A 57,671-nucleotide genomic window follows, 5' to 3' on the forward strand; every position below is an offset into this window, starting at 1 on the left:
CCGTCGTGACCCGCTCGGCCGGCGACTGTCACGCGCGGTTCGAGGTCCTGCTCGACCAGGTGTACGTCTCCCTGGATCTCGCACAGGAGTGCCTCGACCGGGTCGACCAGATCACCGGGCCGGTCAACGTCCGGCTGCCCAAGGTCGTCAAGGCCCCCGAGGGGCACACGTACGCCTGGACGGAGAACCCGCTCGGCATCAACGGCTACTACCTCGTGTCGCGCGGCGAGAAGACGCCGTGGCGGCTCAAGCTGCGCACCGCCTCGTACGCCAACGTCCAGGCGCTGTCGACGCTGATCCCGGGTTGCCTGGTGCCGGATCTGGTCGCGATCCTCGGCTCGATGTTCTTCGTCGTCGGCGACATCGACAAGTAACCCGCGCCCGTGCCGCCGGGACGCGCGTCGTCGCGGCGCCCCGTTGATCAGCGCCAGCGGTCGTCGGAGTACTCGTAGTCCATCCGCGGGCCGCGTCCGGCGCGCGGCGCGTCATCCGGGGGCGGATAGCCGTACACCTCGTCGTCGCGCGAGCGCCGACCGCGGCGCACCGGCTCCCGCTCCGGCTCGACCCAATCCTGGCCGCCCCAGGACGCCGGCTGCTCGATCCCACCGGCGGGCAGCGCGGCCTGTCCGCCCCGGCGGCCCCAGCCCCCGTCGCCGGCCGCGTCATCGCGGGGGTCGCGGCCGCCGTCGCGCGAACCCGGCCCGTCGCCCCAACCGTCGTCGCGGCCGCCGCCATCACGCCAGCCAGCCTCGCGACGGGGTTCCTCGCGGCGCACCGCCGCCCAGCGGTCCTCGATGCGCATCTCGGCGCCGGACTCGTCGGCGTGCACGGCCGCGCGCCGCTCCCCGACCCGGACCTCGCGACCGCGCTCGTCGCTGCGGACGCTCGCCCACCGGTCGCCGGCCCGCATACCGGACCAGCGCTCGTCGTCCGCCGGGCCGTCGTCGTCGTACGACCGCGACCGTCGTCCGTCACCGCCCCGTGGCTCCGGCCGCAGTTGGTCGCCCCACGGGTCCTCGTCGTCCTCGGCGGCGCGCCGGCCCCGTTGCGGGCTCGGAGTCGCCCACTCGCCGCGTCCGCCGCCGGGCGGCTCCGCTGCATGCCCGCCGTAGACGCCACTGCCGTAGACGTTGCCCGCGCCGTGGGCCTCCGCGTGCGGGTCGACGACCGTGTGGCGGGTGGTGACCTGAACGGTCTCGGTGTGCCGGACAAGGCCACCCGAGACGGGCGGCCGCTGCATGGGGATCGCGCCGGCCGGCGGGACGCCGGCCCGGCCGCCCGTCGGGGCCGGCGCCGGCTGCTGGTGGCCACCGACCATGCCCTGGGGGCCGGAGGCCGCGGCGTAATGCCCGACGGGCGCGGATTGGGCGGTGGCCGGGTTCGGTGCCGTGGAGGGCGGTGCGGCAGGCGCGCTCTGGTCGTAACCCCCGCGGTCGTAACCCCCGCCGCCATAGCTGGTGCGCTCCTGGCCGCCGCGGTGAGTCTCGACCCGGCCGGCCTGGATCTGTCCGCGCAACGCCTCCACGTTGTCCTGCACCACCTGGAGCTTCTCCCCGAAGGCGCGATGGGTGGCGCGCGCGGCGGTGGCGATGTCGTTGCGCAGGTCTTCGCGCAACGTGTCGATCTCGTCCAGCAGGGCCTCTTCCATGTCGAGACGGACAGTCTCAGCATCACCACGGAGAGTAATGGAGATTCCGATGAGGACGACGGCCAGCACAGCGAGCACGACGGCTATCCGCAGTGGACCGCCACCCTGCCCCAGAAGCAGCAACAGCGCTGCTAGCGGAGCCAGTCCGACCCCGACCCAGAAGAGCACCATGAGCAGCGATCGGCGGCGACTGTCCGCTGAGGCCTCCGGGGCTGACATGGCTGTGGAGCCTACCGAGAGTTGCGGTCGAGCGGAATGGGCGAAGACCGACCATGAACGGCCTCCGACGCCGGCCCGTTCACGCACACCCGCATGACCACCAGCGATGGCGACACGGCGGACCACCATAAAACGCGAGGATCTGGATCAGCCACGATTCCGGCCCGACAACGAAGGAGCCGGCGCCACGATCGCGGCGCCGGCTCCCCGGCCTGCACGGCACGCTCAGCCGGTCGCCAGCTCCCCGTCCGAGGAGAGGACGAGGGCGACGCTGGCCGCACCGGTCCGCAGCGCGGACTTGCTCTGCGGGCCACCCGCGTCCAGCGAGCTGAAGGAGCCGGCGTTGAAGTTGTAGACCCGGACGAGCCCGGCCTGGCACATCGGGCGCTGCGGGCACTCCGGCGGCCCGGCGAGCACGGTCGCGGAGCCCGAGCACTTGCTGGCCAGGTCCGACAGCGTCCGCAGCGCGTACTTGTCAGCGAACTCCTTCGTCACGGCGAAGGAGTTCTGGTCCTGCGCCGCCGACGCCTTGCCGAACGTGATGCCGACCTTGTCGCCCACCGTCTTGAGACCGGACATGGTCTTGTCGATCTCCGGAGCCGAGATCGCCGGCGCGCTGGCCCCGTTGACCTTGGGGTTGAGGAAGTCGGCCAGGGTGGCCGCGTACTCCGGCACCACCTGGATCTCGCCCTTCTCCAGCGCCGGCTCGTACAGCTCGCGGTTGCCGATCTGCTGCACCGTCACCTCGTAGCCGGCGGCGGTGAGCGCGACCCGGTAGAGCTCGCCGAGGGTCTGGTTCTCGCTGAAGTTCGCGGCCCCGACGATGATCTTGCCGCCGGTCCCCCGGCTGATGCCGTCGGTGAGCTTGGCGCTCGCCGCGAACTCCTCCGCGGTCACCTTGGGCGTCTTGCGGTCGACGTCGACCGCCTTGTTGAGCGCGATCAGCTTGGGGGTGTCGAGCGCGGCGGAGACCTTGTCCAGCGCGGCGATCAGCTCCGGCTTGGCCGCCTTCGCGTTGACCGCCGGCACCACGTTGTCGCTGTTCTGAAGTTTCTTGTCGTCGTCGAGGACGACCAACCGGTTGCCGGCAACGGGAGCACACCCGGCGCCCGATGCCGCGCCGGCCGGCGCCTTCGTGCCGGAGGAGCCGGCGTTGCCGCACCCCGCGAGCACGGTCGCCGCGGCGACTGCGCCGACGGCGACCAGAGCAAGACGTGAACCTGCGCGCATGAATGCCCGCCTTCCGTGTCCCGGCGCGACCACGATGGCCGGCCGCGTGTCCGACGAGCGCATATTTCCCAGCCGCCCGCGACTTTCACCCAACATCTTCAACGTCGACTCCGACAACTTCGGGGCCGAGTTGTCATCGAATCGTCACTCCTGCCAGGTTTTTCCCGGCTGCCGCCGGCACGATCACGCCTCGCCGACCGCCGCGGCCCGCCGATCGGCGAGGCGCCGGGTGCGACGCAGCGGCCGCGGCGTGACGATGCGCTCCACGACCGCCAGAATCCCTTCGACCGCGAGCGCCAGGAGCGCGACCAGGACGCCTCCCGCCAGGATCTGCCCGCCGCCCACCGACATGCCGAGCCCGAATCCGGCGCTGATGATCTGCCCCAGGCCTCCGCCGTTGACGAAGGACGCCAGCGCGGCGGTGGCGACCACCTGCACGGCGGCGGTGCGGAACCCCGCCGCCAGGTAGGGGACCGCCAGCGGCAGCTCGACCCGACGCAGCAGCTGGCCACCGGAGAGGCCCATGCCCCGCGCCGCGTCCCGCGCCTCGGGATCGACCTCGCGGAGCCCGGTATAGGCGTTGGCGAGCAGCGGCGGGACCGCGAAGACGGCCAGTGCGATGATCACCGGTTTCTGGCCGAAGCCGAGAAAGGTCAGCGGCAGGATGGTCAGCAGCGCGATCGTCGGTATCGCCAGCGTGAGGTTGGAGATCAGCACCACGACACTGCCGCCCCGGCCGGTGTGCCCCAGGAAGAGACCGACCGGCCAGGCGACCAGGCAGCCGAGCACGACGGCCGCCGCCGAGATCGTCAGATGCTCGCCGAGGCGGTCGAGAATCCCGCCCGGAATGGTCCAGTTGAGGGGGTCGTTCAGCCACTGGACGGCCTGCTGGACCGGGTTCACGTCGCCGACCTCCGGGCCACGGGGGTGCCGTTCATCAGGACGCGCTCCGACGCGTCCAGGGAGTGAGCAGCCGACCGGCAGTAGCCAGCAGCAGGTCCAGCACGAGGGCGAGCGCAACGCTCAACACGGCGCCGGTGACGATCTCCGCGCGGTAGGTGTTGTTGCGGAAGCCCCCGAGGATGAGCTGACCCAGGCCGCCGTGGCCGACCAGGACCCCCACCGTCACCAGTGCGACCGTGGAGACCGTGGCCAGCCGCAGCCCGGTCAGGATGCCCGGCAGCGCCAGCGGCAGGTCGATCCGGAGCAACCGGCCCCATCTGCCGTACCCCATGCCCTGTGCGGCGTCGTGCACCTCGGCCGGGATCTGGTTGAGGCCGGCGAGCACGTTTCGGATGATCAGCAGCAACGCGTAGAGCACCAGGCCGATCAACACGGTGCTGGTGCCGAGGCCCAGGTAGGGGGCGATGAAGGCGAAGAGGGCCAGGGACGGAATCGTGTAGAGCACACCGGACAATGCGAGAATCGGCCCGGTGAGGGAGCGGAACCAGTACGCCAGTACGGCGAGCGGCATCGCCAGCAGCGCGGCGATCACCACCGCCTGCACGGTGAGAGTCGCGTGCTCCCGCAGTGCTGCCACGATCGTGTCAGAGTTGTCCCGCACGTACTGCCAGGAGAACCACGGATTGCCCGGGTCTTCCCGGTAGATCAGGCGGAAGGACATACGTGGACGTTACCCCGGGTGCCGGCTCCGCGGCGCCGCAGACGGCTGTGCCGACCAGTGCCGCGTCGATCGAGCTGGAGGGGATCCGCAAGGAGTATCCGGACGGCACGGTCGCGGTCGGCGACCTGAGCCTCCAGGTGGACGCCGGCGAACTGGTCGTCCTCATCGGCCCCTCGGGCTGTGGCAAGTCGACCGTGCTACGGATGATCAACCGGCTCGTCGAGCCGACCGCGGGACGGATTCTGCTCGACGGTGAGGACGTCACCCGCGCCGACCCCGTGCAGCTGCGGCGCCGCATCGGATACGTGATCCAGAACGTCGGGCTCTTCCCGCACCAGACGATCCGGGCCAACGTCGGCACCGTTCCGCGCCTGCTCGGCTGGTCACGGGAGCGGATCCGGGCCCGCGCGGACGAACTGCTCGACCTCGTCGGCCTCGATCCCGGCCGGTTCGCCCGGCGCTATCCCCAGGAGCTCTCCGGTGGCCAGCGGCAGCGCGTGGGCGTCGCCCGCGCCCTCGCCGCCGACCCGGTGGTGCTGCTGATGGACGAACCGTTCTCCGCGGTGGACCCGATCGCCCGCACCCGCCTGCAGGAGGAGTTCCTGCGGTTGCAGGCGGAGGTCCGCAAGACCGTCGTGCTGGTCACCCACGACCTCGACGAGGCGGTCCGGATGGGTGACCGGATCGCGATCCTCTCGCAGGGGGGCAAGCTGGAGCAGTACGCGGATCCGGCGACCCTGCTCGGGCAACCGGCCTCGCCCTTCGTCCGCGAGTTCGTCGGGGCCGACCGGGCGATCCGGCGCCTCGCCGTCATCCCCCTGACGCGGGAGATGCTGGCATCCCCCGCCGAGACGCCCGAGGTCGACGGCTTTCCCGAGGTGCCGCTCGGGTCGTCGCTCTACGACGCGCTCGCCAGAATGCTCACCGCCAACGCCGACTACGCGCGGGTGATCGGTGACAACCATCAGTGTGTGGGCCTGATCAGCCGGCACCGGATTCTCAGCATCGACTACCCCGCGGACCCGGTGACGCGGCGCGACGCGGACGACGCGCGGCCGAGCCCCGGGGGGTAAGGCTCGGCCACGCGTCCTGCGGGGAGTCACGTCCTGCTGCCGGTGGCTCGCCGACCGGCTTACGCCCGGCCCCGCGAGCCACCGAGGGTGGCGAGGCCGATGATCCAGCCGGCGAAGAGGCCGTACCCGGCGCCGGCTCCCGCGGCCTGGAAGGCGCCGAGCAGCGACGGGTTCGACTGGATCACCGCGGTGAGCAGCGCCGCGAATGCCCCGGCGAACACGTACGACCCCCAGCCGGCGAAGAACTGGCTGAGCGTCCCGCGCGCCCGGGCCAGTTGCGAGCCGGGCAGCAGATAGAGGAAGAGGGCGGTGAGGGCGACCACCAGGATCGCCTTGAGGTCGGCGGCGATGATGTCCTGCACCGAGTCGCTCGAGTCGAAGCGCCAGGTCGGCCAGGCCAGCAGCCGCAGGAACCAGCCACCCGCGGTGGCTTCGTCGGTGTTGTCCCGGGCCCAGTCGACATACCAGGGGCTGCCGAAGACCAGGACCAGGATGAGCGCGGCCAACGTACCCGCACCCGTTGCGGTCTTGTAGCGGTTGGTGAGAGCCATGGATCGCCTATTTCCCAAGGAAATCCGCGGACCAAACCCGGCTGACCGATAAACGTGAATGTGTGTGGATTGGCGGAAAGCGGCGATGCCGGGGACCGCGCCGGGTCAGTGCCTCAGCAGATAGTCGATGAAAGCGGCCCGGAGCAGGGGCTCGGTCTCGGCGTACCCCTCATGGCCCGTGAACTCCCGCCACAGCGCGGACGCCTCGTCGATCGTCGGCCCGACGCTGTTGGGCGACCCGTCCAGCACCTCGGCCTCGTCGGCATTCGGCAGGTGCTGCACGACGGACCAGAAGAAGCGCAGGTCGCGACGCTCGCGAGCGAGATCGAAGGCGCGCTGGCGCAACTCCTCTGTGGACAGGGCATCCAACTCCGCGAGGGAAAGGCCCGGTCCGCCTCCTGCTGTCGATTCGGTCATAGCGCCGAGCGTAGCCGCCGGACCCCGCCCGGGCACGGCAAGACAACAACGGGTCAGCGGCCCCCGCCGCCCCAGCGGTCACCGTCCCAGGCGTCCGTCCGCCCCTCCGTCGGCTGCGCCGGCAGCGCCGACGACCAGGACTCGCGCTGCGCGGGGCCGGACGAGGTCCAGGCCGGCGCCGGCACGTCGCTCTCCCACTCCAGGTCGTTATCGCTGGTCAGAGGCGGCCGGCCGAACGACTCGACCAGCCGGGTCACCAACAACCCGCCGGCCACCGCAGCGGCCGCGACGGCGTACAGCGAGATGTTCCAACCACGCAGGTCGGCGTAGGTGATGAAGAGCGTGAGCAGCGCGACCGCCAGCACCGTGCCGGCGACGCCGCCGCGCCGGCCGAAGGCGCTCGTGCCGGCGAGAAGCGCGATCCCCAGGCCGAGCCCGGTCCACTCGATCCCGGGCGACGGGGTCACCGGGGCGGTGGTACTGGACGCCAGGAGCACGCCGGCGACCGCCGCGAAGATCATCGAGACGACGATCGAGCCGCCGGTCAACGCCACGGCGAGGTTTCCGCGACGCTCGGCCGGGTCGCCGACCGGGCGGAAGCGCCCGACCGCACGGCGGATCGCCTTGATCGACCCGAACGCGGCGCCGACCAGCGCCAGCGTCACGAAACCGCCGAAGAGGTAGAGAGCATGCCGGGCCGGGTCGTATTGTCCCTGCAGGTCGACCGGCGCCGGGCGCTGCTGGATGAAGACGATCACCGCGAGCGCGGCGGCGAGGCTGGCCGCCCAGCCCGGCACGTGGAAACCGACCGCGAGCACGGCCACGACCAACCCGAGCACGGCGGCCGCGCCGGCCGACACCAGAACGGCGGCCAGAACGCCGCGGTCCCCGTTCTCCGCGAAGTGCAGCGCCGCCGCTATCGCCACCGGACCGATCGCCAGGTTGGGCGCGCCGCTGCGCAGCGTCAGCCCCGCGCCGAGGGCGAGCAGGCCGAGACCGGTGGCGTACACCAGCAACGAGTCCAGTGCTGGCCGGTGCACGGCGGCGGGATAGTCCCGGTAGAGCAGGTAGGCCAGCCCGGCCGCGGCGGCGAGCAGCACCACCTCCCAGAGGATGTGCACCGCCATGCGGTCGCGGCCCCGCTCACCGTGCGCCGGGTCGTCGAAGACATCGTCGAGCGTGGCCGGCGAGACGGGTCGCCGCTGCGGCGGCCCCATCGGGTCCGGGTCGACGAAATCACCCGAGGCGAAACCGCCGGTCTGGTATCCGGACGCGGCGGAGCGGAAGTCCGTATCGGCGCGATAGCTCGCGTCGTCGTCGAAGCGGGATCCGGTGCCGACGGAATCCGTGCCAGCGTCGGGCCGCCGGTACGTCGAGTCGTCGTACGCCATGTCGCGCGCCTCCTGTGGTCGTTCAGCCGACCTGCGCGCTGCCGCAGTCGCACGAGGTGGCCCGAGCCGGTCCGACGCACCGTACCCGCGCGGAGGTACGGCCGTCACCCCCCGTATCCATCACGGAAAGCCGCCTTCCCCCGTTATTGGACCGGTTCGTCCGGCCCCTTGTTCTCGTCGTCCGGGCGCTGCGGCACACGGCAGGAGCGCTCGAGCCACAGGGCGGCGCCCACCAGTGCCAACGACGCGATCAGCCCGCTGGCCGTCGCGGGAATGTCGTTCGACGCCGCGTTGGTGGCCTCGATCACCAGCCAGACCAACAGTCCGGCGTAGAAACCGGCGAAGATGGCGCCCACCAGGGACGACGCCTTCGCCAGCACGACGAAGCGGGCCACGGCGAGCGGATCCACCGGGTCACGGCCGGGTCGGCGCTCCACCCGCGCCCGCGTATTGACGGCGGCGTACGCCTCCAACACGGCGAGCCCCATCAGGGTAACTGTCGGTAGCCAGGGAAGCGGCGGGAACACGGTGTAGTAGCTGGTGACCAGCAGCCACGCCACGGCGGCCGCGGCGAGGGCGGACACGACAAGAGTGGCCGGGCGGGTCGGGCCCACCGAAGGCGGCGGGGGTGGTGACCGCCGTGGTGGGGTCTCCGGCTCGCTCACGCCGCCGCCCCGTCGCGCCGGATCATTCGCACGCTCACGAGGTCGACTTTAGCGGCAGATCGCCACGCGGGCGCAGGTCGAGAACGTCGGTCGCCGCCGGTTCCGCGGCAAGCAGTTCGGCGAGCCGGCCGTGCCCCGGCAACTCCGCGTACGGCTGGATGTCGGCCCACGGTCGCAGGACGAACGCCCGCTGGTGGGCCCGCGGATGGGGAAGCGTCAACTCGGGATCCTCGCTCAGCACCGGCCGACCGTCGTCGTCCCAGACGGCGATCACGTCCACGTCCAGGCTGCGCGGGCCGAACCGCCGCTCCGGATCCCGCACCCGTCCCGCCGCGTCCTCGATCGTGCGGGCGCGGTCGAGCCAGTCGCGGGGGCCCGCCGCCGGGTCGTGGACGAGGAGCACCGCGTTCAGATACGCCGGTTGGTCGCTGTCACCCCACGGTGGGGTCTCGTACACCTCCGACGCCACCAGCAGGGCGTCATCGAGGGCGCGCACCGCCGCCTGCAGGTGACCGAGCCGATCGCCCAGGTTGCTCCCCAACGTCAGCACGGCCTGGGTCATGAGCGCGTCCGCGTGACGATCACCGCGACGTCGGCGAACTCGTGCGGAATGGGAGCCTGCGGCTTGTGGACGGTCACGGTGGCGCTCCGGACCCGTTGATCGGCGAGGCATGCGGCGGCGAGGCGCTCGGCGAGGGTCTCGATCAAATTGACCGGCTCGCCGGTGACGATGGCGACCAGACTCTCGGCCAACTCGCCGTAGTGCACCGTGTCGGCGACATCGTCGGAGCGCGCCGCCGGCCCCAGATCGAGCTCGAGCACCACATCGACCACGAAGTCCTGGCCCTGCGCGCGTTCGAAGTCGTGCACCCCGTGCCGGCCATGGGCCCGCAACCCCGTCAAGGCGATCCGGTCCGTCGTCACGCCGCCCCCTCCGCCGCCAGCCGTGGCCGCCCGCTCGCCGCCCATACGGCGAGCGCGTCGGCCGTGCCCCGCACATCGTGCACCCGTACCCCCCAGGACCCGGCCGCCACGGCGAGCACGCTGGTGGCGATGGTGGCGGCGTCGCGCTCGCCGACCGGTCGTGCCGTGCCGTCCGCCCCCCGGAGCAACGATCCTAGATAGGACTTCCGGCTCGCCGCGAAGAGCAGCGGATAACCCAGGGCGAGCAACTCGGGCAGGCGGGCGGTGAGCTGCAGGTTGTGCTCGGCCCGCTTGGCGAAGCCGAGCCCCGGATCGATCACGATGCGGTCCGCGGCCACGCCGGCCGCGAGCGCCTCGTCGACCCGCTGCCGCAGCTCGTCGCGGACCTCCGCGACCACATCGCGGTAGGTCGCGAGATCCTGCATCCGCTCGGCGTGCCCCCGCCAGTGCATCAGCACCCACGGGCAGCCCGCCTCGGCGACCACCTTGCCCATGTCCGGGTCCGCGAGGCCACCGGAGACGTCGTTGACGACGCTCACCCCGGCGGCCAGGGCGGCGGCCGCCACACTGGCCCGGGTGGTGTCGATGCTCATCGGTACGCCGGCCGCGGCGAGTTCGCGGATCACCGGCAGGACGCGACGCGCCTCGGTCTCCGGGTCCACCCGCCCGGCGCCGGGCCGCGTGGATTCGCCTCCGACGTCGACCAGGTCGGCGCCCTGCCGGTGCATCTCGATCCCGTGGCCGACGGCCGCGTCGAGCCCGGCGTAGCGCCCACCGTCCGAGAAGGAGTCGGGCGTGACGTTGAGGACGCCCATCACGACCGGATGGGCCGACCGCAGCAGATCACTCACGGCTAGACGGTACCTACCGGCCCGGATGCCCAGCGTGGCAGCACCGATTAGAACGCCTGTACGATGAAACGGGCAGCGATGCCGTCACGGGATGCACCGTGACGTTCCTCCTAGGTTGTTCGAAACACGGGCTCGCCGTACGCTTTGCAATTGCGAATCATTCAGACGTCGAAGCTTGAGGAGATGGGCTGAAGTAGGACGGAACGCCCAGAAAACATCACCCAATGCGGTGGATGTGAAGCGCAGGGTCATCCGGCATCGCCGCCGACTCGGCGTTACCGCGCGGCTTGACAACTGCAGTGTCGCGGCTCCGCCGGCCGCGCACCGGGGAGGTTTCCAATGATCGCCACAGCGCTCGTCGAGGGAGCGTGGACCAGTACCACGCACGCCGCGAACGCGCTCGCCCTCGTGCTGGCCGCTCCATCGGCGCCAGCCCCCACCACCTTCAACACCGAAGGCGTCGTCAGCTTCCTCGCCAGCAAGGTCGCACCGATCCTGCTCGCCGTGCTCGGCGTCATCTTCATCGGTCGCGCCAGCCGGGGCGAGATCTCGAAGGTGTTGACCAGCTCCGCGATCGCCATCGTGGGTCTGGCCTTCATCGCCGGAGCGGCGACGCTGTTCTTCGTCGGTGACTATCTGATCAATCTGATGTTCAAATAGGGCGCGGAGCACGAGATGCGGCTGCGCACCGACGACGACATCTACCGGGCCCGCCTGGTCTACCTCGGGCCGCCCGGCTACACGCTTCCCGTCCACCTGCCGTACGCGCAGTACGGCGTGTTCATGCTGCTCGTCCCGTTCTACATGTTCATCCACTGGCTGTTCACGTTCACCGTCGAGTTCTTCCCGGCCTGGGAGATCTCGCTGGCCATCGTCACGACGTCGTTCATCTTCCGGTACGTCGATCCCGACCGACCCGCGCGCATGGTCATCCGCACGGCACTCACCGACTGGCGGCGCACCCGCGAGCCGGCCACCGAGCAGCGTGACCCCCGGCTTGTCGCCACCCGCATCCGGGTCCGGGAGGAGCTGGTATGACCGAAGGCACTGAACTGATCATGGTTTCCGGCGAGGCGATCGCATGACCGGATCCCCTCCGCCGGGCTCTTCCCGTCCGGCCGGGCCACCCCCCGACACCCTCGGTAACGGTGAGCGATCGCGCGACTACCTCACCCCGGACGACGACGCCGAGTTCGAGAGCCAACTCGTGACCAGCCCCGATCATGGCGCGGTCGCCGTCTTCCAGGCGCCCCAGCCCGCACGCGGCCGACCCGCGCCGCCGCCGAGGCCGGCCCGCACGGAGACTCCGCCCGAGCATCCCGACATCGACTCGCCCTTCCTCGACCTCTTCGCCGCCGCGCCGCCCAACTCCGTCGCCGGCATCCGACCGGCCCGGCCGCGCGTCTCCGCCGACCCGCCGGCCCCGGGCAACGGACACTCGCCGGAGGAGCCGGAAGCGCCGCAGGGCCTACCCGCCTGGGAGCCGGACCGCCCGCCCACGTCGCCGAGCGTCCGCCGTACGCCGGAACCCGGTCCACCGGGCCGGCGGGCCGAGGTTGCGGCCCGAGCCGCGCTGCCCGCGGTCGACGCCGGACCGGCCGCCGATACGGCGCACCCGGCGGAACCCGATCGCAGCCTGCCCGTGGCACCGGCGCAGCCGGAGCGCCGCGCACCCGCCCCGCCGGAGCCGGCCAATCTCCCCGCCATCCGGGAGCCCGCGCACGAGCCGTCGACCAGGCCGCACCCGCCCGAACGGCGCCGCAAGGGCCGACCGGCCAGCCAACCCAAGCCGGTCCAGGTGCGCGCGCCGAAGGTCCGGTTCGGCGACCGCGACCCGGCGATCGAGCTGGCCATCACCGAGATCGCGGGACACCTGACCTTCACCCCCAACACCGTGACCGCCTGGTACTGGCTGCCCGAGGTGCGCTGGGCGTTCCGCCCCGACGCCGAGCGGGAGGCGCTGCTGTCGGCCATCTCCGAGCAGTACGCCGGTCTCGCCGGATTCCGCCTGCACCTACGCCGCACCACCCGCCCGTTCCCGGCCGACGAGTGGGCCCGCACCATCGACACGCACACCGCCAACCCACTGCCCGGGGTGCCGGGCGCCGTCTCCTGGTCCGACCACCTCGTCGCCGCCCAACGGCACCTGCTCTCGGTCAACCACGCAGAGGGGCAGACCTACCTCGGCGTGACCTTCGCCCGCCGTTCGCTCGGCGACTCCCTCACCGAACGGGTCCTACGCGCGTTCGGACGCGGTGTGGCCGACGGGGAACGCCGCAAGCTCGGGCGGACCGTCGAGCAGTTCGACGAGGTACTCGGCGCGTTCGGCATGCGTGGTCGCCGGGTTAACCCGCAGGAGCTCGAATGGCTGCTCTACCGGTCGGTGGCGCTGTGCATGACTCCTCCCGGTGCCCTCTCCCCCGTCTCGAACGGGCATTGGGAGCGGGGCGATCTACTCGGCCTGACCGAGCAGATCGAGCGCTACCGGACGCCGTACGGGTCGACGGTGAAGCTCGTCAACCGGATGACCGGCGAGGAACGGCACGTCGCGGTCCTCGCGGTCGGTCGGATGGAGCCGCTGGAGATCCCGGAGCGGCACGAGCCGTGGTTGCACTTCCACGAACGGCTGCCCTGGCCGATGGAGATCTCCTCGCGGATCGACCTGCTCGGCTCCGGCGACTCCTTCCGCAATCTGGAGCACCGGCTGCGGATGATCCGCTCGCAGCAGCTCGACTACGCCGAGCACGGCATCGACGCCCCGCCGGAGCTGGAGCGCCTGGCCAAGCGCGCACTGGTCATCGGTGATGAGATGACCACCGGCCTGCCGGTCGAATCCGCCCGCGCCCACGGGTGGCACCGCATCGCGGTCGGTGGGCGTACCCGGGAGGAGTGCCTCGAACGGGCGCGTCGCCTCATCCAGCTCTACTCCCGCGAGCTGCGCATCTCGCTGCAGCATCCGAAGAACCAGGACTGGCTCGCCCGCGAGTTCATCCCCGGGGAGCCGATCGCCAATACCGGTTACATCCGCCGGATGCCGGTCAAGCTGCTCGCCGCCGCACTGCCCCAGGCCGCGTCGACGGTCGGCGACCAGCGCGGCGACCTCATCGGCCGGACCGCCGGCACCTGCCGCCGCCCGGTCTTCCTCGACCTGCACTTCCCGATGGAGGTCCGCGAGCGGTCCGGCCTCGCGGTCTTCGTCGCCGAGCCCGGTGGCGGCAAGTCCACGCTGCTGGGCGCGTTGGGCTACCTGGCCGCACGACGGGGCGTCCAGGTCACGCTCCTCGACCCCTCCGGTCCGCTCGCCCGGCTCTGCGCGATGCCGGAGTTGCGTCCCTACTCACGGGTGCTCAACCTGACCGGCTCGGAGCAGGGCACGCTCGCGCCGTACTCGCTGATCCCGACCCCCGTGCGGACGGAGTTCCCGGCGGGGCCGACCGGCGACCGGGAATTCCAGATCGCGATCTCCAACGCCCGCGCCGAGCGACGGATGCTCGTGCAGGACATCTGCATGATGCTGGTACCCCCGCAGGTCGCCCGCGAGTCGTCGACCGCGACGCTGCTGCGTCACGCCGTACGGCAGGTGCCGGCCGAAGAGACCTCCACGCTGGACGACGTGGTCGCCTGCCTCTCCGGGCTGGACAAGGACGAGGGCCGCGAGCTGGCCAACCTCCTTCTCGACACCGCCGAGATGCCGCTCGCACTGCTCTTCTTCGGCCGCCCACCGGAAGGGCTGCTCGGAGCGGACGCCGCGTTGACCGTCATCACCATGGCCGGGCTGCGGTTGCCCGACCTGAAAATCGAGCGGGAGTACTGGTCCGCCGAGGAATCGCTCGCGCTTCCCATGCTGCACACCGCACACCGGCTTGCCGTGCGCCGGTGCTACGGCGGGTCGATGTCCTCCAGGAAGCTGGTCGGGCTCGACGAGGCGCATTTCATGGAGGGTTGGCGCTCCGGCCGGTCCTTCCTGGTCCGCCTCGCCCGCGACTCCCGTAAGTGGAATCTCTCGGCGCTCGTCGCGTCCCAGAATCCACGCGACATCCTCGGCCTCGACGTGCAGAACCTCGTCTCCACCGTCTTCGTCGGGCGCATCGCCGAAGACGCGGAGATCGCCTCCGAGGCGCTGCGCCTGCTCCGCGTGCCGGTCAACGACGGATACGAGGCCACCCTCGCGTCGCTGTCCAGCGTGGACGCGTCATCGTCGGCGCGGCTCGGCTTCCGGGAGTTCGTCATGCGGGACGTGGACGGACGGGTGCAAAAGGTGCGCGTCGACGTCTCCTACGTCGAAGGGCTGCTCGATCACCTCGACACGACACCGGCGGCAGTCACGCCGGCGTCGCCGGACCTCCCCGCCCACCTCCCGGACCTGGAGTCGTGACATGGCGAGAGCCCCGCGGGTCGCCGCCCCCCGGATGCCCGCGATGATCCTCGCCCTTCTGCTCACCGCGCTGGCGACGGTCGCCTGGCCGCTCTTCGGCGCCGCGTCCGCGTCGGCCGCCCCGGTGCCGGCCAGGGCTGCCGGCGACCTCTGCTCGACGCAGCAGTGGCAGGCCGACTTCCGCGCCTGCGTCGCGAAGCTCAAGGAGGTCGCCAGCTCCGAAGTGGAGTGTCGGAACGCGCCCACACCGAGCACGCCGGACTCGGGACTGGCCGGCTGGTTCGCGAGCCGACCGGACTCGTCGAAGCAACCCGGCCCGCGCGGCCTGTACAGCGACTACGGATACGCCGGATACAGCTACTCGACCTACGGCCTCGACAACGGCTGCGCTTCCACACTGACCAATCCGGAATACAGGTTCACCACCACGATGGCGAACGGCGAGTTCATGGTCGCCACCGCCGTGATCGGTGCCTCCAACGCGCTGCGGGAGCGCGCCTGGAGCCCACAGTCGATGTGGGGATGGGCCGATCCGCTCGTTGATCAGGCGACGAGGGCGGTCTACCAGAAGGTGTTCAGCGTCTTCGGCATCATCACGCTCTGCGTGGTCGGACTCTATCTGATCTGGCGGTCACGCCAGTCCGACATGAGCAACGCGATGACGACCGCCGGCTGGGCTGTTCTCGTCATGGTGGCGGTGACCGCGCTGGCGGCGTGGCCGGTGAAGTCGGCCAACATCGCCGATGGGGCGCTGATCACCACGCTGGGCGTCGTTCACGACGCGGTCGGGCCAACGGCGAAGGACGTTCCCCCGGACAAGTGCGCCTTACCGGACCGAACCGCGTGTATCGACAAGCGCCCACCGGGAGTTCGCGCCAGCGACACGGCAACCGACACGATGCTCTACCGCAACTGGCTGCGCGGTGTGCTCGGTTCGGCCGACAGCGAGACCGCGAAGAAGTACGGCCGGGCGCTCTACGACGCGAAATCGCTCTCCTGGGACGAGGCCCAGAAGTTGCGCCAGAATCCCGGGACGCGCGAGGCGACGATCGACGCCAAGAAACAACAGTGGGCGCGGGTCGCGGCGCAGATCGAGACGGAGGATCCGGAGGCGTACGAATACCTTCAGGGCACCCGGGACATGGAACGGATCGGGGCCGGATTCATCGCCGTGCTCGCGGCGGTGCTCTTCGCGATGTTCGATCTCACCGCCTCACTGCTCGTGCTGCTCGGCTTCCTGATCTTCCGTTGGGCGGTGATCGCCGCTCCCATTCTCGGGACGGTCGGGCTGATGCGCCCGGCCAGCGCCGGGATCCGGCGGCTGGCGAACGCCATCGTGGCCGCGCTCTTCAACATCGCCATCTTCGGCACCGGCGCGGCCATCTACCTCTTCGCCGTCGATCTGGTGATGAACACGCCGACCCTGCCGGGCTGGCTGCAGGTGGTGCTCGTCTGGCTCTGCGGCGTCGTGGGGTGGCTGCTGCTGCGCCCCTACCGACGGATCACTCAACTCGGCGGGAAGGACGGCACCGCCGCCGTTACGTCCGCGGGCTCGTGGCACCGGCGGTTCTTCCGGGACATGCGTGAGGCGGCCAAGCTCAACGTCGCGGAGCCGGGCGGCACCGCCGAACCCCAGGTGGGCAGGGCGCGACAGGTCTTCGTGGAGCAGACGAACCTGCGCCCGGAGGCGCGGCTGGAGGATCCGGCACACGGCGCCACCGCGCGCCCGGACGGCCGGGAACGCGCAGAGGGTTCGCCGGCCCCCGTGGAGCAGCGCAAACCGTCGACGCCACGAACGGCGCCCACGCGCCCGCGACGATCCGTCGAATGGGCCGAGCCGGACGTGCCCGCCGACTCGCCGTCATACGCCATCTACCGGCCGGACACCGGGGAGACCACGACGAGCCCCCCGACGCCGCGGATCCGTACCGAGGCCAGGTGACGCCGTGCGCGACGCAGTCGGGCTTCTCATCAAAGGCATTCTCCGCTCCCGGGTCGGCCTCGCGCTCGGCCTCGCGCTCATCGTGCTCGCCATCATCGGCGTCGCCCGGACGTTTTCCGGCCCCACTGAGTCCCCTTCGCTGGTGAAGCCGCCGACCGCGCCCGTGCTGGCGACGGATCCGACCGTCGGCGACGACGGCCTGCAGTCGGTGCCACCGCCCCCGTCGCCGACCGCGAATCCCGGCACGACACCGCCCGAAATCGTCGCGCGATCCTTCGCCGCCGCATGGGTCAACCACCGCGACGTCTCGGCGGTGCAGTGGCACGACGCTCTCCGTCCACTCTCGACCGCCGCGTTGACCCGGAAGCTCGCCGACGTCGATCCGGTGGTCGTTCCAGCGGAACGGTTGGTCGGTGAGCCGACCCTGCTGCCGCTCACGTCCGGTGTCGTGGAGGTGGAGATCAGCGTCGATTCCGGGAAACTTCGGCTGCGCCTGACTGCGCCGGACGGGCGTTGGCTGGTCGACGGCGTGGACTGGGAGCGCGGATGACGGCCGGAGACCTGCCCCGGGCGGCGGGCGCCGCGCGAAGGCCGGCACGGCGGGCGGCGCTGGCCCTCGCGCTGACCGCGGCGCTGGCGCTGCTCTGCTGCACCGGCGGGGCAGGCGCGTTCTTCCTCACCGGCACCGGGGGCGAGGAGGCCCCGGTGCTGACCACCTTTGGCTGTGGGGAAGGCGGTTTGGTCAACCCGGACGGCCAGCTTCCGGTGACGAAGTTCTACGGCAGAGCCCAGATACGGAATGCCGCGACGATCATCAACGTGGGCGCTGACATGGGAGTCCCGCCGCGCGGATGGGTGATCGCCGTAGCTACGGCTATACAGGAGTCGACGCTGACGAACCTGCCACATCTCGGGCAACGAAACGACCATGACTCGGTGGGGCTGTTTCAACAGCGCCCGAGTCAGGGTTGGGGCACCCCGGCGCAGTTGCGTGATGCCGCCTACGCATCGCGGAAGTTCTACCAGAAGCTGGTGGCGATCAAGGGCTGGGAAACGATGGCGCTGACGGATGCCGCACAGCGGGTCCAGGTGAGCGCGTTCCCGGACGCGTACGCGAAACATGAACCGGTGGCGACCGAGATCGTCAACCTGCTGGCCGGCGGCGCGGCGCGGGCAGTCGGCCAGAGCGGGGCGCTGCGATGTGCCGGGTTCGGCGAGGTCGCGGCGTCAGGATGGACGCGTCCCGTTCCCGGCACCGTCGGGTCCGGCTTCCGCACGAGCGATCGTCCCGGACACAACGGCGTCGACATCGCCGCCCCGAAGGGGACACTGATCCGGGCCGCGGCTGCTGGCCGCGTCATCATCTCGCGGTGCGATCCGGACCAGTACGGTCGGCTGAGCTGCAATGTTGACGGGTCACCGGCGAAGAGCGGTTGCGGGTGGTTTGTCGACATCATGCACGCGGGCAGGGTGGTCACGAGATACTGCCACATGGTCAGAAAGCCGGCCGTTGACGAGAACGACATGGTGGAGGCCGGGGAGGTGATCGGTGAGGTGGGGTCGAGCGGTAATTCGTCTGGCCCGCACCTGCACTTCGAGGTGCACGTCCGCGGTGACCAGAGCCGACGGGGCGCCGTCAACCCGGAGTCGTTCATGCGTGACCGTGGCGCGTCGCTGCGCGAAGCGAGTTGAGCAGGAAGATCCTTCATGAGCCGCGAACCGCTGCCGGACCCGTTCGCGGGGCAGCCTGACTGGGCGCCCCGGCCACCTCGGCCGATCGTGCCGACGCCGGCCGCGACCGCGGCGGAGCTGCGTGGGCGGCGGGTCATCGTCGGCCTGCCGGGACTGGGTTGGCGCGGCGAGCTGCGGGGTGACGAGAAGGTCGTGCAGGGCAGCCGGACCTATGTCCCCGTCATCCCGGAGCACGAGTGGTATCGCGCGGAGGCGGATCAGATCGAGGTTTTCGCGCCGCTGGTGCCGGCGGAACGGGTCTGGGTGGAGCAGCTGGGCGAATCCAGCAAGACGGCGCCGAACCGCGGCGATGTCATATCGCGGCTGGTCTCGCTCGACGTGCCACCGCCACGCACTCCCGTGCCGGTCGTGGACGCCGATTCGGTAGCCGGCCGGCGCGTCGCGCAGATGGTCGACGGGGTGGAACGGCGCGACCTCCGCGCGGTGACCGAGGTGCACACCAGCGCGGACGGCGACATCTGCGTGCGCGTGGCGGTCGAGTTGGAGTGGTACCGGTGGGCGTGGTCCGGGCAGCCCCCCAAGACACTCGAAGTCCCCGTCCACGAACTCTGGATCGAGTAGTCGTCAGTCGGCTCGCTCGGCCCCGCACACGCGCCAACCGTCTTCTTGCCGTGTCTCGAATGTCCACGCTTGCAGGTCGGTTTGCGGAAAGTCATCGACTACGGTCGAAATTTTCAGTTCGGCACGCACCGTCGCCAAATCGCGCTCCGCGTTGACCGCTAACGCTCCCCACTGGACGGAGAACTCACTCCCGAACCGCTTTTCGCGGGACTGCAAATCCTCTCGAAACTCCTTAATCGCGTCGAGTCGGTCCGCGCCGCGACATGAATAGAGGGCAGCAGCGGTGTCGTCGCGCTCGATCAGGAGCGCGCGCAGGTAGTTGTCGACGGCGACGTCCGGGGCGCTGCGGTCCGGGGCGGTGGCGTTGTCGTACAAGGCGTAGGCCATGCCCACGCTGCCCATACAGAGCAGCAGCACCATCCCGCCGACGATCGCCAGCGTGACGCGGAGCCGTCGCCCGGGCGGCATGGGGGTGCCGGCCGGGACGGGTATCGGAGGCGGCGATCCGGGGGTGTACTCGGAGCGCATCGGGGGCTGCGCCATGTCCACAAATCGAGCCTAACGTTCGACACGACTGCCGCCAACACCCCGTTCAACTTCAATGTGTGATTGCCTCGCAACAATGAGTTACCACAGCTCAGATGCTGCCATAAGCTCTGAGCGGCCGGCCGATGCGCGTCCCCGATGATGCGGACGCACTGGGATACGGTCTCTGTCCAGAGGGGCGCCGGCCGAACGGAAGGCGGACAGTGTGGCCAGCTTGAAAACGCGTACCAGTCACGCCGCCGCACTGCACCGGAAAGCGGCGGCCGCCGTCGCCGCCGCGTCGGCCGCGCTCGATGCGACCCGGCCACCGGAGGCCGACCAGGGGCAGCAGCATGAGCTGGCGAAGCGGCTGCGCGCCGCCGCCGCGGTGCTCGCTCCGGGCTGGCTCGGCGCCGACCTTGACGCGCAGTCGCCCGAGACACCGCTCGGCGGGGCGGCACAACCACGGTTCGTCCGGATCGGCGTCGCACAGCCCCTCGCCGACGCGCGCTTTCCGGCGCTGGTGCCGCTGCTCGGCGCCGGACACCTCGCCATCGACGCCGACGCGCGCGACCCGCGGGTGGCCGGTCTGCTCCGCGCCGTGCTGCTGCGCCTGCTCGCGGCGGCCCCCGCCGGTTCCATGCTGGTCCGGGCGGTCGACGGCGCGGGCTCGGGGATGCTCTTCGCGCCGTTCGCGGCGCTGGCCGACGCGGGCCTGATGCCGCCGCCGGTCACCGAACTGACCGGTCTCCGGGCCACGCTCGCGGAAGCGGAGCAATGGGTACGGCCGGGGCGGACCGCCGGCGTCCGTCAGCAGCATCACGAGCGGAGCCTGCTGCTGGTGATCGCCTCGTTGCCCCAGTTGACCGAGGGCGCCGACCTGGCCCGCATCGGGACGCTCGCGCAGCATGGCCCGGAGTCCGGGCTGCACCTGATCGTGGGAGGTTGGCCGCCGCCACCGCTGACCGCGGAGATGACCCAGCCGCCGTTGCCGCGCAGCACGGCCGTCGCGCTCCGCAACCCGTACGCGCTGGTTGGCGATCCGCCCGGCGGATTCTTCACGACGCCCGCGCCGCATCTGCCGTCGACCGGGCTCAACGCGCCGGTCTTCCTCGATGAGGATCCCCCCGCCCATCTCGTCGAGCGGGTGTGTCAGGAGCTCGGCTCCGAGTTGGCCGCGAGTGCCCGGCTGCGTCTCGATGATCTCCTCCCCGACGACACCGACGGCCTCTGGTCGGACGACGCGGCGGAAGGGCTCGCCACGCCGGTCGGTCATGACGGCGACACGGTCGTCACGCTGCAGTTCAACGACCTGACCCCGCATTGGATGATCGGCGGGCGGTCCGGTGCCGGCAAGACCGCGTTCTTGATCAACGTCCTGTACGGCCTCTGCACCCGCTATGGGCCGGCCGAGCTGACGCTCTACCTCCTGGACTTCAAGGAGGGGGTGTCGTTCGCCGAGTTCGTGCCGACCGAGCGCGACCGGACGTGGCTGCCGCAGGCTCGGGCGGTCGGTGTCGAGTCCGACCGCGAATACGGCGTGGCGATGCTGCGCGAACTGAACGCGGAGATGACGCGCCGATCGGTGGCGTACAAGAAGGCGGGGGTGACCCGCTTCGCGGATCTGCGGGAGCATCATCGCCTGCCGCGGGTGCTCTGCGTGATCGACGAGTTCCAGGTGCTGCTCGAGGGGGGCGATGCGCTGGCGGCGGAGGCGGTGGGGCTGCTGGAGTCCCTGGCGCGCAAGGGGCGCTCCTACGGCATCCATCTGGTCCTCGCCAGCCAGACCGTGCGCGGCGTCGAGGCGCTCTACGCCAAGCGCGATTCGATCTTCGGGCAGTTCCCGGTGCGGGTGGCGCTGCCCGGCGGCGGCGACGTCCTCGAACCGACCAACGACTCCGCCGCCGGTCTGCCGCTCGGCACAGCCGTGGTCAACACGGCCGGCGGTCTCGGCGGCCCGCGGCGGGCGACACGCGGCCACGAGCGGACGGTGCGTTTCCCGGACCCGCACGCGGACCGGGCGGCGCTGACCGCGCTGCGGCACCGGGTGTGGGCCGCCCGGATGCCCGAGGCGCAGCCGCCCCGCGTTTTCGCGGGGTACGCCCACCAGTTCCTCAACGACGACCCCACCTACCGCGCCGCCCTGGCGGGTCGCAGCACCCGACCGGCGGCGCTGGTGGGCCGCACGATCGACGTGTCGCTCCCGACCGCCGCGTTCCCGCTCGACACGACTCCCGGCCGGCATCTGGCCATTCTCGGTCCGAGCCCGATCGGCGCGGATGTGCTGGATGCGGCGGCGCGCGGCGTGGCCGCGCACCACGCGCCCCGTACGACGCGGTTCGTCATCGCGTCGCTCGTCGCGGCGGGCGACGAGTTGGCGACGGCGCTGGCGACGGATCTGGCGCAGCGGCAGGAGGTGGAGACGGTCGACGCGGCGGGCCTGGCGAAGGCGCTCGGCACCACGGAGCCGGGTTATCTGGTGGTCTTCGGCATGGATGCCACGGGCCCCGGCCGGCTACCGCCGGACCGCCTACGCGGCCTGTTACGGGAAGGTCCGGGCCGTGGGGTCCATCTGCTCTCCTGGTGGCGCGGGTTGCGCCGGTTCACCGAGGAGATCGGCGGCAGCGCGGCGCGCGAGGACGTTGCCGGCATGGTCTTCCTCAACGTGCCGGGCACGGATGTGTCGCTGCTGCTCGGCCAGCCGGTCGACTGGCAACCGCGCCCCAACCGGGCGCTGCTGCACGACCGGCATGCCGACCGCACCTCGGTGATCGTCCCCTTCGTCCGGCCGGAGCGTGAGTCGTGACCGAGCAGGAGAATCATGCGGACGCATGGCTCGACTATCTGGGCGCGGCACAGCAGCTCGATGCGGTGCGCCGGGGCGCCGCGACGGTCGCGGGCGCGCAGGCGCACACGGTCGAGGCCGCGCGCGACGAGCTGCTCGGTGTCGGCGCGCGGCTGGCCCCGCAGCAGTCCCGGCTCCGCACTCTCGGCGTACCCCTGTCGCAGCTGGCGCCCACACCCGACGAGGTCGCTGCCGCCGGTCAGGCGATGGCCGGGGATCCCGAGGCGGTGCTGGCCGCGCTGCGGCACGCGCGCGTAACCGCGGACTCGGCAGACGCCGCTGTGGTCGGCTCGGCGACGCTCCCGCCGGGGGACTCTGCTCCCTGGCGGCGCAATCTGCTGGTCTACGGCCCGTTCGCCCTGGTGGTTCTCGTCGTGCAGATCGGCCTGGTGGTCGCCGCCGGCGGCCGGGCCGGGTTCGGGGCGCTGGTCTGCGGGCTGGCGATGCCGGTTGCGGCGTTCGGTTTGGGGTGGCTCACCGTCGGGCTGCTCTTCCGCCCCCCGGCGGGTGGGCGGGTCGACCGGACAGCTCTGCTGGGGGCCGCGGTCTGCGCGGCTCCGCTGCTGGTGACGGCCGTCGGCGCGCTCGCCGTCCCGGGATAGGAGGTGCCATGCCCAGCGTGGAAGAGGTGAAGGTGCACGTCGCCGCCTCGGTGGACCAGACCGAGCGGGCGGTCGCCGCGATGCGTGCGGTGACCGATCAGCTCGACGAGGCGCTCGCCCGGTTGCGGCTGACCGCGATCGGTTCCGTGCATCCGTCGGTGTTCGACGCGATCTCGCGGCTGGAGCAGGCGCGGATGCGGCTGGAGGAGGCGCAGACGCTGGCGCTCGGCGCGACGGACGCCGCGAACAGCTACCGCGCGATCGTCTGACGGGTTGACCGGCCGCATCGCTGCGGGCCGGCGGCGGGTCAGGAGTGGATGATGAGACTCATCGCCTCGGCGCGGGACTTCGCATCCTGCTTGAAGATGCCGCGTACCGCCGACGTGATGGTCTTCGATCCGGCCTTCTGGATGCCGCGCATCGCCATGCACATGTGCTCGCACTCGAGGACCGCGATCACGCCCCGCGGGTCGAGCCGCGAGTTGAGCAGATCGGCGATCTGGGAGGTGAGCCGCTCCTGCACCTGCGGGCGTCGGGCGTAGACCTCGACGAGCCGCGCCAGCTTGGAGAGCCCGGTGATCCGGCCGTTTGCGCCGGGGATGTAGCCGATGTGCGCCACGCCGCGGAACGGCAGGAGGTGGTGCTCGCAGAGGGACATCACCTCGATGTCCCGGACCAGCACCAACTCGTCGTGGTTGGCCTCGAACGTCGTGGTCAGCACCTGCGCCGGGTCGACCCGCAGCCCGGCGAAGAGCTCGGCGTACGCACGGGCGACCCGCGCCGGCGTCTTGATCAGCCCGTCCCGGTCCGGGTCCTCGCCGACGGCGATCAGGATCTCCCGGACGGCCTTTTCGATCCGGGCCAGGTCGACGGCGTTCTCCACCGGGGTGCCCGTGAGCTTGCCGTCCACCAACCGGGCGGCGAGATAGTCCAGCGCGTCGTCACCGGGTTCGGTGGCCGACGCGCTGGACTCGTGTTCGCTGCTCAGTGGGGGCCGTCCGAGTTCGTCGAGCTGCCACCGACGGTCGCCTGGGCGCCGTCCGCCGCGGCCTGCGCCTTGAGGCTCTCCTTCTCGGCCGGGGTGAGCACCGGCGGCTCGGTGGAGGGCAGACGCTTGCCGAAGCCGTTGTACGGCGCCATCGGCGGGCGCTTGACCACCCGGGCGCAGATGCGCGCCATGTCGGGCTGCGAGATGGTCTCCTTCTCGATCAGCTCCAGCACGATCGAGTCGAGCACGTCCCGGTATTCGACCAGGATCTCCCACGCCTCGTCGTGCGCCAGCTCGATCAGCGCACGCACCTCGCTGTCGATCTCGGCCGCGACCGAGTCGGAGTAGTCGCGCTCGTGGCCCATCGTCCGGCCGAGGAACGGCTCGTCGCCGCTGGTGCCGTACTTGACCGCACCGAGCTTCGAGCTCATGCCGTACTGCGTGATCATCGCTCGGGCCAGCGCGCTGGCCTTCTCGATGTCGTTGCCGGCCCCCGTGGTCGGCTCGTGGAACACGAGCTCCTCCGCGGCGCGACCGCCCAGCGCGTAGGCCAGAGTGTCGATCATCTCGGCCCGGGTCTGGGTGTACTTGTCCTCGGTGGGGAGCACCAGGGTGTGGCCCAGGGAGCGGCCACGGGACAGGATCGTCACCTTGTGCACCGGCGCCGAGTGCGGCAGCGCCCAGGCGACCAGCGCGTGCCCACCCTCGTGGTACGCGGTGATCTTCTTCTCGTGGTCGCTCATCACCCGCGTACGGCGCTGCGGTCCCGCGATGACCCGGTCGATCGACTCTTCCAGGTAGTCGTTGTCGATCGCCCGCTTGTCGTGCCGGGCGGTCAGCAGCGCGGACTCGTTGATGACGTTGGCCAGGTCGGCGCCGGTGAAGCCCGGCGTACGCCGGGCAACCGCGTCGAGGTCGACGTCGGGCGAGAACGGCTTGCCCTTGGCGTGCACCCGCAGGATCGCCTTGCGGCCCTCCATGTCCGGGCTGTCGACCGCGATCTGCCGGTCGAAGCGGCCCGGCCGGAGCAGCGCCGGGTCGAGGATGTCGGGCCGGTTGGTGGCGGCGATCAGGATGACGCCGCCCTTGGTGTCGAAGCCGTCCATCTCGACGAGAAGCTGGTTGAGCGTCTGCTCACGCTCGTCGTGACCGCCGCCCATGCCGGCGCCGCGGTGGCGGCCGACGGCGTCGATCTCGTCGACGAACACGATCGCCGGAGCGTTCGCCTTGGCCTGCTCGAACAGGTCACGCACCCGGCTTGCGCCGACGCCGACGAACATCTCGACGAAGTCGGAGCCGGAGATCGAATAGAACGGGACCCCGGCCTCGCCGGCGACGGCGCGGGCCAGCAGGGTCTTACCCGTTCCGGGCGGACCGAAGAGGAGCACACCCTTGGGGATCTTGGCGCCGAGGGCCTGGTACTTCGCCGGGTTCTGCAGGAAATCCTTGATTTCGTGCAGTTCCTCGACCGCCTCTTCGGCGCCGGCGACATCGGCGAAGGTCGTCTTCGGCGTGTCCTTGGTGATCATCTTCGCCTTGGACTTGCCGAAGTTGAGCACCCGGGAGCCGCCGCCCTGCATCTGCGACATGAAGAGCAGAAGCAGGATGACCAGGACCGCGATCGGCAGCAGGTTGACCAGCAGCGTGATGAACACGCTGTCGGAGGAGACCTCCGTGTTGGCGTCCCCGGCGATGCGGCCTGCGGCCTTGGCCTCCAGCACCTTGTTCCATACCTGGTCACCGACCTGGTACGGGTACTGGGCCTCGATCCGCTTGGTCGTGGTGTCGCCGAACTTGGCGTCATCCTTGAGGTCGATCCGGAGCGTCTGCTCCTTGTCCTGGACGACCACCTTCTGAATGCCCGGCTTGTTCAGTTGGTCGAGCGCCACCGAGGTGTCGACCTTGTGATAGCTCGGGCCGCTGGTGAAGAACGAGCTGAGCGCAATCGCACCGATGATCACCAGGATGATCCAGACCACCGGGCGGCGGAAGAAACGCGTACGTTCCATGCTGTTGTCGAGCGCGAACGCCCGGACCCTCCTGATCGCCGTTCTGACCGTCTGGTTGGCGTGGCCGCTGAGCCACCGGCCACAGCCGCCGTTACCGGCCGGCCGCGACCCCGGGCGCTGACACACCGCGCCACGGTGATTCGAAGGTACACCGTGCGCGCGAGGTGTGCGGTTGCGAGCCCTTTGGCCACTCGCCCCGACTACGCCTCATGCTGATGCGGCAACGGACCGTCAATCCGGCCTCCGACCCGCAAGCTGGGCAACGGGGCGAGCAGCAGGATCGACGAAGCTTCACCGCACTAGCGCCTACCGTAGCCGCGTTTCCTGAAAGTCGGCTGTACGTGGGCCGGGAATGTCGGGCGAGCCCCGCGCGGGGATCAGACGCGGGAGTAGACCTCCGGCTTGAGCACCCCGACGTAGGGCACCTCACGGTAGCGCTCCCCGAAGTCCAGGCCGTAGCCGACGACGAACTCGCTCGGGATGTCGAAACCGACGTACTTCACGTCCACCGGCACCTTGACCGCCTCGGGCTTGCGGAACAGCGCCACGACCTCGACGCTCGCCGCGTCCCGCGACTCGAGGTACTTCAGCAGCCAGGACAGCGTCAGGCCGGAGTCGACGATGTCCTCGACGACGACCACGTGCCGGCCGGCGATGTCCCGGTCGAGGTCCTTCAGGATGCGTACGACGCCGGAGGACGTGGTCCCCTGCCCGTACGACGAGACGGCCATGAACTCGAGTTCGACGGGAGGGCCGTTGCGCCCGAGCGCGCGGGCGAAGTCGGCCATGAACATGACCGCACCCTTGAGCACGCAGACGAGCAGCAGGGAATCACCCACCGCCGCGTAGTCGGCGGAGACCTGCTTGGCCAGCTCCGCGGTCTTCTCGCGGATCTGCGCCTCGGAAATGATCACGTGGTCGATATCGGCGTCGTACCAGGAGCCCTCAGCCATGACCTAAGCCTGCCGTACGGGGATCGCGGCCCGTCGCCGGGGCGGTCACTTAGTTAGGTGAACCGCTCCGGCGAACCGACGTCAGGATGCGGGCGGGTGTCAGCGGAAGCCACCGCACGTGGGCTTCCAGTCGGCGGAGTCGCGGGAGTCGACCGTCAGGCCGGCGACCGTGGCGACTGCGAGCAGGATCAGGAAGAGCAGGAGTACGAGGAGTTCCATGGCGGCGCAACCTTTCGGGCTGTTTGTGGACTTCGCCGCCGGTGCGCACCGGACGTTTCCCATTCAGTCTCCGCAACCACCCGTACGGGGGACAGTGGCAGTGATGCCATTGAACCTCGATTTTCTGCCAGGTGCGGCGTACGCTGCTGCCATGCTGCGCAGTGTCGCCGTGATCGCGATGGACGGGGTCGCCGCCTTCGAGCTGGGTGTGCTGGCCGAGGTCTTCGGCACCGACCGCACCGCCGACGGTTTCCCGGGCTACCGCTTCGCCGTGTGCACTCCCGACGGCGGGCCGGTACGCACCCAGTCCGGCTTCCATCTCGTACCCCACTCCGACCTGACCCCGGTCGACCATGCCGACCTGGTCGCCGTCCCCGCCCACGCCCACGCCAAGGGTCCGACGGCGCCCGAGCCGGTGCTCGACGCGCTACGCCGGGCCCACGCGCGCGGCGCCCATGTCCTCTCGGTCTGTTCCGGCGCCTTCGTCCTCGGCGCCGCCGGTCTGCTCGACGACCGCGAGTGCACGACCCACTGGAATTACGCCGACGACCTGGCCCACCGCCATCCCCGCGCCCGGGTCCGGTGCAACTCCCTCTACGTCCAGGACGGCACCGTGCTGACCAGCGCGGGCACCGCAGCCGGCATCGACGCCTGCCTGCACCTCGTCCGCCAGGAGCACGGGTCGGCGATAGCGGTCAAGCTGGCGCGGCGGATGGTGGTGCCGCCGCACCGCGACGGGGGGCAGGCGCAGTTCATCGAGGCGCCGATGCCGCGCACGCCGGACGCGCCGACGTTGGAGCCGGTCCTCGGCTGGCTCGTCGCCCACCTCGACCGGAACATCAGCGTCGACGACCTGGCCGCACGCGCCCACATGGCACCGCGCACGTTCGCGCGGCGGTTCCGCGCGGAGACCGGCACCACGCCGCACGACTGGCTCACCAACCAGCGGGTGCTGCTCGCCCGCCGCCTGCTGGAGGAGACCGACCTGGGCGTGCAGGCCGTCGCGACCCGCGCCGGCTTCGGTGACGCCGCGACCCTTCGCCACCACTTCGGCCGGCGGGTCGGCGCGACGCCGCACGCCTACCGGACCACGTTCCGCGAACGGGTCTAGTAGCCGATCGCGCAGCCGTCGGCGCGCGGCTCCGACCCGGCCACATAGCCCCCTGCCCGGTCGGGCAGCCGCCAGATCGCCTGGCCGTACCCGAACGCCGACGGATCACCCGCCACCGCCACCTCGTGGCCGCGACGCCGTAGCTCCTCGACGACGCCCGGCCGCGCGGCGAGCGCCGGCTCCACGAGCAGGGACCGCCCGGTGTGCCAGTACCAGCGCGGGGCGTCCAGCGCCGCCTGCGGATCCAGCCCGCCGTCCAGCGTCGCGGAGATGAGCTGCAGGTGCCCCTGCGGTTGCATGTGGCCGCCCATCACGCCGAACGGTCCCACCGGCTCGCCGCCCCGGGTCAGAAAGCCGGGGATGATCGTATGGAAGGGGCGCTTGCCGGGCGCGACGACGTTGGGGTGCTGCGGATCGAGACTGAACCCCGCGCCCCGGTTCTGCAGTCCGAACCCGAAGCCGGGCAGCACCACATGCGAGCCGAAGCCCATGTAGTTGGACTGGATGAGACTGACCATCATCCCGCGGCCGTCGGCCGCGCAGAGGTAGACGGTGCCGCCCCGCGTCGGGTCGCCGGGAGCGGGAGCGCCCGCCCGCTCCCCGATCAGCGCCCGGCGGGTCGCCGCGTACCCCTCGGTGAGCAACGCGTCGGTCGGCACCGCGACCCGCTCCGGGTCGGCCACGTACGCGTGGGCATCGGCGAAGCCGAGCTTCATCGCCTCCACCTGCCAGTGCACCCGTTCGGCCGGCGACATCGCCGCGAGGTCGACGCCGTCCAGGATGTTGAGGGCGAGCAGCGCGGCCACGCCTTGCCCGTTCGGCGGCAGCTCCCACACCTGGTGACCCCGGTAGCCGGCGCCGACCGGATCCACCCAGCTCGACGAGTGCGTCGCCAGGTCGTCTCCGGTGAGCAGGCCACCGGTACGGGCGGCGTGCCCGGCGAGGGCCTCCGCGATCTCCCCGGCGTAGAACGACTCCGCGCCGCTCGCCGCGATCCGCCGCAGCGTGCCGGCGGCGTCCGGGTTGCGCCACCGCTCACCGGCGCGGGGCGCCCGTCGGCCATCCATCGTGAAGACCCGCGACCATTCGGCGAACTCCTCCCCGGCGAGCGCCGCGTGCGCCTCCGCGCTCCGCGCCCAACCGGCGGCCACCCCGGGCGAGACCGGATACCCGTGCTCGGCGTACCCGACCGCATCGGCGAAAAGGTCGGCGAAGGGCAGCGCGCCGAACCGGTCGTGCAGATCCCGCCATCCGGCCGGCGCCCCGGGGACGGTGACCGGCAGCCAGCCCCGGGTGGGCAGTCCGACGGCGCCGGCCTGCGCGCCGCCGTGCGCCGGGGAGGACGGTGCGCCCTGCCCGTCGGTGGCGGCGAACACGGCGGTACGGGTCAACGTCGCCGGCGAGCGGCCGGAGGCGTTCAGTCCGTGCAGTCGGGCGCCGTCCCAGACGAGCGCGAAGAGGTCGCCGCCGATGTCATTGGAGCCGGGTTGCACGACGGTCAGCGTGATCGCGGTGGCCAACGCCGCGTCGACGGCGTTGCCGCCGCGGCGCAGCACCGCCAGCCCGGCCGCCGCGGCAAGGGGCTGGCTCGTCGCGACGGCGCCGTGCGGGGCATAGAGCGGGGTGCGCGCGACCATTCCCCCATGATCCCGGTGATCAGAGATCGGCTCGGCGTGTCGCCGGCGCGTCGTCGGTCGGATCCCCTGATCATCCGGATCTCGACGACGCCGACCGCCCGCCGACTGCCGGGCACCTCACCGCGATCGGACGAGCCGCCCATCCCGCCGCGCCACCAGGATCCCGCCCGGCAGGTGCACGGCCCCCTGCCCGTGCCAGTCGGTGACCAGGGCGTCGAGCGCCACCACGTGCCGGTGGGAGAGCGCGGCGGCGGCGGCGCCGAGCTCACGGGCCCACGCGTGCAGCACGCGGGTGCGCAGCGCCGGGAGCAGCTCTGCCAACGCGGCGACCCGCACCGCCCCGTCCGCCGCGCGGGCGGCGTCCAGCGCCGAGCCCGCCAGGGCGTCCAGCGCCGCGGTGTCCGCCGCGAGGAGTCCCGCCGTGCGGGCCAGGTTGGCCACGACGCCCGGACCGAGCACCTCGACGAGCGCGGGAAGCGCGCTCGACCGCACCCGCGCCCGCGCGTACGCCGGGTCGGCGTTGTGCGGGTCCTCCCACGGCGTCAGCCCGAGCGCCGCGCACGCCTCGCGGGTCTCCGCGCGGGAGACGTCGAGCAGCGGACGGAGCATGCGTACACCCGCCAGCTCGCGCACCGCGGGCATGCCGGACAGGCCCCGCGGGCCGGCGCCCCGGGCGAGCGCGAGCAGCACCGTCTCGGCCTGGTCGTCACGGGTGTGACCGAGCAGCACGGCGGCCGCGTCGTGCCGCCGCGCCGCCGCGACCAGCGCCTCGTAGCGGGCCGCCCGGGCCGCCGCCTCCGGGCCGCCCGTACGGCCGGCCACGGTCACGGTCGCCACCTCGACCGGCTCGAAGTCGAGCTTCGCCGCCCACTCCGCCACCGCGGTCGCGCGCTGCGCCGACCCTTCCTGCAGACCATGGTCGACGGTCACCAGCCCGGCACGCATTCCCATCCGGGCGGCCACGAACGCGGCGGCCGACGCGAGCGCGAGCGAATCCGCGCCCCCGGAACAGGCCACGAGGATCGGCGCCGCGGAGGACGGCAGCTGGGTGAGGGCCTTCCGTACGGCGAGCCGGACCGCGGCGACCGGCGGCGCGAGCGGAGCCACGGCGGCCGGTCAGGCGGTCGGGGCGGAGCCCGGCACCGGGCCGTGCACCCGCGCCACCCACGCGTCCGGGTCGCCCAGCTCGTCCAGGCGCGGAAGGGTCAGCGGCGAGTCGAAGATCTTGTTGAAGCCGGCCATTCCGACCCGCTCCACGACACCGTGGACGAACTTGCGCCCCTCGGCGTACTGGCGCATTTTGACGTCGATGCCGAGCAGCTTGCGGATCGCCTTCTCCAGCGGGTTGCCCGACTCGCGGCGCCGGTTGAACCGCGCGCGGATCTGCTCGACGCTCGGGATCACCTCGGGGCCGACGCCGTCCATCACGAACTCGGCATGCCCTTCCAGGAGCGTCATCAGGGCGGTCAGCCGGTCGAGCACCGCCCGCTGGGCCGGTGTCTGGACGATGTCGAGGACGCTGGCGCGGCTCTCCGGATCGCGCACCGAGTCCGACAGGGTCGCCACGCCCCGGCGCAGCCGCTCCAGCAGATGCTCGCCACCCGCCTGCGACGCGTCGACGAAGGCCTGGACCTCACCCAGGAAATGCCCACGCATCCACGGCACGGCGGTGAACTGGGTGCGGTGGGTGACCTCGTGCAGGCAGACCCAGAGCCGGAAGTCGCGCGGATCGGCCTGCAGCTTGCGCTCCACCTCGACGATGTTCGGCGCGATCAGCAACAACTGGCCGGGCTCGGCGGAGAAGACCTCGTACTGGCCGAGCACCCGGCCGGAGAGATAGGCCAGCACCGTACCCGCCTGCACCCCGGTCAACCGCGAGCCGATCGCGTCGGTCAACGCCCCCGGCTGCTTGTCCCCGGACAGGCGGCTGACGAGCGGAGTGATGACCTCGCGGAGGCCGGCTATGTTGACCGCCGCCCAGTCCCGCCGGTCGACCACCCGAACCGGTGGGTGGGCCACCTGCGAGCGCAGCCCCGTGTAGGAGGTCACGTGTCCGGCGGCCTCGTCGGTCAACCGCCGTAGATCGGTGACGACCTCAGCGGCCTCGTCGTAGGAGACTTTCGGACCCGACTTACCCAGCGCGCCGGCGGTGGCGGCGGCCAGGTCCCAGTCCACGAACTGCGCCATGGACCCACCGTACCCGTGGCGGCACACCCCGACGGCGGCTCGCATACGAGGCTCGACGGCTCCGCCGCCGATCGGCGCCGGGGATCGGCAGCCCGGTACAGACCGGCAGGACGGGCCCGGTCAGCGGCAGCCGCATGCGGCGAGGGTCGCCGCGATCCGGTCGAGCGCCGGCTGTGCCACTTCAGGACCAGTCGGCACCTGATCGGCGAGGGCCGCGAAGGCGAGCACCCGACCGTCGGCGGTGGTGAGCACGCCGGAGAGCGTGTTCACGCCGGAGAGGGTGCCCGTCTTGGCCCGCACCACGCCGGCGCCCGCCCGGTTCTGCACGGCCGGACTGGCGAAGCGCTGCTGCAACGTGCCCGACCATGCCGCCACCGGCAGCCCGGCGAAGACCGACGCGAGTTCCGGCCGCGACGGGTTCGCGGCGAGCGTGAGCGCCTGGGCCAGCGTCGACGGCGGGATCCTGTTCCGACGGGAGAGCCCGCTGGCGTCGGAGAGTTCGATGTTGTTGGCGGGCAGACCGAGCTCCGCGAGGACGGCAACCATCGCCGTCGCGCCGCCGGCGAAGGAGGCGGGCTGATTGCGGGCAAGCGCGACCTGCCGAGCCAGTGCTTCGGCGACCACGTTGTCGCTCTCGTTGAGCATGAACTCCACCAGCCGGATCATGGGTGGGGACTGCACACGCCCGAGCTCGCTGCCCGGAGCCACCGCTTCGGCGCCGCCCCCGGCGGTGGGGCCCCCGCTCCCCCGAGCGGCCGGCGCTCCGTTCTGCCCGCCACCCGCCGGGGCGGACCCCCGCGTCACCGCGTCCTGCGGCAGGCCGAGCGCCTTCGCGAACGCCTGGCCGGCGGCGACGTCCGGCTTCATGGTCCGTTCGCCGTTCTTCCCCTGCGCCGGGTCGATCCGCCCACCGTCCATCATGAGAGCGGCGATGGGTGCCGCGTAGCCGTCGGTCGGACGGTAGGAATCCCAGCCCGGCCCGTCGACAGGGCCGGAATAGAGGCTGCCGTCGATGATGACCTTGCTCGGCGGCGAGCCGCCCAGCGCGGTTTTCACCTGCTGCGCCAGCTGGTCGAGGCGTCCCGCCCCGGGGTAGTAGCCCTTGGCGTTGGCGGCCAGGGTGGGATCTCCGGCCCCGACGAGCACCACCTCGCCGGGATTGGCGCCGGCGACGACGCGGGTCGGAATCCGGTACGCCTCCCCGCGGGCGGCCAGCACGGTCGCGGCGGTGAGCACCTTCGTGGTCGAGGCCGGCACGGTCGGGGTGTCGGCCTGGCGCGCGTAGATGGATTGGCCGGTCAGGATGTCGACCACCGAGACGTGCGCGCTGCTCACGACGGATCCGCCGATGACCTGGTCCAGCGCCGCCTGAACCGCGGCGGGGCTGGGCATGGGCGCGTCAGCCGCCACGCCCGCAAGAACCGGCGACAGGGCCGGCTCGGGCGGATCGGTGACCGGGGCCGGCCCGACGGGCCCCGCGCCGAGCCATCCGGCGACCGGGCCGGGTCGGACGATCACCAGCCCGGTGGCGATCAGGGCGAGCACGAGCACCGACACGAGAGCGGCAAGGATCCCCTTGCGGCGACGGCGCGGCGCGGGAGGAGGCGTCGTGGCCGCAGGAGGAGGCGTCGCGGTGGCGGGCCGCGGCGGCTGCGGCCCGGTCGGCGCGCCGGGAGGGGTTTCGTCCGGTCCGGCCGGCGGCTGCGGCGCGCCCGACGCCGGCGGCCAGGTCGCCGAGGGGCCCGGGGGCGCCGGCGTCGGCGAGGTCCAGGACGGGGCGGGCGGCACCACGGCCCGGCCCTGGGAGGCGCCGGGGGGCCGCCCGGTCATGGGACCGGGATGGGACTGACCCGGGCCGCCGGGGGGCGGCGTCGAAGACGGAGGCGCTCCGGGGGTCGCCGGGTCATCGGGGTGACTCACGGCTGGCGGCCGCACTGCGGCACGGCCACGCGGGGGCTCGGACGGTCGCTGTGCGGCCTCGCCGTTCTGCCCGGAAGGCACCCGGCCGGCGGGCGGCGGCGGCGCCGCGCCCGAGCCGGAATGTGAATCTTCCCTCTCCATCGGCCCCTCCTCCCATTCAGCAATCCGCCTAGGCGACACTACTTGCGACCGAACACCCTGGGGGGCCCGGAGCGACACGAGTGGGATCACTCAGCCGGCCCACCCCGGGTTCCGTTAGCCAGCGTGGGCAACAAGGGAGCGTGAGATGGATTTCGACGTGACGGTTGAGATCCCCAAGGGTCACCGGAACAAGTACGAGGTGGACCACGTGACCGGCCGGATCAGGCTGGATCGCACGCTCTTCACTTCAACGCAGTATCCGGCGGACTACGGGTTCATCGAGGGCACCCTGGGACAGGACGGCGATCCGCTCGACGCGCTCGTGCTGGTACCCGAACCCACGTTCCCAGGTTGCCTCATCCGCTGCCGCGCCATCGGCATGTTCCGGATGACGGACGAAAAGGGCGCGGACGACAAGGTCCTCTGCGTGCCCTTCGAGGACCCGCGCCAGGAACACCTGCGTGACATCCATCACCTGGGTGAGTTCGATCGACTCGAGATCCAGCACTTCTTCGAGGTGTACAAGGACCTCGAGCCCGGCAAGTCGGTCGAGGGCGCCACCTGGGTCGGCCGCATGGAGGCGGAGGACGAGATCCGCGCGTCCTACCAGCGGCAGCGTGACGCCGAGGCGAGCGGCGAAACCGCGCACTGACCACATCCGCGCCACGTCCTGACCCGCCGGGCTCCGCCGGGACAGGACGTGGCGTGTGTCGTCAGCCGAGCAGGCCGCGGGCCCGGGCGTAGAGCCCCAGCACCGCACAGGCCACCGGCACGACGGAGACCACCATCACGGTGTCGAAGAGGTCGGCGGCCCGCCCCAGGTAGGGTGACGGCGGCCGACGCGAGTAGGTGGCACCGGCCGCCACGGTCACCAGGGCGAGGATGAGTCCACCCGCGGTCAACCCGAGCAGCCCGGCGTGATCGACCCGACCGGCAAGGCTCGCGCCGAGCACCGCGAAGCCGACCAGACCGGCGGCGACCAGAGGCACCCGCTGGCGCAGCGTGACGAAGAGCCGCGAGCGGAGCAGCAGACCGCCCGCCGAGACCGCCGCCAGCAGCCGACCGGCGAATCCGTCGTCCGTCACGAGCAGCAGAGCCGCCGCGCCGGCGAGCACGGCATGACCGGTCAGCATCCCGGTCAGCAACTCCTCCGTACGGGCCACCGCGGCGAAGACCCGGCCCCGCTCCGGCCGCTCCCGCGCGCTCTCCGGCGAACCCACGCCGGCCGCAGTGAAGCCCTCCGCCCCCTCCGCCCCCGTGGGCAGGGTGATCGGCGGCATCGGAAGCTTGCCGAAGCGGATCGCCAGCAGCGGCAGCACGCCGATCCCGCAGACCAGGACGGACATGAGCACCGCCGCGGCCCCGGCCGCGGTCAGGAAGAACCCGGCCAGCGCGGTGATCGCCCCGAGCAGACCGACGGTCACCCCGGCGGCGAAGACCCGGAGGCCGGTGGCGGTCCCGACCAGGCCGAGGATGGCGACGAGCAGCAGCGCCACCGAGCCGACCAGCAGCTCCGGCGCACCCATCCACCGCAGCGGCCCGAGAACCCCGACCGGATCACCGGAGGCGACCAGGAGCGCGCCACCGGCGAAGGCGTACGGCAGGGCGTAGCCGCCCAGCGCCGTGCCGGCCGGGCCGTCCCCGTACCCCCGGGAGGCGACGACGCCGGCGAGAGCGAGCAGGACCGCGACGCCGAGCGCGACGAACGCCCCGATCCCCCACGACGGTCCGCCGTGGAGCACCGCGAGAAGACCGACGGTGAGCAGCACTCCCGACCCGACCAGGGTGGCGGCACGGGTGGCGGGCGCACCCCAGGCCGCCCCCCGACGGCGCGCGCCGTCGGCGATCGCCTCGACCACGTCGTCGTATTCGAGCTCCGGCCACTGTGCACGCGCCGGAACGAGGTGCAGCACCTCGCCGTCGCGCACCCCCTGCGGCAGCAGACCCTGCTCGGTCAGGAGCGGCGCCCCGTCCGTACGGCGCAGCACCCAGCCGCCGTGCCGCTCCCCGTCGTCGGCGAGCCCCTCGCCGGCGTGCCGCAGCACCTCCGGCAGCAGCTCCGCGAGGGGGACGTGTTCGGGGAGCGCGACGTCGACCCGCCGCTGCGGGGCGTTGATGGTGACGCGGGCGAGCCCGATGCTCATCGACAGTCCTTGATTGAGGGTGCAGCCATGGCTGCGGGGACGACCGCACTTTACCTACCATGGGCCGGGCTCGGCCCACCGAGCGATTGGGGAGGCGGCGTGAGCGCGGGGAGCGAGGGTTCCGGGGCGGCCTGCGCGAATCGGCGCGGCGCCGGAAACCGGGCAGCGCGAAGCGGGCCCGGCAGTCGCGAGCGAAGGGCCGGGCACGTGGGCACGGGTGGCGGGCGCCGCAGCGGACGCGGCGCGTGGCGGGGGGCACCCCGGCATCGAGTGGAGCGAGGGGCAGGCATGAGCAGGCGCGGCGAGGGGGCGGCATGAGCACGGTCGTCGTCAAACGGCCTCCGCGGCGACCGGCGCCGGAGATTCCGACCGGCGAGCTGGCCGTGGAGGCGCCACCCGAGATTCCACAGGCCACCGGCGCACGCTGGCAGCAGCTCATGATGATGCTGCCGATGCTCGGCGGCTCGGTCGCGATGGCGATGATGTTCGGCCGCGGCGGGGGCACCTACTCCTATGTGGTGGGGGCGATGTTCGGCGTCTCCTCCCTCGCCATGCTGGCGACGTCTTGGGGCAGCGCCTCGGGGTCTCCGAAGAAGGCGGAGATGATGGCGGCCCGCCGCGAGTACCTGCGCCATCTCGCGACGCTGCGCCGGCGGGTGCGGGAGACCGCTGCCCGGCAGCGCGCCGGCCTCTTCTACCGGCACCCCGATCCGGCGCAGCTCTGGTCAACCGCCGGCAGCCACCGCCTCTGGGAACGCCGCAGCACCGACCCGGACTTCGGCGTCGTCCGGGTCGCGGTCGGCCCGCAGACCCTCGCCACGCCGCTCACCCCGCCGGTCACCCGGCCGCTGGAGGACCTCGAGCCGATGACGGCCGGGGCGCTACGCCGCTTCCTCGACGCGTACTCGGTCGTCCCGGACCTGCCCGTCGCGTTGTCGCTGCGCGGCTTCGCCCGGGTGTTCCTGCGCGCCGAAGCGGATACGCGGGCGGAGCCGGCGGACGGGAGCAGCGAGGCACAGGCCCTGGCCCGCGCGATGCTCGCCCAGCTCTCCGTCTTCCACGCCCCCGATGACCTGCTGATCGCGGTCTGCGCCGGGCCGGAACGCCGGGCCGCCTGGGAGTGGGTGAAGTGGCTGCCGCACGCGCACCACCCGACCCGCAGCGACGCGCTCGGTCCGGTGCGGCTGGTGACGAGCGCGGGCGCCGACCTGGAGAGGCTGATCGACGACGTGCTGGGCAACCGGCCGCGGTTCAGCCCCGCGGGCCCCGCGACCGACGGCCCGCACGTGGTGGTGGTGCTGGACGGCGGCGACCTGACCGGTGCGACGCACCTGGTGAGCGACAGCGGCATCGACGGCGTGACCGTACTCGACCTGGACGCCACGCCGCCGCGGCTGCTCGACCGTTCGATGCTCGTGCTGGAGGTGCGGGCGGGCCGGCGGCTGGTCACCTATTCGACCGACGGTCAGGCCGAGGTAGGCACGCCGGACCGGCTCGGGGTCGCCGAGGCGGAGGCGGTCGCCCGCCGGGTCGCCCCGCTGCGGCTGGCCGCGGCCGCGAAGGGCTCCGACGCGCCGCTCGCGGCTGAAATGGGGCTCGCCGAACTGCTCGGCATCACCGATCCCGACAACTTCAGCCCGGTGCAGGGCTGGGCGCCGCGCCCCAACCGGGACAAGCTGCGGGTGCCGATCGGTGTCGGCGCGGACGGAGGCGCCATCGATCTGGACCTCAAGGAGTCGGCACAGGACGGGATGGGGCCGCACGGCCTGCTCATCGGCGCGACCGGCTCCGGCAAGTCCGAACTGCTGCGCACCCTGGTGCTCGGCCTGGCGGCGACGCACTCCTCCGAGACCCTCAACTTCGTGCTGGTGGACTTCAAGGGCGGCGCCACCTTCTCCTCGCTGGACCGGCTGCCGCACACCGCCGCGGTGATCACCAACCTCGCCGACGAGCTACCGCTCGTCGACCGCATGGTGGACGCCATCAACGGTGAGCTGATCCGACGGCAGGAGCTGCTCCGACGCGCGGGCAACTTCGGCAGCTTGCGCGACTACGAAAAGGCACGCGCCGGGGGCGCCGCGCTCGCCCCGCTCCCCTCACTGTTGATCATCTGCGACGAATTCTCCGAACTGCTCTCCGCGAAACCCGACTTCATCGACCTGTTCGTCCAGATCGGACGGCTGGGACGGTCGCTCGGCGTACACCTGCTGCTCGCGTCGCAGCGGCTCGAAGAGGGACGGCTGCGCGGACTGGACACGCACCTGTCCTACCGGATCGGCCTGCGGACCTTCTCCGCGCTGGAGTCGCGCGCGGTGCTCGGGGTCCCCGACGCGTACGAGCTGCCGCGCTCCCCCGGCCACGGCTACCTCAAATTCGGCACCGAGCCACTGGTGCGGTTCAAGGCCGCCTACGTCTCCGGCGTCTTCGACAAGCCGGGCGCCGGCGCGGGCATGGACGGTCGCACCGGAACGGCCCGGGTGCTCAACTACAGCACCCACTACGTGCCGGCGCCCGAGCCGGTCCAGGCCCCGCTGCAACCCGTGGCCGACGAAGCCGCGGGCGGCACCAGCCTGCTCGACATCATGGTGTCGCGACTGGTCGGTCAGGGACCGCCGGCGCACCAGGTGTGGCTACCGCCGCTCTCCCAGGCGCCGGCGCTGGACGAGCTGCTCGGCCCGGTCACCACGGATCCGGTGCGCGGGCTGACCTTCGCCAACCCGGAACTGCACGGCGCCCTGCAGGTGCCGGTCGCGCTCGTGGACAAGCCGTACGAGCAGCGCCGCGATCTGCTGTGGCTGTCGTTGGAGGGTTCGGCCGGGCACGTCGCCGTGGTCGGCGGCCCGCAGACCGGCAAGTCCAGCCTGCTCCGCACGCTGGTCTGCGGCCTGGCGCTGACCCACACCCCGACCGAGGTGCAGATCTACTGCCTGGACTTCGGTGGCGGTTCGCTGGCGGCGCTGCGCGACCTGCCCCACGTCGGCGGGGTCGCCGGCCGGCTCGACACCGCCGCCGTCCGGCGTACGGTCGGCGAGGTCGCCACCCTGCTCGCCGAGCGGGAGCGACGCTTCGCGGACCTGGGCGTCGACTCGATGTCCGCCTACCGCAAACGTCGCGCGGCCGCGGCGGCCGGAAACGCGGACAGCGCCGGGCAGGACCCCTTCGGGGACGTCTTCCTCGTCGTGGACGGCTGGCCGACGCTGCGCGGCGAGTACGACGATCTGGAACCACTGGTCACCGACATCGCCACCCGCGGCCTCTCGTACGGGGTGCACGTCGTCGCCGCGGCTCCACGATGGATGGACTTCCGGCCGGCGATCCGCGACCTCTTCGGCTCCCGGCTGGAGCTGCGGCTCGGTGACCCGAGCGACTCGATCGTCTCGCGCCGCTCCGCGGCGAACGTTCCCGAGAAGTCCCCGGGACGCGGCATCACGGCCGAGAGTCTGCACTTCCTGACCGTACTGCCGGAACTGTCCAGTCTCGACGGCGAGACGCCGGCACTGGTCAAGGCGGTGGCCGCGGCGTGGGCGGGGGCACCCGCTCCTCGCGTGCGGCTGTTGCCACCGGTGCTGCCGTACTCCGAATTGGACCTTACGCGGACGGCCGGGCTGCGCCTGCCGATCGGCGTCGCCGAGGCGGACCTGCAGCCGGTCTCGGTCGATTTCGCGACCGAGCCGCATTTCCTGCTGTTCGGCGACGCCGAGTGCGGCAAATCGTCGTTCCTGCGCGCCCTGGCGACCTCGATCACCACCCGGTTCACTCCGGAGCAGGCCCGGGTGATCCTGGTCGACTACCGGCGCAGTCTGCTCGGGGTGATCGATTCCGAACATCTCATCGGCTACGGCACGGCGGCGGCCGCGACGACGGAGCTGATCGAGTCCGTGGCCGGCTACATGCAACGCCGGTTGCCGGGCCCCGATGTGACGCCGCAGCAGTTGCGGGACCGTTCGTGGTGGACGGGGCCGGAGTTGTTCGTCCTGGTCGACGACTACGACCTGGTGGCGACCGGTCCGGCGAACCCGTTGCGCGGGCTGGAGGAGTACCTGCCGCAGGCCCGCGACATCGGATTGCACCTGGTGGTCACGCGCCGCTCGGGCGGGGCGTCCCGGTCGCTCTACGAGCCGATCATCCAACGACTGCGCGAACTTTCGTCTCCCGGCCTGGTGATGTCCGGGGACACGGATGAGGGTGCACTGATCGGTACGGTGCGACCTGCGCCGATGCCGCCGGGACGGGGCCGGCTGGTGACCCGGAAGGAAGGAGTGCGCCTCATCCAGTTGGCACATCTACCTCCGAACTGACCGCGCCGCACACGTTGTGCGGCACCCGAAACCGCCAAATCACGGTAACCTCCGTGCATCGAGTGTCCGCCGGGGTGAAAAGGCCACAGTGTGACAAGGCTGCCGCACCGTCACCGGAGCGCCGTCGCGAGGTTCGTGGGGACGGCGCTGTTAGCCGTGGCCGCGATCGCGGCGCCGCTCGCGGCGCCGACACCTGCCGTCGCGACACCGGCACCCGCGGCCGCCGTTCCGATCCGGACCGACTCGGTCCGCGACGAGCAGTGGCAGCTGAGGGAACTCGGGGCGACGGCGGCCTGGCGGCACGCCAAGGGCGACGGTGTGACGGTGGCCGTCCTCGACTCCGGGGTCGATGCCGGCCACCCGGACCTCGTCGGTCAGGTGTTGCCGGGGACGGATCTTGTGCAGCCGGGCGACGGCCGGTTCGATCCGGTCGGGCATGGCACGACGGTGGCGGCCCTGATCGCCGGTCGCGGCGACGACAGCCGCGGCGTCGTGGGCCTCGCGTCCGGGGCGAAGATCCTGCCCGTACGGGTGCTGGACGAGGAGAACCGCTACGACGACGCGTTGGTCGTCGCGAAGGCGGTGCGTTGGGCGGTGGACAACGGCGCCAGCGTGATCAACATGTCCCTCGGCGGGAGCGGTAACAGCGCCGCGTTGGCGGCCGCACTCGACTACGCGTTCGCCCGGGACGTGGTGGTGATCGCCTGCACCGGCAACTTGACCGCCTCGGCGCCGTCCGACGTCTGGTACCCCGCGCGGGAGCCGGGCGTGGTGTCGGTGGCCGGCATGGACAAGGAGAGCCAGTCCCTCTGGTCCGGCTCGATCACGGGGCGGGAGACGGTGCTGACCGCGCCCGCGACGGGGCTGCTCGGTGCCCGTCCCGGCGGCTACTGGCGGATCCAGGGGACGAGCTTCGCCGCGCCGCTGGTCGCCGCCACGGCCGCCTTGATCCGCTCCCGCTGGCCTGACATGTCCGCCGCCAACGTGATCAGTCGGTTGATCAGCACCGCGCAGGATGTCGGGCCGCCGGGCCGGGACGACAAGTTCGGCTTCGGCATGGTCGATCCGGTCGCGGCGCTCACCCGCCGGGTGCCCTCGGTCACCCGGAACCCACTCGACGACGAAAGCTCGCCCGGCGTGGTCGGGTTCGGCCCGGCGCCCACCGTCACGCGGCCAACTCCCGCCGCGGCCGACGCTCTCGGACAGATCGGCAATCGCGCACCACGGCAGAGCGAGGGTTGGGCGGCGCGCGCAGCGGGCTCCGGGGAGGAAGCAGGGCCGCCGGGCCTTCTCGTGGGCGCCGTTTTCGTCGGCATGTTGATCGCCGGCACTCTGCTCACCCGGCAGAGACTGATCAACCGGGCGGAGCTGGCGGACCGGCGCAAGGAGATCACGTTGCAGCGGGTGATGGGCCGCCGGCAGGAGACGGTGCGGCGTCGGGAGCTGACGTTGCGCCGGGTGATGCGGCGGCAGCGGCAGAACAGCCTGCGACGATCCGGGCCGCCCGCTCCGTAGGCCGTCCGGGCGCGGTCACCGGCGCGCCGGTGACCGTGACGGGAGCGTCCGGCGCTCGCACCGACCCCACGGGCGCCGGTGACCGTGAACGCGATACGCCCGGCGCGCGCGCCCTACGCGCAGTCGCCGGTGCCCGTGGGGCGGGTGCGCGCAGCGCCGGCGGTCGCGACCGACGACGCCTCATCGGCGGTGACGGCGAAACCGGTGTTCCGGTCGTCGGCCGCCGCCGCGAAGATCACGCCGAGCACCTGGCCGTTCGGGGCGACCAGCGGGCCACCGGAGTTGCCGCTGCGCACCAACGCCCTGATCGTGTAGACCTCGCGGGTGACGTCGTCGGCGCGATAGATGTCCGGCCCGGTGATCGGGCCGACTTCGCGTACGCGCGCCGACTGGGCGTTGTAGGGACCGTCCAACGGGAAACCGAGCACGATGGCGTCGGCGCCGGTCGGCGCCTTGCGGGGAACGAAGGGCATCACCGGCGCGTCGAGGCCGGGCACGTAGATCACCGCGAGATCGCGGGCGGGGTCGTAGATGACGACCCGGCCGTTGTGCCGCTCACCGCGAAGCTCGACGGAGAGGGTCTTCGTGCCGGCCACCACGTGCGCGTTGGTCATCACGCGATCGCGCGCGTAGACGAAGCCGGATCCCTCGATGCGGCGGGAGCAACTCGGGGCGGAGCCGAGCACCTTCACCACCGAGCGCTGCGCGTTGACCACGACCTGGGAGCCGGCCAGTGCCGGGTCGGGCGGGGCCACCTGGCGGGCCCGGGTGGGCGCGAGATCACCGAAGACGTCGGGGAACCCGTTGGTGTCGACGGTTTCGCGCAAAGCCTGGGAGAGCGTCTGCGCCTGGTCCGGAAGGACCCGGTTGACCCCGGCGAGGAGCGCGCTGTTGCGCACCGCGCCGGCGAGCCACGGCAGGGACGAGGAGCCGAGGGGTACGGCAACCAGCCACGCCACCAGGAGCACGGTGAAGAGCGAGACGACCGCCCCGCCGACATCGTCGGCCTTCCGCCCGGCCCGACTGGTGATCGCGTGGCGCAGGTGCGAGCCGGCCCAGCCGGCGAGGGCCTGGCCGAGTACGGCGAGACCGAAGATGGTGATGAGCGAGACGACCACGCGGATCGCGCCGTCGGCGAAGCGTTGCGCGAGCAGCGGACCGAGCTGAAGCCCGATCAGCGCACCGCCGAAGAAGCCCGCGAACGACAGCGCTCCGATGACGAAGCCCTGGCGGTAACCACTGATCGCGAACACCAACATGAGCAGGATCAGGACGGCATCGACGGCGGACACCCGTTAAGGGTACGGGTGTCGCACGAGCGTTAGTCCCGGCGCGCGGCACGGAGTCGATCAAATCACCGGCGGGGCGGGTTTCGTGGGGTGCGCGGGAGACGGTCAGCTGGTCGGGCCGGCCACCTCGTCGACCTCGTCCGTGCCGGCGGAGGGCGCGGCCGAGGCCCGGGTCGCGGGCAGCTCGGCGACCCGGTCGCGCGGCCACGGGCGCGCCCACCCCGCCATGTCGAGCAGGGCCGCCACCACGCCGGCCGTGAAGCCCCAGACGAGCATGCCCCGTACCTGGAACGCCGGGCCGATCCAGCCGCTGGGATGCCGCACCTGCAGCCGGTTCGCGGGGTCGACAAGCTCGTTCACGGGGAGCCGGGCGACGTGGGCGACCTCGGCGGGCTCCCGCGGATGAACGGGGTGCGGGCTGTGCCACCAGGCGAGAACCGGGGTGACCACGAAATCGCTGACCGGGATCCACAGCCGGGGTAGTTGGGCGAGCACGGTGACGCTGGCCGGCTCGAGATCAACCTCTTCCTGCGCCTCGCGCAGCGCCGTGGCGGCCGGGTCGGCGTCACCCGGGTCGGCGGCGCCGCCGGGGAACGCGGGCTGGCCGGCGTGGTTCCGCAGGGTGGCCGCCCGCTGCAGCATCAGTACGTCCGGGTCGCCGGGTCGGTCCTCGCCGAGCAGCACCAGGACCGCACTCTCCCGCCCGCCCTCGCTCGGCGTCCGCAGCCGGGTGAAGTCCGAGGTCCGGGCGGTGCGGACCCGGCTCAGCAGCGGCTCCCACCAATCCGGCAGCTGATCGGTCACCGCATCACCCCGGTCACCGGTCACGCCGTCGCCCCCACGCCGAGGTGCCGTTCGACGAGGGCGCCCAGGGCGGCGTCGTCCAATGGCGTGGACTGGTAGACATGCCGCACGCGGCCGTCCGCGTCGACGAAGAGCGTCATCGGCAGACCGTTGCGCCCCAGGGCCAGCCGCAGCCGTTCGTCGGGGTCGAAGAGCGTCGGGAAGGTGAGGCCGAGGTCCTCGCCGGTCGACTGCGCGGCCGCCCGGGTGTCCTTGGTGTCCACGCCCACCACGTGCAGCTTCCCGGCGGTCCGCTGGTGGAGTCGCTCGAACGCGGGCAGTTCGGCGCGGCACGGCGGGCACCACGAGGCCCAGAGGTTGATCACGATGGGTCCGCGGATCGTGCCGAGCGGGACGCCCCGACCGCCGGTGAAGCACGACAGCTCGATCTTCGGCAGGGCGTCAGCCCGGGCAGCGTCCGAGGGCCGGGCTGTTCCTGCCGGGGTCGCCCGGGCGGATGGTGTGCTGGCAGGCGCCGCGGTCAGGCCCGCGCAGTCGACGAACGGCGACGGCGCGCGCGAGGAGGCGGCGTCGCCTGATACGTCGGTCGCGGTGCATCCCGCGGCGAGCAACAGCAGCGGCAGTAGCAGCGAGGCGGCTCGGCGGATCACGGAACCTCCGCGACGGCTGCCTTCGCCGGCACCAGGTCAGGGTCGACGCCGGCCTGGATGGCCAGCTCACGGGCGCGCGGGCCCTTGAGCAGCTTGGCGGCGGGCGCGGCCTCGGTCGGTCCTGTCCCGTACGACGGGCACATCGGCGCGAGCGTGCAGGCGCCGCAGGCGGGCTTGCGGGCGTGGCAGACGCGCCGGCCGTGGAAGATCACGCGATGCGAGAGCATCGTCCACTCCCGCCGCTCGATCAGCGCGCCAACCGCATGTTCGATCTTGACCGGATCCGTCTCGGTCGTCCAGGCCCAACGGGCGACGAGCCGCTGGAAGTGGGTGTCGACGGTGATGCCGGGGACGTCGAACGCGTTGCCGAGGATGACGTTGGCGGTCTTACGACCGATGCCGGGGAGCTTGACCAGGTCGACCAGGCGGCCGGGCACCTCACCGTCGTGCCGCTCGACCAGCCCCTGACCGAGCTTGATCAGCGAGTCGGTCTTGTTGCGGAAGAAGCCGGTGGGGCGGATCAGCTCCTCCAGCTCGCTCCGGTCGGCCGCGGCGTAGTCGGCGGCGCTCGGGTAGCGCACGAACAGCTTCGGGGTGACCTCGTTGACCCGCTTGTCCGTGCACTGCGCGGAGAGGATCGTCGCGACCGCGAGCTGCAGCGGCCCGTCGTGATCGAGCTCACAGTGTGCGTCGGGGTGGGTCTCGGCAAGCAGACGGGCCATCCGTCGGGCCCGCCGCTTGCGGCCGAGTGCGGTCTCGGCGGTGCGGGCGGGGGAAAGCGTCACGTCGGTCAGCCTACGTCCGGCGGTGACCGCCGCGGCCGGCCGGACCGCCATCCGAGCGCTCAGCTCACGGGCGGCGATATCTTGCCGTCGTCGTCGAACTGCGCGCCCGTGGTCGGGAAGTCGGAGGCGCCGACGGTGCGGATGAGTTCGAGCCCCCGGTCGTCGGTGTCCATGGTGGGCTTCCCTGCGCCGTTCATGTAGGTGGAGACGAACTCGCCACCGGCCCAACTGCCATCGGGGGTGAGCGACACCTTCATCACGCCGCCCAGACCGAGCGGGCCCCTGTTGCTGAGCGTCCCGCCGCCGCCGGCGAAGTTGCCGAGGCTGTAGGCGATGAGCCTGCCCTTGTAGAACTCCATCCCGCGCAACACGTGCGGGCCGTGCCCGACCACCAGATCGGCGCCCGCATCGATCACCGCGTGGGAGAACTTGACGGGGTCGCCGCGGTTTTCACCGAGGAACATCTCCGTGCCCGGCTTCACGCGCGTCTTGTCGGCGCCTTCGGCGCCCATGTGCGCCTGCACGATGACGAGATCGGCCATGGTGGCGGCCCGCTTCACGACGCGCTCGGCGGCGCTGATGTTGACGAGGCTGTTGTTCCAGGCGTACGCGGAGAAACCGGCGATCGCGACCGTGACGCCCTCGACCTCCACCACCGTGATCTCGTCCGGCGCCCCGGTGTGCTTGAGCCCCTGGTCCGCGAGGGACTTCTGGGTGTTGCGGTAGCCGGCCGGACCGAAGTCGTTGCCGTGGTTGTTGGCCTGGTTGAGCAGCATGAAGCCGGCGTCGCGCAGGTGGCCCGCGTAGGCCGGCGGGGCGCGGAACTGGTGGCAGTCGTCGGACTTCTTGGGGCCGCACTTGGAAGTGCCGGTGTCGTCGGTGAGCGGCTCCTCGAGGTTGCCCATCACGAGATCCGCCGCGAGGGCGGCCTTGACCGCGTCGAAGAAGCCCTGGCCGTCGTTGGCGGGGAGCTTGCCGGGGACATTGCCCATGACGATGTCGCCGGTGGCCGACATCGAGATGGCCTTCTTCCCGCTCGCCGGCGCGCCCGCGGCCGGCGCGGCCGCCGCCGGAGAGGGGCCCGGTCCGTCGACCGCCGCCTCCTGCCACAGCGGCGCCCTGCCCGCGGGCTCGCCCCCGCACGCGGTCATCCCGCCGAGAGCGGCGAGCGCGATCACCAGAAGCGCGCTCAGCGCGCGAACCGGCCGGTGGGCGGGGGTACGCCGGGGTTGGCCGGAACGGGGCGGGTGCGGGGCGGCGTGAGACATCGACGAGACGATACCTGCGGCCCCGTCCGCGGGGCCATGGCCGTCCGGCCCATCCGGATCAGCGATCGTGCCGAACCGACCACGGCATTTCGGGCTGCCGTTCGGCCGCCCCGCCGGCCAGCACGGCGCGGTGGGTGGCGCGGGCGATCCGGGCGCCCCACTCCGACCGGGGCCCGCCGTACGGGGCGGACGGCCCGTCGACGGGGCAGAGGATCGTGACCGCGTCGGTCGCGGTGCCGGTCGCGGGCAGGCCGAGCTCCCACAGCGCCTGCGCCTTCGCCTCGGTGACCGTGGCGACGGCGTTGACCAGGGCGGCGTCGCTCAGCCGGACGGGCGCGCAGACCACGATGTTGACGGTTCCGACGTGGACCGGGTCGACGCCGGGGCCGCAGGGTTCGGGCGCGGCGGCCCAGGTCGGCGCGCCGAGCCCGACGGTCGCCCAGACCCGTACGCCGGTGTCGGACGCCGTCTCGGCGAGGGCGACGTCGACACCGGTCAGCAGCCCGACGCCGGGGCCGGAGAGGCCGAGTGCGCCGGCGAGCTCGGCGAGATGCACGTCCGGGTCGTCGCGGCGGTACGACATCGGCACCGTCGCGTTGAGCACCCACTGCCGTACGCCGATGCCGCCGCCGAGCGGCGCGGAGCTCACCGCGAGCATCGGTTCGGTCAGGCGCCAGAGCAGGAGCGGAACGTCGCGTCCGTCTTCGCGTCGGGTGGTCAGGCGGGGGTCGGTGGGCACCCGGCGACCCTACGGCCCGGCGGGGCCGACGCAGCGCCGGGCGGTCGACGGAGACGGTCCGACCTGCGGACACGTCCGCGGTCGAGGCCGGATGTGAAGAGGTTTCCGGGGTGGGTCAGCTACGCTATTGGATCTACATTCCAGGGGTGCACGTCCGTTTCCGACCGACGTGCACCTAGACTGACTGCGCGCGACACGGCGCCGGCTGGAGAGCCGGCCGGAGGCGGCGCGCGCGGCGGAGGTGCGCAATGGACGAGGTACTTGCTCGCAGCGGGATCTTCCAGGGCGTCGACCCGGAAGCGGCCGAGGCGCTCGCCAAGGAGATGGAGACGATCGAGGCCCGCAAGGGCGAGATCGTCTTCAACGAGGGCGAGCCCGGCGACAGCCTGTATATCGTGCTGTCCGGCAAGATCAAGGTAGGCCGCCGTGCCGCTGACGGACGGCAGAACCTGATCGCCGTCATGGGGCCGTCCGACATGGTCGGCGAGCTGTCGCTCTTCGACCCCGGGCCGCGCACCGCGACCGCCACCGCGGTCACCGACACCCGGCTCGCCCGGCTCCGCAAGCAGGCGCTGCGTCCCTGGCTGAACAACCGGCCGGAGATCGCCGAGCAGCTGTTGCGGGTGCTCGCCCGTCGGCTGCGCCGGACCAACGACGCGCTCGCCGACCTGATCTTCACGGACGTGCCGGGCCGGGTGGCGAAGAACCTGCTGCAGATGGCGGGGCGTTTCGGCACGCGTGACGGCGGCGTGCTGCGGGTGACCCACGACCTCACGCAGGAGGAGATCGCGCAGCTCGTCGGCGCGTCCCGCGAGACGGTCAACAAGGCGCTCGCCGACTTCGCGTCGCGCGGCTGGCTCCGCCTCGACGGCAAGAGCATCATCATCCTCGACCCGGAGCGTCTGGCCCGCCGCGCCCGCGTCTGAGTCCAGACAGCCGTCAGCCCGCCCGGTCGTCCGACCGAGGCGGGCTGACGCGTTTCGGAGCGGCGAAAAACAAGCAGTCTTGACTGTTTTTTTACCTGGGGGCAGGCTGGCCCCATGCCCACCGCGCCGACCCGCGTCCCCCAGCAGGAGCGCAGCCGCGCGACCCGGGCGCGCCTGCTCGAGGCGACGGTGGCGTGCCTGGTCGACCAGGGCTGGTCCGGGACGACCACGACGCTGGTCGCGACCCGGGCCGGCGTCTCCCGCGGCGCGCAGCTGCACCACTACCCGACGAAGGCGGCACTGGTGATCGCCGCGGTCGAGCATCTCGCCGAGCGTCGGGCCGCCGAGATCCGGGCCGAGGCGGTGCGTCTGCCCGCCGGCCCCGGACGGCTCGACCGGCTGATCGACATGCTGGCCGCCGCGTTCACCGGGCCGCTCTTCGTCGCCGCCCTCGAAGTCTGGGTCGCCGCCCGCACGGATCCGCATCTCCGTGACGCCCTGGTGCCACTGGAGGCCCGGGTCGGCCGCGAGATGCACCGGCTCACCGTCGACCTGCTCGGCGTCGACGAACGCGCCCCCGGCGTACGCGAGGCGGTCCAGGCCACCCTCGACCTGCTGCGCGGCCTCGGCGTGGCCAACCTGCTCTCCGACGACTCCGCCCGCCGCTCCGCCCTGCTCGAGGCGTGGAAGCGGCAACTCGCCGCCATCGTCCAGCCCTGACCCCCCTGACCCCCCTGGGAGAACGCTCATGGTCGAACTCGCAGACCTGCTCACCGACCTGGCCGACGAGTCGGCCGACGTCGACGCGCTGGTCGCTCCGCTCACCGACGCGCAGTGGGGCGTTCCCACCCCGGCGCCGGGCTGGACCATCGGGCATCAGATCGCCCACCTCGCCTGGACCGACCATGTCGCGCTGCTGTCGGCGACGGACCCCGACGCCTTCTTCACAGCGCTGTCGGCGGGCGCCGCCGACCCCGACGGCTTCGTCGACCGTGGGGCGGCGGAATACCTGGCGCCCCCGTCCGAGCTGCTGCCCCGCTGGCGGGCCGGGCGCACGGCGCTCGCCGAGGCCCTGGCCGCCGCGCCGGCCGGCGTGAAGCTGCCCTGGTACGGCACGGGAATGTCGCCGGTGTCGATGGCGACCGGTCGGATCATGGAAACCTGGGCGCACGGCCAGGACGTGGCGGACGCGCTCGGCGTGGCCCGCACCCCGACCGCGCGCCTGCGGCACATCGTCCACCTCGGCGTCCGTACCCTTGGTCATGGCTTCGTCGCCCATGGCCGGCCGGCGCCCACGGCGCCGGTCCGGGTCGAGCTGATCGCGCCCGACGGACAGCTCTGGGTGTACGGCCCGGCCGACGCGGTCGACCGGCTCGCCGGTCCGGCGCTCGACTTCTGCCTGCTGGTCACCCAGCGCCGGCACCGCGCCGACCTGTCCCTGGTCGCGACCGGCCCGGTCGCCGACGAGTGGCTGGACGTGGCGCAGGCCTTCGCCGGACCGCCCGGCGCCGGCCGGGCATCCGCCCAGGTCGCGTCGTGAGCGGCGGCGCTGACCGTGGACCCCTTCGACACCGATGAGCGGCGGCAGCTGCGGGAGCTGACCGCGGCGTTCGTCCGCCGGGAGGTGCTGCCCCACCTTGACGGCTGGGAGCGGGCCGGTGAGATCCCCCGTGAGTTGCACGCCCGCGCGGCCCGCATCGGTCTGCTCGGCGCGGGCTTCCCCGAGGAGGTCGGCGGCGGTGGCGGCACACTGCTCGACACGATCGTGGTCACCGAGGAGCTGATCCGGGCCGGCGGCTCGTCCGGTCTGGTCGCCGCGCTCTTCACCCACGGCATCGCACTGCCGCACATGGTCAGCGCCGGCGACCGTGTGCTGATCGACCGCTACGTGCGCCCCACCCTCGCCGGTGAGCTGATCGGCGCGCTCGCGGTGACCGAGCCAGACGGCGGCTCCGACGTCGCCGCGCTGCGCACGACCGCCCGTCGCGACGGGGACAGTTACCTGGTCAACGGGGCGAAGACCTACATCACCAGCGGAGTGCGGGCGGATTTCGTCACCACGGCCGTCCGGACCGGCGGGGCGGGGGCCGCCGGTGTCTCCCTACTGGTCGTCGAGAAGGGATCGCCGGGTTTCACGGTCGGCCGGCGGCTCGAAAAGATGGGCTGGCACTGCTCCGACACCGCGGAGCTGTCCTTTGTCGACGTACGCGTCCCCACCGCCAACCTGATCGGCCCCGAAAACGCCGGATTCGCCGCGCTCATGCGCCACTTCGCCACCGAGCGGCTCTCCCTGGCCGTCCAGGCGTACGCGACCGCGCAACGCTGCCTCGACCTGAGCCTCGCCTGGTGCCGCGACAGACAGACCTTCGGCCGTCCGCTGTCGACCCGGCAGGTGATCCGGCACCGGCTCGCCGAGATGGCCGCGAGGGTGGCCGCAGCGCGGACATATGTCCATTACGTCGCATTCCGTGTCGAGTCCGGCGAGCCACTCGTTACCGAGGTGGCGATGGCGAAGAACATCGCGGTCTCGGCGTGCTCCTGGGTCGTCGACCAGGCCGTGCAGGTGCACGGCGGATTCGGCTACCTGCGCGACGCCGAGGTGGAACGGCACTACCGGGACGCCCGGATCCTGGCGATTGGCGGCGGAACCACGGAGATCATGAACGAGATCATCGCGAAGGGCATGGGGATGTGACGTGACCGTACTGACCTCGGCCATCGACCCGCGCGATCCGGCGTACCTGGAGAACCGGGGCGCGATGCTGTCCCGCCTGGGCGAGCTGGACGCGGCGCTGCGGACCGCGCAGGCCGGCGGCGGGGAGAAGTACGTGACCCGCCACCACGCCCGCGGCAAGCTGCTCCCGCGCGAGCGGATCGCGCTACTGCTCGACCAGGACTCCCCATTTCTGGAGCTCTCGCCGGTCGCCGCGTGGGGCACCGATTTTCCCGTCGGCGCCAGCGTGGTGACCGGCATCGGCGTCGTCGAGGGCGTCGAATGCGTGATCATCGCGAACGACCCGACCGTGCGCGGCGGCGCGGTCAACCCGTACTCGCTGAAGAAGACCCGCCGGGCCGGCGAGATCGCCCTGACCAACCGGCTGCCGCTGGTCAACCTCGTCGAGTCCGGCGGCGCCGACCTGCCCAGCCAGGCGGAGATCTTCATTCCCGGGGGTGAGGTCTTCCGGGACCTGACCCGGCTCTCGGCGGCGCGCATCCCGACCATCTCGGTGGTTTTCGGCAACGCGACCGCCGGCGGCGCGTACGTGCCGGGCATGTCCGACTACACCATCATGGTGCGTAACCAGGCCAAGGTCTTCCTCGCCGGACCGCCGCTGGTGCGGATGGCGACCGGCGAGATCAGTGACGACGAGTCGCTCGGCGGGGCGGCGATGCACGCCACGACGTCCGGGCTCGCCGACTTTCTCGCCGAGGACGAGCGGGACGGCCTGCGCCTGGCGCGGCAGTGCCTGCGCCGGCTCAACTGGCGCAAGCAGGGGCCGGCGCCGCGCACCCCGCTCCCCCCGCCGCCCAAGTACGACCCCGAGGACCTGCTCGCCGTCGCCAGCGCCGATCTGCGGGTCCCCTTCGACCCGCGCGAGGTGCTCGCCCGCATCCTCGACGGCAGCGAGTTCGACGAGTTCAAGCCCGCGTACGGAACGGCGCTGGTCACCGGCTGGGGCGAGCTGCACGGCTATCCGGTCGGCGTGCTCGCCAACGCCCGTGGCGTGCTGTTCTCCGAGGAGGCGCAGAAGGCTGCGCAGTTCATCCAGCTCGCCAACGCCGCCGATACCCCGCTGCTGTTCCTGCAGAACACGACCGGCTACATGGTCGGAGCGGAGTACGAGCAGCGCGGGATCATCAAACACGGCGCCCTGATGATCAACGCGGTCTCGAACTCCACCGTGCCGCACCTGACCGTCAACCTCGGCGCCTCGTACGGGGCGGGCAACTACGGCATGTGCGGCCGGGCGTACGGGCCACGCTTCCTGTTCACCTGGCCGAACGCCAAGTCGGCGGTGATGGGGCCGGCACAGCTCGCCGGGGTGCTCTCGATCGTGGCCCGACAGGCGGCGGAGGCCAAGGGACAGCCGTACGACACCGACTCGGACCAGGCGATGCGGCAGATGGTCGAGCAGCAGATCGAGTCGCAGTCGGCGGCGCTCTTCCTTTCCGGGCGGCTCTACGACGACGGGGTGATCGACCCCCGCGACACCCGAACCGTACTGGGGATGACCCTCTCGGCCATCCACAGCGGACCAGTCAGGGGCGCCGATGGTTTCGGCGTCTTCCGGATGTGAGGGATCACCCATGATCCGACGACTTCTCGTGGCGAACCGGGGCGAGATCGCCCGTCGGGTCTTCGCGACCTGCCGGCTGATCGGCATCGAGACGGTGGCCGTCTACTCCGACGCCGACGCCGACTCACCCCACGTCGCCGAGGCCGACTATGCGGTGCATCTGCCGGGGAACGCGCCCAGCGCGACCTACCTGCGCGGCGATCTGATCATCGCGGCCGCCCGGAAGACCGGCGCCGACGCGATCCACCCCGGATACGGCTTCCTCTCCGAGAACGCCGAGTTCGCCGCCGCCGTGGTCGACGCCGGGCTCACCTGGGTGGGACCGCCGCCCAAGGTGGTCGCGGTGATGGGTTCGAAGATCGAGGCGAAGACGCTGCTCGCCGAGGCGGGCGTGCCGATGCTCCCCACCTGGACCGATCCCGATGAGGTCACCGGGTTTCCCGTCCTGGTGAAGGCGTCCGCCGGGGGCGGCGGCCGGGGCATGCGCATCGTGCACGGTCCCGAGTCGCTCGCCGAGGCCATCGCCTCGGGCCGGCGGGAAGCGGCCGGCGCGTTCGGCGACGGCACCGTCTTCATGGAGCGGTACGTCGAGCGCGCCCGGCACGTCGAGGTGCAGGTCGTCGCGGACACCCACGGCACGGTGGTGCCGTTCGGCGAGCGGGAGTGCTCCATCCAGCGGCGGCACCAGAAGATCGTCGAGGAGACGCCGTCGCCCGCGGTCACGCCGGCTCTGCGGGAGCAGCTCTGCGCCGCGGCGGTCAGCGCGTGCCGCGCGGTCGGCTATGTCGGCGCGGGAACCGTCGAGTTCCTGCTCGCTCCCTCCGGCGAGTTCTTCTTCCTGGAGATGAACACCCGGCTCCAGGTGGAACACCCGGTCACCGAGTGCGTCACCGGCTTCGACCTGGTCCGCCTGCAGCTGCTGGTCGCCGAGGGCAACCCGCTGCCGTTGACCGCCCCGCCGCCGATGCGCGGACACGCCATCGAGGTACGGCTCTGCGCCGAGGACCCGGCGTACGCGTGGCTGCCGTCCACCGGCACGCTGCACCGTTTCCACGTGCCCGACGTGGCGGGGCAGTTCCGCCCGCTCGCCCAGCCCGGACTCCGGCTCGACTCCGGGGTACGGGACGGCTCGGTGATCGGCGTCCACTACGACTCGATGCTGGCCAAGCTCGTCGCCTGGGCACCCACCCGGTACGAGGCGGCCCGGCTGCTCGCCGCGACGTTGACCCGTACCCGGATCCACGGCGTGGTCACCAACCGCGATCTGCTGGTCCGGGTGCTGCGCCATCCGTCGTTCCGGTCCGGCGAGATCGATACCGGTTTCCTCGACACGCATCCGGAGGTCTTCGCGCCGCTGCTGTCGTCGATCGACGCGGTCCGGGTCTCCTGCCTCGCGGCGGCCCTTGCCGGCGCCGCGGCACGCCGCGCCACGGCGCCCGTGCTGGCCGGGCTCCCGTCCGGCTGGCGCAACGTCCCGGCCACGTCGCAGGTCGCGGTGTACGACGGGCCGTCCGGCCCGGTCGAGGTCGGTTACCGGCTGGACCGGGCGGGCGAGCTGTCCCGCTGGTGGGTGCGGGCGGTCGACCGGGACGAGCTCGACGTCGCCGGCCTGGGCCAGCCGACCGTGACCGACGATCACCCGCTCGTCGCGATCGTCGCCGCCGATCCCGAGCGGGTGGTGCTCGACGTCAACGGGATCCGGCTGACCTTCGACGTCCACCGGGTCGGCGACGTCTCCTACGTGGACAGCCCGGAGGGTTCAGCCGGCCTCGTCGAGCTGCCGCGCTTCCCCGCGCCGGCACCGGACGCCGCCGAGGGCTCGTTGACCGCGCCGTTGCCCGGGGCGGTCGGCCGGGTCCTGGTCGTGCCGGGCCAGCGGGTGCACGCCGGCGAACTGCTCATGACGCTCGAAGCGATGAAGCTCGAGCACCCTGTCCACGCCCCGTCGGCCGGCGTCGTCGCCGCCCTGCCGGTCAGCGCCGGCGCGCAGGTCGACACCGGCGCGATCCTGGCGGTTCTCACCCCCGAGTAATTCCATCCTGCTGTCGGAGGCACCCCCCATGAACTTCGACCTCACCCCGGAACAGGACCTACTCCGCGACGCCGTGCGGGCCCTCGGCCGCCGCTACGGTCATGACTATTTCGTCGCCAAGGCCAAGGCGGGCGAACACACGACGGAACTCTGGGCCGAGGCGGGCAAGCTCGGCTATCTGGGCGTCAACGTGCCCGCCGAGTACGGCGGCGGGGGTGGCGGCATCACCGAGCTCGCCATCGTGTGCGAGGAACTCGCGGCGGCGGGCTGCCCGCTGCTGCTGCTCGTCGTCTCCCCGGCGATCGCCGCGACGGTGATCGCCCGGCACGGCACGGACGAGCAGCGCGCCCGGTTCCTGCCCGGCTTCGCGGACGGTTCGCTCAAGGTCGCGTTCGCCATCACGGAGCCGGAGGCGGGCTCCAACTTCCACCGGTTGGGCACCGTGGCCCGCCGCGACGGCGACGGCTGGGTCCTCTCCGGGCGCAAGTGCTTCATCTCCGGGGTCGACGAGGCCTCGTACGTGCTTGTCGTGGCGAGGGTCGCCGACGGTGGCCGCGACCCAGTCTCGACGCCGGGGCGGCTCAAGCCGGCGCTCTTCATCGTGCCGACCGACGCGGCCGGGCTCAGCTCGTCCAAGCTGGACATGGAGATCGTCTCGCCGGAGAACCAGTGGCTGCTCTATCTCGACGACGTCCGGCTCCCCGCCGAGGCGCTCGTCGGCGACGAGTCCACCGGTCTGCCGGCGCTCTTCGCCGGGCTCAACCCCGAACGGATCACGGTGGCCGCGATGGGGGCGGGGACCGCCCGCTACGCCCTGGAGCGCGCCGCGACGTACACCGCGACCCGCCGCGTCTGGGGCCGTCCGATCGGCGCCCACCAGGGCGTCTCTCATCCGCTCGCGCACGCGGCCGTCCAGGTCGAGCTGGCCCGGCTGATGATCGCGAAGGCGGCCGCGCTCTACGACGCCGGCCGCGACGTGGAGGCGGGGGTGGCGGCGAACATGGCCAAGTACGCCTCCGCGGACGCGGCGGCGCTCGCCGTGGACACCGCGATCCAGGTGCACGGCGGCAACGGCATGACCACCGAGTACGGAGTCGCCACGCTGCTCGGCGCCGTACGGGCCGGGCGGATCGCCCCGGTCAGCCGCGAGATGATCCTCAACTTCGTCGCCCAGCACGTGCTCAACCAGGAGAAGTCCTACTAGCACGCGTGTGCCGGTGCGGTCAGCGGGCGAGGGTGGGACCGGTGAGCTGGTCCGTGCCCTTACCGGCCACACAACGGTAGGTGCGGTCACCGTCGGCCACCGCCTCCGCGTCCGGCGGCAGCACCTCGAATCGCCAGCCACCGGCGTCCATCAGGAGCGTCACCGCCCGGAAGCTGGTCTCGCCGCAGACCTGGCGCACCGTCCGGTCCTTCGTGACCGCGCTGTGGTCGGTGGCCGGCACCGCGTCCGGCAGGTCGCCCAGCGCGTACGTCTCCCAGGTGTGCCGGCCCGTGCACGGCACGCGTTCAGCCCGCAACTCCCGGCCGGACGCCTGTGCCGCTCCGAAGCATTCGATCTCGGTCGGACAGCGCACGCCACCGCTGAGCGGGGAGAGACAGCCGGGGAGCGCCCCGCCGCCGGCCGTGGCCGTCGCGGTCGCGGTCGGTCCGACCGGGGTCTGCGCGACAGGGTTGGGTCGCGCGTTGCCGGGAGAGACCTCGCGCCAGACGCCGAGCCCGATGACGGAGAGGAGCGCGAGGACGCCGGCGCCGCCCAGGAACCAGGGAAGCCGACGACGGCGACGGACGGTCGTCTGCAACGTCGGGGTCTCGTCACCGAGGGGCACGACGGCTTGCAGCCCCCAGGAAGGAGCGGGTGGGACGTATCCGGCCGGCGGGGTCCCGCCGGAGGCCGGGTGGCCGGTGAAGGGGGTCCCCGACACCGGCGCGCCGGAGACCGGCGCACCCGTCGGCGCGGCCGTGGCCGGACCGGGACGAGCCGGGGCAGGCAGCGGGACGGCGACGAGCAGGTCCCGCAGTTGCTCCGCCGACGGACGGGCGGCCGGGTCGTTGGCCATGCCCCACCGCAGCACCTCGGTGAGGGCCGGCGGCACGCCCGGCAGATCGGGGATCGGCTCGTTGAAGAGTTCGAGCAGCATCACGAGGCTCGGGTTGCGCTCGTCGCGCCAGCGCGGCGGTCGGCCGCGCATCACCGCGTAGAGCGTCGCGCAGAGGGCGTAGACGTCGACCGCCGGGGAGGGCGCGCAGTGCCGGAACATCTCCGGCGCCGCATACGCCGGGGTGAGCGCCTCGAGGGTGACCGACGGGTCTCGCACCTCGGCGAGGACGGCCAGCCCGAAATCGGCGAGCGACGCCTTGTTGAGACGGGAGTAGAGGATGTTGGCGGGCTTCACGTCGCGGTGCAGCACCCCGAGCTGATGGGCGTCGACCAGCGCGTCGGCGATCTTCGCGCCCACGTCCCGGGCCTCGTAGGCGCTCAGCGGCGAGGTGCGCATCCGGTCGGCGTAGGAGCCGTCGCAGAGCTCCATGATCAGGTAAGGGTGCTGGTCAACGGTGACGC

At 72.1% G+C, this 57,671-nt stretch carries 50 protein-coding genes and 1 pseudogene (2 of these 51 only partly in view); 24 read left to right on the plus strand and 27 right to left on the minus strand.

What is annotated here, in order from left to right; translation table 11 throughout:
• A protein-coding gene (locus tag AB0J06_RS02520) for an NADH-quinone oxidoreductase subunit D (protein WP_357423783.1) crosses the window boundary here: on the plus strand, positions 1-374 show its final stretch. The gene continues 790 nt to the left of window position 1, outside the view; the window shows 374 of its 1,164 coding nt (coding positions 791-1,164); its start codon lies off the left edge, out of view; the stop codon is at positions 372-374.
• 47 nt (positions 375-421) lie between these two features.
• On the opposite strand, the gene AB0J06_RS02525 is transcribed toward AB0J06_RS02520, so the two are convergent.
• The 4 genes from AB0J06_RS02525 to AB0J06_RS02540 all read right to left on the minus strand — a co-directional run bounded on the left by AB0J06_RS02525 (position 422) and on the right by AB0J06_RS02540 (position 4,721).
• Positions 422-1,867 carry a hypothetical protein gene (locus AB0J06_RS02525; protein WP_357423785.1) on the minus strand — a complete coding sequence of 482 codons (1,446 nt, stop codon included), beginning with the start codon at positions 1,865-1,867 and terminating at the stop codon, positions 422-424.
• Between the two features lie 225 nt (positions 1,868-2,092).
• Complete coding sequence (locus AB0J06_RS02530) at positions 2,093-3,097, minus strand: glycine betaine ABC transporter substrate-binding protein (RefSeq protein WP_357423787.1); 1,005 nt, start codon at positions 3,095-3,097, stop codon at positions 2,093-2,095.
• A gap of 183 nt (positions 3,098-3,280) precedes the next feature.
• A complete protein-coding gene (locus AB0J06_RS02535) occupies positions 3,281-4,000 on the minus strand; it encodes an ABC transporter permease subunit (protein ID WP_357423789.1) in 720 nt (239 codons plus the stop codon).
• A gap of 34 nt (positions 4,001-4,034) precedes the next feature.
• On the minus strand, positions 4,035-4,721 hold the full coding sequence (locus AB0J06_RS02540; RefSeq protein ID WP_357423791.1) for an ABC transporter permease: 687 nt from the start codon (positions 4,719-4,721) through the stop codon (positions 4,035-4,037).
• 2 nt (positions 4,722-4,723) lie between these two features.
• On the opposite strand from AB0J06_RS02540, the gene AB0J06_RS02545 reads away from it, so the two are divergent.
• Positions 4,724-5,794 carry an ATP-binding cassette domain-containing protein gene (locus AB0J06_RS02545; protein ID WP_357423793.1) on the plus strand — a complete coding sequence of 357 codons (1,071 nt, stop codon included), beginning with the start codon at positions 4,724-4,726 and terminating at the stop codon, positions 5,792-5,794.
• Positions 5,795-5,853: 59 nt separating this feature from the next.
• Here AB0J06_RS02545 and AB0J06_RS02550 read toward each other — a convergent pair whose 3' ends face one another.
• The 7 genes from AB0J06_RS02550 to folP form a co-directional block, all read right to left on the minus strand.
• Positions 5,854-6,345, minus strand: a complete 492-nt coding sequence (locus AB0J06_RS02550; protein WP_357423795.1) for a hypothetical protein — start codon at positions 6,343-6,345, stop codon at positions 5,854-5,856.
• A 105-nt stretch (positions 6,346-6,450) separates the two neighbouring features.
• Positions 6,451-6,762 carry a hypothetical protein gene (locus AB0J06_RS02555; RefSeq protein WP_357423797.1) on the minus strand — a complete coding sequence of 104 codons (312 nt, stop codon included), beginning with the start codon at positions 6,760-6,762 and terminating at the stop codon, positions 6,451-6,453.
• A gap of 53 nt (positions 6,763-6,815) precedes the next feature.
• Entirely contained in the window at positions 6,816-8,153 is a 1,338-nt protein-coding gene (locus tag AB0J06_RS02560; protein WP_357423799.1) for an ABC transporter permease, read from the minus strand.
• 143 nt (positions 8,154-8,296) lie between these two features.
• Complete coding sequence (locus tag AB0J06_RS02565; RefSeq protein WP_357423959.1) at positions 8,297-8,767, minus strand: DUF3180 domain-containing protein; 471 nt, start codon at positions 8,765-8,767, stop codon at positions 8,297-8,299.
• Positions 8,768-8,852: 85 nt separating this feature from the next.
• On the minus strand, positions 8,853-9,380 hold the full coding sequence (folK, locus tag AB0J06_RS02570) for a 2-amino-4-hydroxy-6-hydroxymethyldihydropteridine diphosphokinase (protein WP_357423801.1): 528 nt from the start codon (positions 9,378-9,380) through the stop codon (positions 8,853-8,855).
• On the minus strand, positions 9,377-9,742 hold the full coding sequence (gene folB / locus AB0J06_RS02575) for a dihydroneopterin aldolase (protein WP_357423803.1): 366 nt from the start codon (positions 9,740-9,742) through the stop codon (positions 9,377-9,379). Before folB ends, folK begins: the two co-directional genes overlap by 4 nt.
• Entirely contained in the window at positions 9,739-10,593 is an 855-nt protein-coding gene (gene folP / locus AB0J06_RS02580) for a dihydropteroate synthase (RefSeq protein ID WP_357423805.1), read from the minus strand. The genes folB and folP overlap by 4 nt, the downstream gene beginning before the upstream one ends.
• A gap of 339 nt (positions 10,594-10,932) precedes the next feature.
• Here folP and AB0J06_RS02585 point away from each other — a divergent pair, with 339 nt between their 5' ends.
• From AB0J06_RS02585 to AB0J06_RS02615, 7 genes are read left to right on the plus strand one after another with little or no spacing between them, the layout of a single operon-like run.
• On the plus strand, positions 10,933-11,253 hold the full coding sequence (locus AB0J06_RS02585; RefSeq protein ID WP_357423807.1) for a hypothetical protein: 321 nt from the start codon (positions 10,933-10,935) through the stop codon (positions 11,251-11,253).
• Between the two features lie 15 nt (positions 11,254-11,268).
• Positions 11,269-11,631 carry a hypothetical protein gene (locus tag AB0J06_RS02590; RefSeq protein WP_357423809.1) on the plus strand — a complete coding sequence of 121 codons (363 nt, stop codon included), beginning with the start codon at positions 11,269-11,271 and terminating at the stop codon, positions 11,629-11,631.
• A gap of 43 nt (positions 11,632-11,674) precedes the next feature.
• Positions 11,675-14,968, plus strand: a complete 3,294-nt coding sequence (locus AB0J06_RS02595) for an ATP-binding protein (protein WP_357423811.1) — start codon at positions 11,675-11,677, stop codon at positions 14,966-14,968.
• A gap of 1 nt (position 14,969) precedes the next feature.
• Positions 14,970-16,910, plus strand: coding sequence for an MFS transporter (locus tag AB0J06_RS02600; protein WP_357423813.1), 1,941 nt, complete (start codon positions 14,970-14,972; stop codon positions 16,908-16,910).
• A 4-nt stretch (positions 16,911-16,914) separates the two neighbouring features.
• The gene (locus tag AB0J06_RS02605) at positions 16,915-17,460 is read left to right on the plus strand and encodes a hypothetical protein (protein ID WP_357423815.1); all 546 of its coding nucleotides are present in this window, start codon (positions 16,915-16,917) and stop codon (positions 17,458-17,460) included.
• A complete protein-coding gene (locus AB0J06_RS02610) occupies positions 17,457-18,602 on the plus strand; it encodes a M23 family metallopeptidase (RefSeq protein ID WP_357423817.1) in 1,146 nt (381 codons plus the stop codon). Before AB0J06_RS02605 ends, AB0J06_RS02610 begins: the two co-directional genes overlap by 4 nt.
• A gap of 15 nt (positions 18,603-18,617) precedes the next feature.
• The gene (locus AB0J06_RS02615) at positions 18,618-19,223 is read left to right on the plus strand and encodes a hypothetical protein (protein WP_357423819.1); all 606 of its coding nucleotides are present in this window, start codon (positions 18,618-18,620) and stop codon (positions 19,221-19,223) included.
• A 3-nt stretch (positions 19,224-19,226) separates the two neighbouring features.
• Here AB0J06_RS02615 and AB0J06_RS02620 read toward each other — a convergent pair whose 3' ends face one another.
• A complete protein-coding gene (locus tag AB0J06_RS02620) occupies positions 19,227-19,766 on the minus strand; it encodes a hypothetical protein (RefSeq protein WP_357423961.1) in 540 nt (179 codons plus the stop codon).
• 208 nt (positions 19,767-19,974) lie between these two features.
• On the opposite strand from AB0J06_RS02620, the gene AB0J06_RS02625 reads away from it, so the two are divergent.
• Genes AB0J06_RS02625 through AB0J06_RS02635 form a run of 3 tightly spaced genes read left to right on the plus strand, consistent with a single transcriptional unit; the run spans position 19,975 to position 23,464 of the window.
• The gene (locus tag AB0J06_RS02625; protein WP_357423821.1) at positions 19,975-22,554 is read left to right on the plus strand and encodes an FtsK/SpoIIIE domain-containing protein; all 2,580 of its coding nucleotides are present in this window, start codon (positions 19,975-19,977) and stop codon (positions 22,552-22,554) included.
• A complete protein-coding gene (locus AB0J06_RS02630; RefSeq protein ID WP_357423823.1) occupies positions 22,551-23,195 on the plus strand; it encodes a hypothetical protein in 645 nt (214 codons plus the stop codon). Before AB0J06_RS02625 ends, AB0J06_RS02630 begins: the two co-directional genes overlap by 4 nt.
• 8 nt (positions 23,196-23,203) lie before the next feature.
• Complete coding sequence (locus AB0J06_RS02635) at positions 23,204-23,464, plus strand: hypothetical protein (RefSeq protein ID WP_357423825.1); 261 nt, start codon at positions 23,204-23,206, stop codon at positions 23,462-23,464.
• A 38-nt stretch (positions 23,465-23,502) separates the two neighbouring features.
• On the opposite strand, the gene folE is transcribed toward AB0J06_RS02635, so the two are convergent.
• The 3 genes from folE to hpt all read right to left on the minus strand — a co-directional run bounded on the left by folE (position 23,503) and on the right by hpt (position 27,145).
• Positions 23,503-24,129 (minus strand): GTP cyclohydrolase I FolE, encoded by a 627-nt coding sequence (folE, locus tag AB0J06_RS02640; protein ID WP_357423963.1) that lies wholly within the window; start codon positions 24,127-24,129, stop codon positions 23,503-23,505.
• A gap of 50 nt (positions 24,130-24,179) precedes the next feature.
• Positions 24,180-26,192, minus strand: coding sequence for an ATP-dependent zinc metalloprotease FtsH (gene ftsH / locus AB0J06_RS02645; RefSeq protein WP_357423965.1), 2,013 nt, complete (start codon positions 26,190-26,192; stop codon positions 24,180-24,182).
• A gap of 377 nt (positions 26,193-26,569) precedes the next feature.
• Positions 26,570-27,145, minus strand: a complete 576-nt coding sequence (gene hpt, locus AB0J06_RS02650; RefSeq protein ID WP_357423827.1) for a hypoxanthine phosphoribosyltransferase — start codon at positions 27,143-27,145, stop codon at positions 26,570-26,572.
• A gap of 370 nt (positions 27,146-27,515) precedes the next feature.
• On the opposite strand from hpt, the gene AB0J06_RS02655 reads away from it, so the two are divergent.
• Positions 27,516-28,475 (plus strand): helix-turn-helix domain-containing protein, encoded by a 960-nt coding sequence (locus AB0J06_RS02655; protein ID WP_357423829.1) that lies wholly within the window; start codon positions 27,516-27,518, stop codon positions 28,473-28,475.
• Here AB0J06_RS02655 and AB0J06_RS02660 read toward each other — a convergent pair.
• The 4 genes from AB0J06_RS02660 to dacB all read right to left on the minus strand — a co-directional run bounded on the left by AB0J06_RS02660 (position 28,472) and on the right by dacB (position 33,856).
• Positions 28,472-30,112 (minus strand): gamma-glutamyltransferase family protein, encoded by a 1,641-nt coding sequence (locus AB0J06_RS02660; protein ID WP_357423831.1) that lies wholly within the window; start codon positions 30,110-30,112, stop codon positions 28,472-28,474. The two genes, AB0J06_RS02655 and AB0J06_RS02660, sit on opposite strands and share 4 nt — an antisense overlap.
• A 117-nt stretch (positions 30,113-30,229) precedes the next feature.
• Positions 30,230-31,219 (minus strand): tRNA lysidine(34) synthetase TilS, encoded by a 990-nt coding sequence (gene tilS, locus AB0J06_RS02665; RefSeq protein ID WP_357423833.1) that lies wholly within the window; start codon positions 31,217-31,219, stop codon positions 30,230-30,232.
• Between the two features lie 9 nt (positions 31,220-31,228).
• Complete coding sequence (locus tag AB0J06_RS02670) at positions 31,229-32,299, minus strand: zinc-dependent metalloprotease (protein ID WP_357423835.1); 1,071 nt, start codon at positions 32,297-32,299, stop codon at positions 31,229-31,231.
• Between the two features lie 120 nt (positions 32,300-32,419).
• The gene (dacB, locus tag AB0J06_RS02675) at positions 32,420-33,856 is read right to left on the minus strand and encodes a D-alanyl-D-alanine carboxypeptidase/D-alanyl-D-alanine-endopeptidase (RefSeq protein WP_357423837.1); all 1,437 of its coding nucleotides are present in this window, start codon (positions 33,854-33,856) and stop codon (positions 32,420-32,422) included.
• 52 nt (positions 33,857-33,908) lie between these two features.
• On the opposite strand from dacB, the gene AB0J06_RS02680 reads away from it, so the two are divergent.
• Both AB0J06_RS02680 and AB0J06_RS02685 read left to right on the plus strand, forming a co-directional pair.
• A complete protein-coding gene (locus AB0J06_RS02680) occupies positions 33,909-34,148 on the plus strand; it encodes a hypothetical protein (protein ID WP_357423839.1) in 240 nt (79 codons plus the stop codon).
• A gap of 357 nt (positions 34,149-34,505) precedes the next feature.
• Positions 34,506-35,012 (plus strand): inorganic diphosphatase, encoded by a 507-nt coding sequence (locus AB0J06_RS02685; RefSeq protein ID WP_357423841.1) that lies wholly within the window; start codon positions 34,506-34,508, stop codon positions 35,010-35,012.
• Positions 35,013-35,073: 61 nt separating this feature from the next.
• Here the strand turns inward: AB0J06_RS02685 and eccD are convergent, their stop codons facing one another.
• A complete protein-coding gene (gene eccD, locus AB0J06_RS02690) occupies positions 35,074-36,504 on the minus strand; it encodes a type VII secretion integral membrane protein EccD (protein ID WP_357423843.1) in 1,431 nt (476 codons plus the stop codon).
• A gap of 314 nt (positions 36,505-36,818) precedes the next feature.
• On the opposite strand from eccD, the gene eccCa reads away from it, so the two are divergent.
• Together eccCa and mycP are read left to right on the plus strand one after the other, a co-directional pair.
• Entirely contained in the window at positions 36,819-40,802 is a 3,984-nt protein-coding gene (eccCa, locus tag AB0J06_RS02695; RefSeq protein WP_357423845.1) for a type VII secretion protein EccCa, read from the plus strand.
• 147 nt (positions 40,803-40,949) lie between these two features.
• Positions 40,950-42,029, plus strand: a pseudogene (gene mycP / locus AB0J06_RS02700) (type VII secretion-associated serine protease mycosin); the annotation flags it as partial.
• A gap of 401 nt (positions 42,030-42,430) precedes the next feature.
• Here the strand turns inward: mycP and AB0J06_RS02705 are convergent.
• From AB0J06_RS02705 to AB0J06_RS02730, 6 genes are all read right to left on the minus strand, one after another.
• The gene (locus AB0J06_RS02705) at positions 42,431-43,609 is read right to left on the minus strand and encodes a MarP family serine protease (protein WP_357423847.1); all 1,179 of its coding nucleotides are present in this window, start codon (positions 43,607-43,609) and stop codon (positions 42,431-42,433) included.
• 102 nt (positions 43,610-43,711) lie between these two features.
• Positions 43,712-44,410 (minus strand): CoA pyrophosphatase, encoded by a 699-nt coding sequence (locus AB0J06_RS02710; protein ID WP_357423849.1) that lies wholly within the window; start codon positions 44,408-44,410, stop codon positions 43,712-43,714.
• A gap of 20 nt (positions 44,411-44,430) precedes the next feature.
• Complete coding sequence (locus AB0J06_RS02715) at positions 44,431-45,060, minus strand: TlpA disulfide reductase family protein (RefSeq protein ID WP_357423851.1); 630 nt, start codon at positions 45,058-45,060, stop codon at positions 44,431-44,433.
• Entirely contained in the window at positions 45,057-45,896 is an 840-nt protein-coding gene (gene nth / locus AB0J06_RS02720) for an endonuclease III (protein WP_357423853.1), read from the minus strand. Before nth ends, AB0J06_RS02715 begins: the two co-directional genes overlap by 4 nt.
• Before the next feature lie 8 nt (positions 45,897-45,904).
• Entirely contained in the window at positions 45,905-47,113 is a 1,209-nt protein-coding gene (locus AB0J06_RS02725) for a CapA family protein (RefSeq protein ID WP_357423855.1), read from the minus strand.
• A 58-nt stretch (positions 47,114-47,171) separates the two neighbouring features.
• Positions 47,172-47,852, minus strand: coding sequence for an adenosylcobinamide amidohydrolase (locus tag AB0J06_RS02730; RefSeq protein ID WP_357423857.1), 681 nt, complete (start codon positions 47,850-47,852; stop codon positions 47,172-47,174).
• Positions 47,853-48,100: 248 nt separating this feature from the next.
• On the opposite strand from AB0J06_RS02730, the gene AB0J06_RS02735 reads away from it, so the two are divergent.
• From AB0J06_RS02735 to AB0J06_RS02765, 7 genes are all read left to right on the plus strand, one after another.
• Positions 48,101-48,778, plus strand: coding sequence for a Crp/Fnr family transcriptional regulator (locus AB0J06_RS02735; RefSeq protein ID WP_357423859.1), 678 nt, complete (start codon positions 48,101-48,103; stop codon positions 48,776-48,778).
• A gap of 114 nt (positions 48,779-48,892) precedes the next feature.
• Positions 48,893-49,498, plus strand: coding sequence for a TetR/AcrR family transcriptional regulator (locus AB0J06_RS02740; protein ID WP_357423861.1), 606 nt, complete (start codon positions 48,893-48,895; stop codon positions 49,496-49,498).
• A gap of 28 nt (positions 49,499-49,526) precedes the next feature.
• Positions 49,527-50,318: a TIGR03084 family metal-binding protein gene (locus AB0J06_RS02745; RefSeq protein WP_357423863.1), complete on the plus strand. Its 792-nt coding sequence runs from the start codon at positions 49,527-49,529 to the stop codon at positions 50,316-50,318.
• Between the two features lie 15 nt (positions 50,319-50,333).
• Positions 50,334-51,473, plus strand: a complete 1,140-nt coding sequence (locus AB0J06_RS02750) for an acyl-CoA dehydrogenase family protein (protein WP_357423865.1) — start codon at positions 50,334-50,336, stop codon at positions 51,471-51,473.
• Position 51,474: 1 nt separating this feature from the next.
• Entirely contained in the window at positions 51,475-53,076 is a 1,602-nt protein-coding gene (locus tag AB0J06_RS02755; RefSeq protein ID WP_357423867.1) for a carboxyl transferase domain-containing protein, read from the plus strand.
• Between the two features lie 10 nt (positions 53,077-53,086).
• Entirely contained in the window at positions 53,087-55,108 is a 2,022-nt protein-coding gene (locus AB0J06_RS02760; protein ID WP_357423869.1) for a biotin carboxylase N-terminal domain-containing protein, read from the plus strand.
• A gap of 28 nt (positions 55,109-55,136) precedes the next feature.
• Positions 55,137-56,312: an acyl-CoA dehydrogenase gene (locus tag AB0J06_RS02765; protein ID WP_357423871.1), complete on the plus strand. Its 1,176-nt coding sequence runs from the start codon at positions 55,137-55,139 to the stop codon at positions 56,310-56,312.
• 19 nt (positions 56,313-56,331) lie between these two features.
• Here AB0J06_RS02765 and AB0J06_RS02770 read toward each other — a convergent pair whose 3' ends face one another.
• Positions 56,332-57,671, minus strand: partial view of a protein kinase gene (locus AB0J06_RS02770; protein WP_357423873.1) — the 3' portion only. 250 nt of this gene lie beyond the right edge of the window; 1,340 of the gene's 1,590 nt are visible here — the last part of the coding sequence; the start codon falls outside the window, past its right edge — the gene reads right to left on this strand; it ends in the stop codon at positions 56,332-56,334.

This window comes from Micromonospora sp. NPDC049679, assembly GCF_040659735.1.
Lineage (GTDB): Bacteria > Actinomycetota > Actinomycetes > Mycobacteriales > Micromonosporaceae > Micromonospora_I.

Excerpts from the sequence above, each read along its gene's own strand:
- AB0J06_RS02540 (WP_357423791.1), bottom strand. The coding sequence starts at position 4,721 with ATGTCCTTCCGCCTGATCTACCGGGAAGACCCGGGCAATCCGTGGTTC.
- AB0J06_RS02660 (WP_357423831.1), bottom strand. The coding sequence starts at position 30,112 with ATGGTCGCGCGCACCCCGCTCTATGCCCCGCACGGCGCCGTCGCGACG.
- AB0J06_RS02560 (WP_357423799.1), bottom strand. The coding sequence starts at position 8,153 with ATGGCGTACGACGACTCGACGTACCGGCGGCCCGACGCTGGCACGGAT.
- AB0J06_RS02585 (WP_357423807.1), top strand. The coding sequence starts at position 10,933 with ATGATCGCCACAGCGCTCGTCGAGGGAGCGTGGACCAGTACCACGCAC.
- eccD (WP_357423843.1), bottom strand. The coding sequence starts at position 36,504 with ATGAGCATCGGGCTCGCCCGCGTCACCATCAACGCCCCGCAGCGGCGG.
- AB0J06_RS02600 (WP_357423813.1), top strand. The coding sequence starts at position 14,970 with ATGGCGAGAGCCCCGCGGGTCGCCGCCCCCCGGATGCCCGCGATGATC.
- AB0J06_RS02745 (WP_357423863.1), top strand. The coding sequence starts at position 49,527 with ATGGTCGAACTCGCAGACCTGCTCACCGACCTGGCCGACGAGTCGGCC.
- AB0J06_RS02525 (WP_357423785.1), bottom strand. The coding sequence starts at position 1,867 with ATGTCAGCCCCGGAGGCCTCAGCGGACAGTCGCCGCCGATCGCTGCTC.
- AB0J06_RS02590 (WP_357423809.1), top strand. The coding sequence starts at position 11,269 with ATGCGGCTGCGCACCGACGACGACATCTACCGGGCCCGCCTGGTCTAC.
- AB0J06_RS02555 (WP_357423797.1), bottom strand. The coding sequence starts at position 6,762 with ATGACCGAATCGACAGCAGGAGGCGGACCGGGCCTTTCCCTCGCGGAG.
- hpt (WP_357423827.1), bottom strand. The coding sequence starts at position 27,145 with ATGGCTGAGGGCTCCTGGTACGACGCCGATATCGACCACGTGATCATT.
- AB0J06_RS02620 (WP_357423961.1), bottom strand. The coding sequence starts at position 19,766 with ATGGCGCAGCCCCCGATGCGCTCCGAGTACACCCCCGGATCGCCGCCT.
- AB0J06_RS02615 (WP_357423819.1), top strand. The coding sequence starts at position 18,618 with ATGAGCCGCGAACCGCTGCCGGACCCGTTCGCGGGGCAGCCTGACTGG.
- AB0J06_RS02765 (WP_357423871.1), top strand. The coding sequence starts at position 55,137 with ATGAACTTCGACCTCACCCCGGAACAGGACCTACTCCGCGACGCCGTG.
- folK (WP_357423801.1), bottom strand. The coding sequence starts at position 9,380 with ATGACCCAGGCCGTGCTGACGTTGGGGAGCAACCTGGGCGATCGGCTC.
- AB0J06_RS02685 (WP_357423841.1), top strand. The coding sequence starts at position 34,506 with ATGGATTTCGACGTGACGGTTGAGATCCCCAAGGGTCACCGGAACAAG.
- AB0J06_RS02595 (WP_357423811.1), top strand. The coding sequence starts at position 11,675 with ATGACCGGATCCCCTCCGCCGGGCTCTTCCCGTCCGGCCGGGCCACCC.
- AB0J06_RS02735 (WP_357423859.1), top strand. The coding sequence starts at position 48,101 with ATGGACGAGGTACTTGCTCGCAGCGGGATCTTCCAGGGCGTCGACCCG.
- nth (WP_357423853.1), bottom strand. The coding sequence starts at position 45,896 with ATGGCGGTCCGGCCGGCCGCGGCGGTCACCGCCGGACGTAGGCTGACC.
- AB0J06_RS02760 (WP_357423869.1), top strand. The coding sequence starts at position 53,087 with ATGATCCGACGACTTCTCGTGGCGAACCGGGGCGAGATCGCCCGTCGG.
- AB0J06_RS02635 (WP_357423825.1), top strand. The coding sequence starts at position 23,204 with ATGCCCAGCGTGGAAGAGGTGAAGGTGCACGTCGCCGCCTCGGTGGAC.
- AB0J06_RS02610 (WP_357423817.1), top strand. The coding sequence starts at position 17,457 with ATGACGGCCGGAGACCTGCCCCGGGCGGCGGGCGCCGCGCGAAGGCCG.
- AB0J06_RS02670 (WP_357423835.1), bottom strand. The coding sequence starts at position 32,299 with ATGGCGCAGTTCGTGGACTGGGACCTGGCCGCCGCCACCGCCGGCGCG.
- AB0J06_RS02740 (WP_357423861.1), top strand. The coding sequence starts at position 48,893 with ATGCCCACCGCGCCGACCCGCGTCCCCCAGCAGGAGCGCAGCCGCGCG.
- eccCa (WP_357423845.1), top strand. The coding sequence starts at position 36,819 with ATGAGCACGGTCGTCGTCAAACGGCCTCCGCGGCGACCGGCGCCGGAG.
- ftsH (WP_357423965.1), bottom strand. The coding sequence starts at position 26,192 with ATGGAACGTACGCGTTTCTTCCGCCGCCCGGTGGTCTGGATCATCCTG.
- AB0J06_RS02550 (WP_357423795.1), bottom strand. The coding sequence starts at position 6,345 with ATGGCTCTCACCAACCGCTACAAGACCGCAACGGGTGCGGGTACGTTG.
- AB0J06_RS02655 (WP_357423829.1), top strand. The coding sequence starts at position 27,516 with ATGCTGCGCAGTGTCGCCGTGATCGCGATGGACGGGGTCGCCGCCTTC.
- AB0J06_RS02530 (WP_357423787.1), bottom strand. The coding sequence starts at position 3,097 with ATGCGCGCAGGTTCACGTCTTGCTCTGGTCGCCGTCGGCGCAGTCGCC.
- AB0J06_RS02725 (WP_357423855.1), bottom strand. The coding sequence starts at position 47,113 with ATGTCTCACGCCGCCCCGCACCCGCCCCGTTCCGGCCAACCCCGGCGT.